This is a genomic window from Catenovulum sediminis (assembly GCF_007289895.1).
Lineage (GTDB): Bacteria > Pseudomonadota > Gammaproteobacteria > Enterobacterales > Alteromonadaceae > Catenovulum > Catenovulum sediminis.
In genome coordinates this window covers 576713-634383 of sequence record NZ_CP041660.1, presented here as the reverse complement: position 1 = coordinate 634383, position 57671 = coordinate 576713, and the positions used below count along the sequence as shown (strand labels likewise).

At 40.6% G+C, this 57671-nt stretch carries 51 protein-coding genes (2 of these 51 running past the window's edge); 35 read left to right on the top strand and 16 right to left on the bottom strand.

What is annotated here, in order from left to right; translation table 11 throughout:
• The 15 genes from FNT16_RS02460 to hepT all read left to right on the top strand — a co-directional run.
• Window positions 1–915, top strand: partial view of a TDP-N-acetylfucosamine:lipid II N-acetylfucosaminyltransferase family protein gene (locus tag FNT16_RS02460; RefSeq protein WP_185976665.1) — the 3' portion only. Its footprint begins 153 nt before the window's first position; the window shows 915 of its 1068 coding nt (coding positions 154–1068); its start codon lies off the left edge, out of view; it ends in the stop codon at window positions 913–915.
• A gap of 23 nt (window positions 916–938) precedes the next feature.
• A complete protein-coding gene (locus tag FNT16_RS02455; protein WP_143870068.1) occupies window positions 939–2324 on the top strand; it encodes a lipopolysaccharide biosynthesis protein in 1386 nt (461 codons plus the stop codon).
• Complete coding sequence (locus FNT16_RS02450; RefSeq protein ID WP_143870067.1) at window positions 2324–3433, top strand: hypothetical protein; 1110 nt, start codon at window positions 2324–2326, stop codon at window positions 3431–3433. Before FNT16_RS02455 ends, FNT16_RS02450 begins: the two co-directional genes overlap by 1 nt.
• A 67-nt stretch (window positions 3434–3500) precedes the next feature.
• Window positions 3501–4649, top strand: coding sequence for a glycosyltransferase (locus FNT16_RS02445; RefSeq protein ID WP_143870066.1), 1149 nt, complete (start codon window positions 3501–3503; stop codon window positions 4647–4649).
• Complete coding sequence (locus FNT16_RS02440) at window positions 4636–5676, top strand: glycosyltransferase family 4 protein (protein ID WP_143870065.1); 1041 nt, start codon at window positions 4636–4638, stop codon at window positions 5674–5676. Before FNT16_RS02445 ends, FNT16_RS02440 begins: the two co-directional genes overlap by 14 nt.
• Window positions 5673–6764, top strand: coding sequence for a glycosyltransferase family 4 protein (locus FNT16_RS02435; protein ID WP_143870064.1), 1092 nt, complete (start codon window positions 5673–5675; stop codon window positions 6762–6764). Before FNT16_RS02440 ends, FNT16_RS02435 begins: the two co-directional genes overlap by 4 nt.
• Before the next feature lie 40 nt (window positions 6765–6804).
• Window positions 6805–7788, top strand: coding sequence for an NAD-dependent epimerase/dehydratase family protein (locus tag FNT16_RS02430; RefSeq protein ID WP_143870063.1), 984 nt, complete (start codon window positions 6805–6807; stop codon window positions 7786–7788).
• Complete coding sequence (gmd, locus tag FNT16_RS02425; RefSeq protein WP_143870062.1) at window positions 7785–8903, top strand: GDP-mannose 4,6-dehydratase; 1119 nt, start codon at window positions 7785–7787, stop codon at window positions 8901–8903. Before FNT16_RS02430 ends, gmd begins: the two co-directional genes overlap by 4 nt.
• Window positions 8904–9024: 121 nt before the next feature.
• Window positions 9025–9777 carry a glycosyltransferase family 2 protein gene (locus FNT16_RS02420; protein ID WP_143870061.1) on the top strand — a complete coding sequence of 251 codons (753 nt, stop codon included), beginning with the start codon at window positions 9025–9027 and terminating at the stop codon, window positions 9775–9777.
• Window positions 9778–9802: 25 nt separating this feature from the next.
• The gene (fcl, locus tag FNT16_RS02415) at window positions 9803–10762 is read left to right on the top strand and encodes a GDP-L-fucose synthase (protein ID WP_143870060.1); all 960 of its coding nucleotides are present in this window, start codon (window positions 9803–9805) and stop codon (window positions 10760–10762) included.
• 2 nt (window positions 10763–10764) lie between these two features.
• Window positions 10765–11214, top strand: a complete 450-nt coding sequence (locus tag FNT16_RS02410) for a GDP-mannose mannosyl hydrolase (protein WP_143870059.1) — start codon at window positions 10765–10767, stop codon at window positions 11212–11214.
• A 184-nt stretch (window positions 11215–11398) separates the two neighbouring features.
• Entirely contained in the window at window positions 11399–12481 is a 1083-nt protein-coding gene (gene wecA, locus FNT16_RS02405) for a UDP-N-acetylglucosamine--undecaprenyl-phosphate N-acetylglucosaminephosphotransferase (protein WP_143870058.1), read from the top strand.
• A 288-nt stretch (window positions 12482–12769) separates the two neighbouring features.
• Window positions 12770–14974, top strand: coding sequence for a YjbH domain-containing protein (locus FNT16_RS02400; protein WP_143870057.1), 2205 nt, complete (start codon window positions 12770–12772; stop codon window positions 14972–14974).
• 253 nt (window positions 14975–15227) lie between these two features.
• On the top strand, window positions 15228–15671 hold the full coding sequence (gene mntA / locus FNT16_RS02395; RefSeq protein ID WP_246072309.1) for a type VII toxin-antitoxin system MntA family adenylyltransferase antitoxin: 444 nt from the start codon (window positions 15228–15230) through the stop codon (window positions 15669–15671).
• Complete coding sequence (gene hepT, locus FNT16_RS02390; protein WP_143870056.1) at window positions 15664–16098, top strand: type VII toxin-antitoxin system HepT family RNase toxin; 435 nt, start codon at window positions 15664–15666, stop codon at window positions 16096–16098. Before mntA ends, hepT begins: the two co-directional genes overlap by 8 nt.
• A gap of 129 nt (window positions 16099–16227) precedes the next feature.
• On the opposite strand, the gene FNT16_RS02385 is transcribed toward hepT, so the two are convergent.
• From FNT16_RS02385 to FNT16_RS02370, 4 genes are all read right to left on the bottom strand, one after another.
• Window positions 16228–17394: a nucleotide sugar dehydrogenase gene (locus tag FNT16_RS02385; protein ID WP_143870055.1), complete on the bottom strand. Its 1167-nt coding sequence runs from the start codon at window positions 17392–17394 to the stop codon at window positions 16228–16230.
• A 61-nt stretch (window positions 17395–17455) separates the two neighbouring features.
• Window positions 17456–17800, bottom strand: coding sequence for a four helix bundle protein (locus FNT16_RS02380; RefSeq protein ID WP_143870054.1), 345 nt, complete (start codon window positions 17798–17800; stop codon window positions 17456–17458).
• A gap of 218 nt (window positions 17801–18018) precedes the next feature.
• On the bottom strand, window positions 18019–19383 hold the full coding sequence (cpsG, locus tag FNT16_RS02375) for a phosphomannomutase CpsG (RefSeq protein ID WP_143870053.1): 1365 nt from the start codon (window positions 19381–19383) through the stop codon (window positions 18019–18021).
• Window positions 19384–19635: 252 nt separating this feature from the next.
• The gene (locus FNT16_RS02370) at window positions 19636–21045 is read right to left on the bottom strand and encodes a mannose-1-phosphate guanylyltransferase/mannose-6-phosphate isomerase (protein WP_143870052.1); all 1410 of its coding nucleotides are present in this window, start codon (window positions 21043–21045) and stop codon (window positions 19636–19638) included.
• A gap of 602 nt (window positions 21046–21647) precedes the next feature.
• Here FNT16_RS02370 and nadC point away from each other — a divergent pair.
• Window positions 21648–22505 carry a carboxylating nicotinate-nucleotide diphosphorylase gene (nadC, locus tag FNT16_RS02365; protein ID WP_143870051.1) on the top strand — a complete coding sequence of 286 codons (858 nt, stop codon included), beginning with the start codon at window positions 21648–21650 and terminating at the stop codon, window positions 22503–22505.
• A gap of 241 nt (window positions 22506–22746) precedes the next feature.
• On the opposite strand, the gene FNT16_RS02360 is transcribed toward nadC, so the two are convergent.
• The 3 genes from FNT16_RS02360 to FNT16_RS02350 all read right to left on the bottom strand — a co-directional run bounded on the left by FNT16_RS02360 (window position 22747) and on the right by FNT16_RS02350 (window position 26083).
• Window positions 22747–24159 (bottom strand): MBL fold metallo-hydrolase RNA specificity domain-containing protein, encoded by a 1413-nt coding sequence (locus tag FNT16_RS02360; RefSeq protein WP_143870050.1) that lies wholly within the window; start codon window positions 24157–24159, stop codon window positions 22747–22749.
• A 6-nt stretch (window positions 24160–24165) separates the two neighbouring features.
• Window positions 24166–25029: a DNA ligase gene (locus FNT16_RS02355; protein ID WP_143870049.1), complete on the bottom strand. Its 864-nt coding sequence runs from the start codon at window positions 25027–25029 to the stop codon at window positions 24166–24168.
• Between the two features lie 538 nt (window positions 25030–25567).
• Window positions 25568–26083 (bottom strand): retropepsin-like aspartic protease family protein, encoded by a 516-nt coding sequence (locus tag FNT16_RS02350; RefSeq protein ID WP_246072307.1) that lies wholly within the window; start codon window positions 26081–26083, stop codon window positions 25568–25570.
• A 1-nt stretch (window position 26084) separates the two neighbouring features.
• On the opposite strand from FNT16_RS02350, the gene ampD reads away from it, so the two are divergent.
• The 3 genes from ampD to argR all read left to right on the top strand — a co-directional run bounded on the left by ampD (window position 26085) and on the right by argR (window position 28399).
• Window positions 26085–26660, top strand: coding sequence for a 1,6-anhydro-N-acetylmuramyl-L-alanine amidase AmpD (ampD, locus tag FNT16_RS02345; protein ID WP_143870048.1), 576 nt, complete (start codon window positions 26085–26087; stop codon window positions 26658–26660).
• A complete protein-coding gene (gene ampE / locus FNT16_RS02340) occupies window positions 26657–27493 on the top strand; it encodes a beta-lactamase regulator AmpE (protein ID WP_143870047.1) in 837 nt (278 codons plus the stop codon). The genes ampD and ampE overlap by 4 nt, the downstream gene beginning before the upstream one ends.
• A gap of 438 nt (window positions 27494–27931) precedes the next feature.
• The gene (argR, locus tag FNT16_RS02335; protein WP_143870046.1) at window positions 27932–28399 is read left to right on the top strand and encodes a transcriptional regulator ArgR; all 468 of its coding nucleotides are present in this window, start codon (window positions 27932–27934) and stop codon (window positions 28397–28399) included.
• Between the two features lie 16 nt (window positions 28400–28415).
• Here argR and FNT16_RS02330 read toward each other — a convergent pair whose 3' ends face one another.
• Window positions 28416–29342: a diguanylate cyclase gene (locus FNT16_RS02330; protein WP_143870045.1), complete on the bottom strand. Its 927-nt coding sequence runs from the start codon at window positions 29340–29342 to the stop codon at window positions 28416–28418.
• Window positions 29343–29355: 13 nt separating this feature from the next.
• Window positions 29356–29676 carry an Hpt domain-containing protein gene (locus FNT16_RS02325; protein ID WP_143870044.1) on the bottom strand — a complete coding sequence of 107 codons (321 nt, stop codon included), beginning with the start codon at window positions 29674–29676 and terminating at the stop codon, window positions 29356–29358.
• 148 nt (window positions 29677–29824) lie between these two features.
• Between FNT16_RS02325 and FNT16_RS02320 the strand changes: the two genes are divergently transcribed.
• Complete coding sequence (locus FNT16_RS02320; protein ID WP_143870043.1) at window positions 29825–30040, top strand: DUF1289 domain-containing protein; 216 nt, start codon at window positions 29825–29827, stop codon at window positions 30038–30040.
• 376 nt (window positions 30041–30416) lie between these two features.
• Here FNT16_RS02320 and FNT16_RS02315 read toward each other — a convergent pair whose 3' ends face one another.
• On the bottom strand, window positions 30417–31805 hold the full coding sequence (locus FNT16_RS02315; protein WP_143870042.1) for a PhoH family protein: 1389 nt from the start codon (window positions 31803–31805) through the stop codon (window positions 30417–30419).
• Between the two features lie 621 nt (window positions 31806–32426).
• Here FNT16_RS02315 and FNT16_RS02310 point away from each other — a divergent pair.
• Complete coding sequence (locus tag FNT16_RS02310; protein WP_185976664.1) at window positions 32427–33626, top strand: IS4 family transposase; 1200 nt, start codon at window positions 32427–32429, stop codon at window positions 33624–33626.
• 471 nt (window positions 33627–34097) lie between these two features.
• Complete coding sequence (gene rapA / locus FNT16_RS02305; protein WP_143870040.1) at window positions 34098–37016, top strand: RNA polymerase-associated protein RapA; 2919 nt, start codon at window positions 34098–34100, stop codon at window positions 37014–37016.
• A gap of 595 nt (window positions 37017–37611) precedes the next feature.
• Here the strand turns inward: rapA and FNT16_RS02300 are convergent.
• Genes FNT16_RS02300 through FNT16_RS02285 form a run of 4 tightly spaced genes read right to left on the bottom strand, consistent with a single transcriptional unit; the run spans window position 37612 to window position 40127 of the window.
• On the bottom strand, window positions 37612–38076 hold the full coding sequence (locus tag FNT16_RS02300; protein ID WP_143870039.1) for a CreA family protein: 465 nt from the start codon (window positions 38074–38076) through the stop codon (window positions 37612–37614).
• Between the two features lie 42 nt (window positions 38077–38118).
• Entirely contained in the window at window positions 38119–39090 is a 972-nt protein-coding gene (locus tag FNT16_RS02295) for an SEL1-like repeat protein (RefSeq protein WP_143870038.1), read from the bottom strand.
• A gap of 12 nt (window positions 39091–39102) precedes the next feature.
• On the bottom strand, window positions 39103–39375 hold the full coding sequence (locus FNT16_RS02290; protein ID WP_143870037.1) for a hypothetical protein: 273 nt from the start codon (window positions 39373–39375) through the stop codon (window positions 39103–39105).
• 47 nt (window positions 39376–39422) lie between these two features.
• Window positions 39423–40127: a DUF445 domain-containing protein gene (locus FNT16_RS02285; protein ID WP_143870036.1), complete on the bottom strand. Its 705-nt coding sequence runs from the start codon at window positions 40125–40127 to the stop codon at window positions 39423–39425.
• Between the two features lie 248 nt (window positions 40128–40375).
• On the opposite strand from FNT16_RS02285, the gene FNT16_RS02280 reads away from it, so the two are divergent.
• Window positions 40376–42364, top strand: coding sequence for a putative bifunctional diguanylate cyclase/phosphodiesterase (locus FNT16_RS02280; RefSeq protein WP_185976663.1), 1989 nt, complete (start codon window positions 40376–40378; stop codon window positions 42362–42364).
• Here FNT16_RS02280 and FNT16_RS02275 read toward each other — a convergent pair.
• On the bottom strand, window positions 42344–43141 hold the full coding sequence (locus tag FNT16_RS02275) for a tRNA-uridine aminocarboxypropyltransferase (protein ID WP_143870034.1): 798 nt from the start codon (window positions 43139–43141) through the stop codon (window positions 42344–42346). The two genes, FNT16_RS02280 and FNT16_RS02275, sit on opposite strands and share 21 nt — an antisense overlap.
• 105 nt (window positions 43142–43246) lie before the next feature.
• Here FNT16_RS02275 and FNT16_RS02270 point away from each other — a divergent pair, with 105 nt between their 5' ends.
• The 9 genes from FNT16_RS02270 (at window position 43247) to FNT16_RS02230 (ending at window position 51512) form a co-directional block, all read left to right on the top strand.
• Window positions 43247–43849 carry a DUF2726 domain-containing protein gene (locus FNT16_RS02270; RefSeq protein ID WP_143870033.1) on the top strand — a complete coding sequence of 201 codons (603 nt, stop codon included), beginning with the start codon at window positions 43247–43249 and terminating at the stop codon, window positions 43847–43849.
• 61 nt (window positions 43850–43910) lie between these two features.
• A complete protein-coding gene (mtnN, locus tag FNT16_RS02265; protein WP_143870032.1) occupies window positions 43911–44603 on the top strand; it encodes a 5'-methylthioadenosine/S-adenosylhomocysteine nucleosidase in 693 nt (230 codons plus the stop codon).
• A 10-nt stretch (window positions 44604–44613) separates the two neighbouring features.
• A complete protein-coding gene (locus FNT16_RS02260) occupies window positions 44614–45573 on the top strand; it encodes a cobalamin biosynthesis protein CobD/CbiB (protein ID WP_143870031.1) in 960 nt (319 codons plus the stop codon).
• 95 nt (window positions 45574–45668) lie between these two features.
• Entirely contained in the window at window positions 45669–46667 is a 999-nt protein-coding gene (locus tag FNT16_RS02255; RefSeq protein WP_143870030.1) for an adenosine kinase, read from the top strand.
• A gap of 18 nt (window positions 46668–46685) precedes the next feature.
• Window positions 46686–48050, top strand: a complete 1365-nt coding sequence (ahcY, locus tag FNT16_RS02250) for an adenosylhomocysteinase (protein WP_143870029.1) — start codon at window positions 46686–46688, stop codon at window positions 48048–48050.
• Between the two features lie 221 nt (window positions 48051–48271).
• A complete protein-coding gene (locus FNT16_RS02245) occupies window positions 48272–49222 on the top strand; it encodes an ABC transporter substrate-binding protein (RefSeq protein WP_143870028.1) in 951 nt (316 codons plus the stop codon).
• 23 nt (window positions 49223–49245) lie between these two features.
• Window positions 49246–49539, top strand: coding sequence for a hypothetical protein (locus tag FNT16_RS02240; RefSeq protein ID WP_143870027.1), 294 nt, complete (start codon window positions 49246–49248; stop codon window positions 49537–49539).
• A 19-nt stretch (window positions 49540–49558) separates the two neighbouring features.
• Complete coding sequence (locus FNT16_RS02235) at window positions 49559–50644, top strand: carbohydrate ABC transporter permease (RefSeq protein ID WP_143870026.1); 1086 nt, start codon at window positions 49559–49561, stop codon at window positions 50642–50644.
• Entirely contained in the window at window positions 50634–51512 is an 879-nt protein-coding gene (locus tag FNT16_RS02230; RefSeq protein WP_143870025.1) for a carbohydrate ABC transporter permease, read from the top strand. The genes FNT16_RS02235 and FNT16_RS02230 overlap by 11 nt, the downstream gene beginning before the upstream one ends.
• Before the next feature lie 96 nt (window positions 51513–51608).
• On the opposite strand, the gene FNT16_RS02225 is transcribed toward FNT16_RS02230, so the two are convergent.
• Window positions 51609–52571, bottom strand: coding sequence for a carbohydrate kinase family protein (locus FNT16_RS02225; RefSeq protein WP_143870024.1), 963 nt, complete (start codon window positions 52569–52571; stop codon window positions 51609–51611).
• A gap of 246 nt (window positions 52572–52817) precedes the next feature.
• Here FNT16_RS02225 and FNT16_RS02220 point away from each other — a divergent pair, with 246 nt between their 5' ends.
• The 3 genes from FNT16_RS02220 to FNT16_RS02210 form a co-directional block, all read left to right on the top strand.
• Window positions 52818–53822, top strand: coding sequence for a LacI family DNA-binding transcriptional regulator (locus FNT16_RS02220; protein ID WP_143870023.1), 1005 nt, complete (start codon window positions 52818–52820; stop codon window positions 53820–53822).
• Between the two features lie 215 nt (window positions 53823–54037).
• Window positions 54038–56128, top strand: coding sequence for a glycoside hydrolase family 32 protein (locus FNT16_RS02215; protein ID WP_143870022.1), 2091 nt, complete (start codon window positions 54038–54040; stop codon window positions 56126–56128).
• A gap of 142 nt (window positions 56129–56270) precedes the next feature.
• Window positions 56271–57671, top strand: partial view of a SusC/RagA family TonB-linked outer membrane protein gene (locus FNT16_RS02210; RefSeq protein WP_143870021.1) — the beginning only. The gene runs 1599 nt beyond the window's last position; the window shows 1401 of its 3000 coding nt (coding positions 1–1401); the start codon lies at window positions 56271–56273; its stop codon lies beyond the right edge, outside the window.

Sequence of the window (57671 nt, the reverse complement as noted above, 5' to 3'; positions counted from 1 at the left end):
TCTTTTAGAGTAATACCTCCAAATTATAAAGAAAAAGCGCATTTTCTTTTAACACTTAGCCGTAAGTTGAAAACAGCAGATAAAGTAATTATACACGGACTATTTGATTTTAAATTGATTTTTTTCTTGTATGTTCATAAAAAATATTTATCTAAAACTTGCTGGGTTATTTGGGGAGGCGACTTATACATACCGCCTGCTAAAAATATAAAGCAAAAAACTTTGGCTCTTTTACGAAAATCAGTTGTAGAGCGCCTGTATGGTGTTGTTACTTATATTAAAGGGGATTATATAAACGCGAAAAAGAACTGGAATCTTAAAGGTAAATATTTTGAGTGTATTATGTACCCAAGCAACATTTTTAAAGACCAAAGTTGTAATGATGTCATTAGAAATGATGGGTTAGTAAATATTTTAGTTGGACATTCAGCTAACCCCGAAAATTTTCACGATGAGGTTTTCGAGAAATTAAAGGATTTACCTAGGAGTAAATATGCAGATATTTACGTCCCTTTGTCATATGGTGATGAAGAAAATAAAAAGAGAGTTTTACAGCTAGGTAAATTTTTGTTTGGTGAAAAGTTTCATCCGTTAACTGATTTTATGAAGTTGAGTGAGTATTTATCATTATTAGCTAGTATTGATATAGCTGTTTTTAACCATAAAAGACAACAAGCTATGGGGAACACCATTAATCTAATAGGCTTGGGGAAAACTGTTTATTTACGATCTGATGTTACACAGTGGCAGTTATTTAATGAATTAGGGGTAACTGTTTTAGATATTGAACGATTTGATGGCCAATTATTAACGCAGGAACAACAACAAAAAAATAAGCAAATAATTAAAAATTACTTTTCAGAAGAAAATTATATATCACAATTAAACAAGCTATATGCTGCTGAACTCAGTTAAATCACTCAAGGTTATAATGCATTGTGAATATTAAAAAAATCTTGAGTTTTTCACTTGGACCAGTGGGTAGTGCGGCTCTTGGCTTTATCACTTTACCACTTACTGCATGGTTTTTTTCGCCCGATGATATTGGTCGTATCGCGATGCTGCAAACCTGTGGCGGTTTATTTGTAATGGTTAGTTGCCTAGGGTTAGATCAAGCTTATGTTCGGGAGTATCACGCAACTGAGCATAAAGAGCGATTATTTAAAACCGTTAGTTTTTTGCCTTTGGTTGTAGCATCAATTTTTCTAATTTTAGGTCTTGTTTTCCCCACTTTTTATAGTGAACTGTTATTTGATACAAACTCCCCTACAGCCGGTTATTTTATAGCGTTATTTTGTTTTTTTATGCTGGTTAATCGGTTTTTATCACTTATTCTTAGGATGCAGGAAAAAGGCATTGCATTTTCTTTTAGTCTTATTTTACCAAAGCTCATTTTTATTTTTGCAATTGGGGCTTATGGACTGCTTCATTTAAACGATGACTATGAATACTTAGTTAAAGCTCACTTTGTTTCGGTGTTTTTAGTTGCTCTCTATTTTTTAATTCAAACTTGGCGTGTTTGGCTTCCAAGCCTTAAATATAAAATCGACAAATTAGAGCATACGAATGTCGTTAAGTTTGGTTTTCCATTATTATTTGGCGGTATCGCATTTTGGGGATTAACAGCCATGGATAAAGTGTTTCTAAGGAGCATGTCAACTTATGAAGAACTTGGTATTTACTCTGTGGCTGTTAGCTTTGCGGGTGCCGCTATGATAGTACAATCTGTGTTTTCTACACTTTGGGCACCAACGGTTTATAAATGGGCTGAAAGTGGTGAAAGTATGGATAAGGTAAAGAAAGTCGCCGATATTATGCTGTTTGTCATCGTTGCTTTGTTTTGCTTCGTTGGAGTTTGTGCACCGTTGGTGGATTATATTCTTCCAGAAGAATATGCAAAGGTGAAATATTTGCTCGTTGTTTGCATGGCGTATCCATTGTTTTATACGTTATCTGAAGTTACCTCGGTTGGCATTGGCATTACTAAAAAAACGCATTTTTCGCTTTTAGCGACATTTATCGCATCTGTTGTTAACCTAGGTGGTAATTTTTTTCTGGTACCAAAGTACGGAGCATCAGGGGCGGCGAGCGCTACTGCGATATCGTTTTTTGTTTTATTGGTATTGAAAACTGAGTTTTCTATTTATCTTTGGAAGCCTTTCGGACGCATAAAGACTTACGGGTTGACACTGATTACGTTATTGTTGCCATTAAGCTTATTGAATAGTGGGAGCTTTCAATGGGGGGGGCTTGCTTGGGGGGGGGTGTTTTTAGTGAGTTGCTTTGCAACTAGAAAATGTTTAGCTGGGTATAGGGTTTGTTAATGACAATAAAGCTTCAAAAAAAAGGAAACGCAGACCTAAAAAATAGTGCACTATTTTGCTATGTACTTTTGCTCTGCTATTTTGTTGTGCCGTATCTGTGTTCCTACATTTTACCTGATGATTTTTATGTGTTTTCAGCCTTCAAAAAGGATGGCGAATATGCTGTTCTTATTAGCTTTATGCTTTGTATTTTGTTTTTTTACTTGATTTTGAGACGGAATAAGTGGGTCAAGCGAGTAGATTATATCCCACAACTTTCAACTAATGCCTTACAATTTATATATTTAATATTTATTGTTCAATTAACTGTACTTGCACTGTCTGGTACATATTATCGTTTGATTTCTGGTATAAATGAAAGAGATATTTTACTGGAAAAACAACATGTTTTTCTTTTTAGCGGTACATCTTATATATTTGTTTGTGGCTTTCTGTATATGGCTGCATTTGTTAACCGTAAAAAGCTATTACTTTTGAGTTTTTTGTTTGTATATATAGATATCTTATTTATGGGAAAAAAGTTTGTATTCTATCTAGTCGGTATTCTCTTATATCGAAGTGACATTAGTCAAAATATTAAGTCTACGAAACCTTTTATTTATGCGTGTATAGGTGGTATGGCTTTTTTAATAGCAATATATGTAGTTAGGGCTTTAACGTTTAACTCAGATGCTAATATTTTACTTGATGTTTATGCTGTTTTTTCTGAATTTATTGGGGTTTATGCTACGGTAGGTTGGGCTGTTGAGTTTAATAAAGTTATATCAAGTTGGTGGTTAGTTGTCCAAGAGTTGAGTTCATATTATCGCTATCAGGTGGGGCATGGTTTAGCGTTACATCCTGTTGCTTACTTTATTGCAGTGTTTGGTGATAGTTGGTTAGTTGGAATGTTTGTGTACTTATTAGTATTTTCGACAATCTATTATTTAACTTCAATGTTGGTTGGTAGCGCCGCGGTTTTAATTTTATTGGTTAATATAATGCATTTTATGCGGCATGGTCCGGAAATTTTCTTACAGCAATTTGTAATGCAGGCAGTGTTTTTATCGATTATTTTATATTTTCCTAAATTATACAGAACTCAGTACTTTAAGAGAAATGGCGTATGATTGTTTATCTTTGCTCTATCGGTTCAATTGTCGATTCTAGGGCATTTTTTATGGTATTTTAAGTTATATGAAAGTTTTTTTTATTGACGAGTCTAAAATATTTGGTGGGCATGAAATCATATTTTTAGGTTATCTTAAGGGTGTTCTATCGACTACTTCGTTTCACGTGAGGATGCTAATTGATAAAGATAACTTAAAGCTAAGAGAAGCGTTAATTCAACTGGAAAAAGATTTTGTAAATTTTAATTTTGTCGAGTTATCATTCTCCAAATTAAAAGTTCGCCCTTTAACCAACTTTTTATGCATCAAAGATTTTTTTAGTATACGGCAAACAATTAAGCATTTTAGCCCGGATATATGTGTAGTAGTTCAGGGAACTATTGAGATCGGTTCACTCTCTTTATTAGTTTCACGATTTTCGGGAATTAAAACGTTGAGTTACTTACCCATTACTAAGAAAAGTAAAGACATAGGTGTTTTCTTGGGCGGGATTCGCGACAGGATTAATAAAGCCATTTATTATAAATTGCCCCATGAGATTATTACTATTTCTAAATTTAACCAGCAAGAATTGTTAAATAATTTTGATGTCCCGTTGTCAAAAAGCGCGATTGTTTATAATTTTACAGATGTGATCCCTTCCTCAGAGTACCCACAAAAAAGAGGAAATGATTTTAACTTCGCAATAATAGGCCGGGTAGATAATTTACAAAAGCGGCAATACGATTTTTTTAAAGAGGTATTGAAACACAAGATAGCATCTAATTTGTTTTTTCATGTGATTGGTGATAATGAATCTGAAGAGTCTAATGAATTGAGACATTTATGCCATGACTCTGAACGAGTTATATTTCATGGCTGGTGTTCGTCTGATGAGGTAGAAACTTTGCTCGATAGGATGGATGGGGTGATCATTCCTTCCAATTTTGAAGGGGTTCCGTTAGTCATGATCGATGCTATTAACAAAAATAAAATTGTTATAGCCTCGGCAATCGATGGGATGCTTGAATGTTTGCCTCGCGAATTTTTATTTGAAAAGGGAGATTATCGCGGGGCACTCGCATTACTTCATGATATTACGGGCAATCCCAATTTATATTTTACGTTAGTCGAACATTGCAAAAAACAGTTTGCAGTGTTTAATAAAGAAAAAAATCTACAAGCTTTTATAAAAAGAATTAATTTTCATTTAGGAATTATGGATGACTACAAATAAAATTGCATTAGATTGTAGGTTAGTGAGCCGCAATGCAACAGGTATCTCCCGTTTTTCACTTAAATATACAGACTTCATAATTGAAAAATTTGGTGAGAAAAATATTGTGTTAATTGTAAATGAACCAATACAAGGTTATGAACACATTGAGCAGTGTTTAACTGATTTTAAACCTTTTAATTTTTATCATTGGTTACGGTTTCATAAACTTGTAGCAAAGTTAAAACCTACTCACTATATTAGTTTTCATTACTCTGGGTTGTCTAAAAAACTTTCAAATATAAAGACGGTTGTAACTGTGCACGATTTGATGTACGAGTTAGTACCTACGTTTTTTGGCAGTAAGTTTATAAGTTTTTTGGGCCGCTTATACTATCGCCCTATTGTGTCGAGGTCATTGAAAAATAGTGATTTAATACTAACTATTTCAGAGACGTCTAAAAAAGATATTAAAAGTATATTTAACTTGGATTCTGTAAATACAAGTGAAGGTGTTTTTTTAAATGCACCAGAAGTTGAATCTTTTTTAGACAGCATAGGTTTAGTTTCAAAGTCTTATTTTTTATATGCAGGGAATGGCAGACCTCATAAAAATATAGAGCAACTAAAAAGAGTCTTTTTGAAGTATCGGCAAAGTAACCAAGAGGCATGCTTGGTCATAGTCGGGCATAAAGGAGATTCACAAGGTGGAATAGTGTACCCTGGTCATGTAAGTGATGGTGAGTTAGTTAACTTGTATACAAATGCAAAGGCTTTTGTATTTCCATCACTATATGAAGGGTTTGGTTTGCCTATTGTAGAGTCACTGAATTATAACACCCCAGTTATCGCCTCAGATATACCTGCTTTTAGAGAATTTCAACATAACAATATATATTATTTTGATTTAAATAATGATGAATCATTATTACGTTTATTGGGTTCTGAATTAAGTTTTGATCATGCAACGAAGCATAATATATTGAAGCAGTATGATTGGGACGTAATTAAACAAAAGCTATATAAAGCGCTTGAGGGTTTGTTTTGAGCAAGGTTATTGTGCTTCATGATTTTGATGGCTCTCTGTATTTTAAAGCGTTGGAAAGCGTAGCTGAGGTTCAATATTTTAATATACAGCCTTTTCGCTTTTTAGTTCGAGATATCGTTAAACACCGAAAAATGCAAAAGAGTACTGTCAATTCTCTGTTATTTATATTAAGTATGTTTTTTAAGAGAAATGCTACAGTTATCATTGGTACGGCACCTTTTAATTTCAGATTTCTGATTTATGCTTTTATTTTATCTGGAAAAAATAAAGTGTATCTTCATACATCGTGGCCATATTGGGTTGAGTCACCACCTGTCCGTTATCCTTCCTTTTTGAATAAGTTAGCCAAAAAATTATGGATAAAAAGTTTGCCGAAATTAAACGGCGTTATTGCTGTTACTAAAGCAACAAAAAATTCTGTAATGAATTTTTTGGAGTCAAACCAATGTAAAGTTCCTTATGCAGTTACTCAAATATACCACGTGGTAGATATATCAAAAATAAGTGATAAATTGTTTTCTGATAAGTGGCAGAAACCTGAAAATGTAACGTTTTTAGGCCGCTTGGAAGCAGAAAAAGGGATTTCAGAATTTCTAGAGTTGTCAAAAAATTTTAGCGAGCGGGAAACACTAAAATTCCAAGTTATTGGAAAAGGAAGTTTAGAAAAGAAAGTTGTCCACTGGGCAGGCAGTAGTGGAAACAATGTTTATCATGGCTTTATATCGAGTCGTGGAAAAATTAAAGAGTTATTAGCAAAGACCAATGTCCTTGTATTACCATCTAAAAGAATTCCGGGATGGGAAGAGCTGTTCGGTTTGGTTATTATTGAAGCCATGAGTCAAGGAGTGATTGTTTTAACGACCGACCATATTGGCCCCAAAGAAATAATCGAAAATGGTTATGATTCGTTTTTCTGTCCAGAAGAGCGATTTATCACATTTGCTTCAACTATTTTAGACCAATTATCGGAACAACCAGTTAAGTATAGTCAGATAGCTCAGAAAGCTATTGTAAAGAGCCAAGCATTTAATATGGCTGCAATTGGCCGTGAATGGAAAGAGTTTTTGAAAGTTAATAAGTTAGATTGAACTCTTTAGTTAATTTAGATATGGAATTAATACATACGTTATGAGTTTTAAAAAAGTTTTAGTTACAGGTGGCTCTGGTTTTATAGGGACTAATGTTGTTCAATATTTAATGAGTAAGAGTGACCACTTTCAAGTTTTAAGTCTAGACATAGAGCCACCTAAAAATATTGCTGCTGTAACTGTCCATAAGCAAGTTGATCTCAGGAATAGGTCAGAAACCTTTTCTGCTATAAACGAATTTAAACCCGACGTTGTCATACATATGGCGGCTAGGACTGATTTGGATGGGGTTAGTCTGGACGATTATGACTCGAACACCCTTGGCGTTAAAACCTTATGCGAGGCCATTATCGAGTGCGGTACAGTTTCGAAGTTCCTTGTTTTTTCGAGTATGCTAGTTTGTGGTATTGGTTACTATCCAAAAGATGACGATGACTACTCGCCAACTACTATTTATGGTCACAGTAAAGTTGAAACTGAGTTAATTACAAAAAGTTTTTTACAAGAACTACCGCAGACTTATATAGTGCGCCCCACCTCTATTTGGGGGCCTTGGTTTGGAGTGCCGTATAGGAATTTTTTTGATGTGGTTTTAGCTGGGAAATACTTCAACCCTGGTATCAAATCAATTAAAAAGACATATGGTTTCATCGATAATGCTTTAACTCAAGTTTTTAATTTAGTTGATAGTGACGGTTATGAAACTGGAAAAATTTTTTATTTAGGTGATAAAAAACCTATCAATATTGTAGAATGGGCGAATATTATCTCTAGGAAAGCTGGGAAAAAAGCGCCTTTCACCATGCCTAAAATATTGTGTCTTGGGCTTGCTAAATTTGGCGACTTTTTGAAAATATTTGGAATGCATTTTCCACTGACTAGCTTTAGATTAAAAAATATGACGACAGAAAACATAATTCCTGCAAATTACTTGGCTCCTATTGATGAGGAAGAAGTAGTGAGTTTAGAAGAGGGAGTTAGTCAGACTCTTAATTGGATTAATAAAGGTAAAGATTTAAAATGAAAAAGGCATTAATTACTGGTGTTACAGGCCAAGATGGTTCTTATTTAGCTGAGTTTTTATTGGAAAAGGGATACGAAGTTCATGGCATTAAACGCCGCGCTTCGTTATTTAATACAGAAAGAGTTGATCATATTTATCAAGATCCGCATGAGTCTAACCCAAAATTCTTTTTGCATTATGGTGATTTAACAGATTCATCTAACCTGACTCGTATCTTAAAAGAGGTTCAGCCAGATGAAGTTTATAACTTGGGTGCGCAGTCTCACGTTGCTGTTTCGTTTGAATGCCCTGAGTATACAGCTGATGTTGATGCAATCGGTACATTACGTTTATTAGAAGCGATTCGCTTTTTAGGTTTAGAAAAGAAGACTAAGTTTTATCAAGCTTCTACTTCTGAGCTTTATGGTGAAGTGCAAGAGATACCACAAAAAGAAACAACGCCATTTCACCCACGTTCACCATATGCCGTAGCAAAAATGTATGCTTACTGGATTGCAGTTAATTATCGTGAATCTTACGGCATGTATGCTTGTAATGGTATTTTGTTTAACCATGAATCCCCACGCCGTGGTGAAACCTTTGTAACCCGTAAAATAACGCGTGGTATTGCGAATATCGCTCAAGGTTTAGAAAAATGTTTATACCTAGGTAATATGGACGCTTTGCGTGACTGGGGTCATGCAAAAGATTATGTACGTATGCAATGGATGATGTTGCAACAGGACAAACCAGAAGATTTTGTAATTGCGACTGGCAAGCAAATTTCAGTTCGTGAATTTGTAAAATTATCTGCGCAAAATGCAGGTATAGAGGTCGAGTTTAGCGGTGAAGGTGTAGATGAAATAGCAACTGTTGCCGCTATTACTGATGCAGAAAAAGCACCTGCATTAAACATAGGTGACGTGATTGTTAAGGTTGATCCTAAATACTTCCGCCCTGCAGAAGTTGAAACTTTATTAGGTGACCCATCTAAAGCCAAAGCTAAATTAGGCTGGGTACCGGAAATTACTGTTGAAGAAATGTGTGCTGAAATGGTTGCACATGATTTAGATAAAGCTAAACAACATGCTTTATTAAAATCGCATGGTCACAGTGTTAGTGTATCGGTAGAATAAGCCGATTCGTATTATTTCTTTTTTGTCGGGCTAATGCCCGGCCTACATGACTCATTTATCATTTTTAAGCATAAAATAGAACGTTATGTAGTCCTGGGGTATAGCTATTTACGGAACACAAATGTCTTTAAAAGTTTCAATAATCACTGCAACTTATAACAGTGCAAATACCGTGGTAGATGCAATTAAATCTGTCAATAATCAAACCTATCAAAATATCGAGCACATTATTATTGATGGTGCATCAAAAGATAATACAGTTGAAGTTGTAAAAGAGGTTGGTGAGCGAGTCGGTATATTAGTTAGCGAACCAGACAAGGGTATTTATGATGCGTTGAATAAAGGCATAAATGTCGCAACCGGTGATGTTATTGGTTTTATGCACTCAGACGATATATTTTCAGATGAGAATGCAGTTCAAAATATTGTTGATGCGTTTGAAAAGAGTCTAGCTGATTCTGTGTATGCTGATTTAGATTATGTGCAAAAAGAAGATACGTCAAAAGTTGTTCGAAAGTGGGTTAGTGGTGATTTTAAATTTGAGAAATTGAAATCAGGTTGGATGCCACCACACCCTACCTTTTACATGAGACGCGAAAAGTACCAAGCTTTAGGCGGCTTTAATTTAGGTTATAAAATTGCTGCTGATTATGATTCTATTTTGCGTTATTTATGGAAAGGCCAAGTAACAACGCATTATATCCCTAAAGTATTGGTTAAAATGCGAGTTGGCGGTGCAAGTAACCGTAGTTTAAAAAATATTATTCGAAAATCAAAAGAAGATAAGCTTGCGTTAAAAACGAATGGTTTACCTTGGTTAAGGGCTTTAACGTTTAAAAACTTGTCTAAAATACCGCAATTTTTGAAGAAGTAATTTAGATTTTGTAAGAGTTAAAATTATGAAAAAAATATTTGTTGCAGGGCACAAGGGCATGGTTGGCTCGGCAATCGTCCGCCAACTTGAAAACCAGCCAGACATAGAAATTATTGTTCGTGATAGATCAGAATTAAATTTATTAGATCAAGCTGCGGTTGCTGAGTTTTTTAAAACTGAAAATATTGATCAAGTGTATCTAGCCGCTGCAAAAGTGGGCGGTATTATTGCAAATAATACTTACCCAGCGGAGTTTATTTACGAAAACTTAATGATGGAATGCAATATTGTACATTCTGCTCATTTAGCTGGCGTAAATGATTTATTGTTTTTAGGTTCTTCTTGTATTTATCCAAAATTGGCTGAACAGCCAATGAAAGAGGAAGCTTTGTTAACTGGTACGTTAGAGCCAACAAATGAGCCTTATGCAATTGCCAAAATTGCCGGTATTAAGTTGTGTGAATCTTATAATCGCCAGTATGGTCGCAATTTTCGCAGTGCTATGCCAACTAATTTATATGGTGAAAACGATAATTTTCACCCTGAAAACTCGCATGTTATTCCTGCGCTTATCCGCCGTTTTCATGAAGCTAAATTAAATAATGCTTCAGAAGTGATTGCTTGGGGCTCTGGCAAACCCATGCGCGAATTTTTACATGTAGATGATATGGCTGCAGCATGTATTCATATTATGAATTTAGATGATGAAACTTATCAGGCCAATACTCAGCCTATGTTAAGCCATATTAATGTGGGTACAGGTGTTGATTGTACAATTCGTGAATTAGTTGAAACGGTTGCGAAAGTGGTTGGCTTTGAAGGTGAAATTAAATTTGATGCTACTAAACCAGATGGAGCTCCCCGTAAATTAATGGACTCGTCACGTTTAGAAGCTTTAGGTTGGAAATATACAATTAGTCTTGAAGATGGTTTAGCGCAAACGTATCAATGGTTTTTAAACAATCAGAACAAGTTTAGAGGTTAAGGTTGTTTTTAGCGAAAGCTACATTTAAAACGCTTGTTGCCAGTGCACCTTTAATTTCAATTGATATTATTGTAGAAAATGATAAGCAAGAAATTTTACTGGGCAAGCGTTTAAATAAACCCGCACAAGGCTATTGGTTTGTGCCAGGCGGGCGGGTTTATAAAAATGAATCACTTGAAAGCGCGTTTCAGCGTATTGCAGAGTCCGAGCTGGGTAGCCCATTAGCAATAGCAAAAGCAGATTTCATGAATGTTTATCAGCATTTTTATAAAGATAGTTTTGTTGATGAGCACGTATCAACTCACTATGTTGTGTTAGCTTATAAAGTTAAAAGTAATTTAGAAAGTTTGGTTTTAAATAGTCAGCACGAGTCTTACAAATGGTTTTCTGTTGAAGAGGCCCTAAATTCAGATTTAGTGCACAACTATACTAAAGACTATTTAAATTTTTAACTTGAAATGACCAATGGTTGTTTTGTTTTTTGATCTTTCGTAAGTGTTTTGTTCTAAACTTGTGCTATTTTAAATGTATATGAGCTTTAGTACGCATTTTATTAATTCTGTCATATTCAAGCTTGATTACTTGTTGTATCATTAGCGCCGAATGAATTAGCGTTTCTCTTAAACGGAGTTTTGTATGGAAATAATAGCCGCGATTGCTATTAGTTTTGCATCAGTTTTTATATTACAACCCTTTGCCGAAAAAATCGGTCTTGTCGATAAACCCAACGCGCGAAAACTGCATAAAGGTTCTATTCCTTTAATCGGTGGTATTGCGTTTTATATTGCAACGTTAACTGCTTGTTTGGTTGCATTTCCGGGTGACAAATTAATTACTTTATTTTTAATATCATCAGCCTTTGTTGTGTTTTTAGGTGTGTTAGATGACTACCACAACCTAAGCGTGCGCTCGCGTATTGTGTCGCAAATATTAATAGCCAGTATTATGGTTTATGGCGCGGGTAAATATATACACAACTTAGGTGATTTAGTTGGTTTAGGTGTTATTGATATTGGTATCGCCGGTACAATATTAACCTTTATTGCCGTTATTGGTGCAATAAATGCGTTTAATATGACAGATGGTATTGATGGTTTAGCGGGGTCGCTTGCCCTAAACACCTTTGCAAGTATTGGCATTTTGTTTTATTTAACCGAGCAGGGTAGCTTATTAGCATTGCCAGTAATTTTGGTTTGTGCCATTATTCCTTATTTAGCATTTAATTTAAGTTTAGTGCCTGGCCCTGTTAAAAAGATATTTATGGGTGATGCGGGATCTATGTTTATTGGCTTAAGTGTTATCTGGTTATTAACCTTGGGTACTCAGTCAGATGCACCTGCATTTAGAACAGTAACAGCACTTTGGATTATTGGTATCCCTTTAATGGATATGGCGGCCATTATTTATCGCCGTGTTCGTAAAGGTCAGTCAGCGTTTTTGCCAGATAGAGACCATTTGCATCACATCTTTTTAAGAGCAGGCTTTAGTTCGCGACAGTCATTAGCCATTATTTTTAGCTTGTCTTTGTTGTATTCTGGTTTTGGTATTGCAGGTGAGATTTATCAGTTACCAGAATGGTTTATGTTTGTTTCCTTCTTAGCTGTGTTTGTATTATATTGTTATGCCTTAATGCATGTTTGGAAGCTGGTTCGTTTTGTTCGCAGGGCGACTGTTAAGCGGTTAAGGAAAAAACAAGCTAGGTTGGCATCAGCCAAATAGTTAATAAAGTCGGCCAAGCGGTCGACTTTTTTGTATTTGTTGCCTTGTAGGTCGTGGCTTTAGCCCGACAAATTTTCGCATTATGCACGTTGTCGCCCTAAAGGGACGACCTACACAGCTCGAAGCTAAAATGTAGGTCGCGGCTTTAGCCCGACAAATTTTCGCAATATGCACATTGTCGCCCTAAAGGACGACCTACATTGATTTTGAATTGTCGCCCTAAAGGGACGACCTACATTGAAATAAAAACGTCGCTTTTATCGGCGGCCCATATTTTTAAAGAATATAATGATGACTGTACGATACCTATCTTTAAATAACCTTTGTAATTTAACATCTGCTACTTCTGTTTTTAAACTGGCGGTTTTGTGTCTGCCTTTTGCTTTTAATAGTTGGGCGGATGAGAGCGCAAGTACTAGTACCAGCAGTAACGCAAGCAGCAGCCCTTACGTAACCCCATCATTACAAGGTTTTGGTGGTTATTTTAATACCCCAAGCGCCTATAGTTTTGGTGGTGGGCAGGGTGTGTTTATGTACTCTAACCAAACAGAGCGTTTAGGCAGTTATCGTACTACCCCTAACTTTCACTTTGCAGCTGGCTTGTGGGATAACTTAGAAGTATCTGGCCGTAATGCAGCATACGAAGACACAACCAGCAAAAGCTCTGATCTTTCTGCTAATATTAAATTTGCGCTGCCGTATATCCCTGAAAACTGGTTTAAATTAGCTGTGGGTATTCAAGATTTAGGCGGCGCTGCCAATCATTTTGATTCTAAGTATGTTGTGCTTTCGCGTTATTTTGCTGATTATAATTTTGATGCATCAGTGGGTGTTGGGCAAAGTGAATCGCGTTTAGGCCGTTTAGATGGCACCTTTGCTGCGGTAAAATGGCAACCTTATGATTGGGGCGCTGTGTTGTTAGAGCATGATGCGATTAGCACCAATTATGGTATTGAACTTTCTACCCCAAAAAATTGGCTGGGTGGGCATACCCGTTTTTTTGCAAAAGCCATGTTGGGCGCAAGTGAAGATGCCTTGTCTGATGAAACCTATTGGGGCATTGGCTTAAATACGAATTTGTATCAAGCGCGTGCGGATATCGAGCCAGCTCGTATTAAATATGTGGCAGAGCCAGATTATGTAAAAAATAATACTGCAAATCAGGATGCGTTTTTATTAATTCGGCAGGCTTTGCGCGCCCGTGGTTTTACCGATTTTAAAATTGGTACGGCTGGCTATCAGGCTGATAGCCAAAAGCAGCATTTAGTGATAGCGGTTGAAAACAATCTGTATAGTGGCAACCATATTGATACTTTTGCAGTTGTGCTGAGCATTGTTAGTAAAATGTCGCCAGAGTCAGTTGAGCATTTTACCGTACAAATTTTACAAAGCGGTATTCAGGTGGATGCCGTGAGCGGTAATTTAAATGACTACCGTGCGTTTTTGCAAGGGGCTGATTTGAAGTTAGCTGAGCAGCCCAATAACGCAGGTGATTCAGTTAACTGGCTAAAAGAAGACAGCAGCTTTTTTATTAAACCTAAACTTACGTTTTATCCGCATTTGGTTACCACTGTGGGCACTGAGTTGGGTATGTTAGATTATTCGCTTGCCTGGGCAACCCATCTTGAATTGCCTATCCCTTTGTGGCCGGGTTTAACGGCAACGGCGTTTCATTTAAAACAATTGCGTGAAACAGAAGATTTTAGAGACGGTAAGTTTTTTGCTGGCTCACGACAACAAACGGGTATACATAATTTAATGTTACACCAAACGTTTGAATTGCCGTTTAATACTAAGTTAATGCTAAATTATGGTGAGTTTTCGCAAGATTACCGTTTGTCAGCGGTTGAAGCCGGTTGGCAAAGTGACAATGGCCAGCATCACTTGTTTTATTATTATGGCCAGTATAATCATACCGGTGAAAAAGAGTTAGGTTACGATCAGGCGTGTGTAAAAGACCCGAGTAAACCTTTGTATGATTGTTATGGGGTGTTACCGCAATATAATGATAAAACCATTTCTGTGGCTAAGTATCGGTATTATTCACCTTGGTTAAATACCAGCTTTTTTACCAAGTATGGTAAGTTTTGGTCGGGTGATGAAGGTTTGCATTTGTTAGTAAGCCGCCATTTTGATGATGTTGAAGTTAACTTGCAGTTTAAGGCCACTAAAAATGCAGATGAAGGTTTAATGCAAGGTTTTGTTTATGAAGATGAGTACCAAAAAACCATTGGTTTAGGTTTTACAGTGGCTTTAGGGCCACGTAAAGATTTTAATTCTCGTTATATTAATATTCGCGGTAGAGCCGATTGGAGTTATATTGTGAATACTTTGGTAGGCGAGGAGCATAATGGTTTAACTTATGGGTTGGCAAGTGAAGCCCGTACCTTCTATCATTTAGATAATCATTTTAATAATTTTGGCCGCAAGGGTTTAAGTTATTTGTATAAGCATCAAGATAGGTTGCGTGCCGCGTATTTTGAATTACGGTAGTGTGGATTTTGCTCGTTGCTCGTTGCTCGAAGCTCGCAGCTCAAATGTAGGTCGTCCCTTTAGGGCGACAATTTTAAATCGACAACGTGCATGTTGCGAGATTTGTCGGGCTAAAGCCACGGCCTACAGGTTGTTTACTCGTTGCTCGAAGCTCGCAGCTTAAATGTAGGTCGTCCTTTAGGGCGACAATGTGCATGTTGCGAGATTTGTCGGGCTAAAGCCACGACCTACAGGGCGACATTGGCGTTTATTTATGGATTGTTGGCCTAAAGGCCAACCTACATGTCGGGCTAAAGCCACGACCCACAGGTTTTTTATGTGTCTATTAGATAAAATAAAGCAGTTAGCAGCGGCGCATCATGATATTGATGTGCTTTGGCTTTATGGTTCTCGGGCGCGTAATTCGGCTGATCAAAACAGTGATTATGATCTGGCTGTATTATTTTCTTCCTTCCACCATGATGTTTTAGAGCGTAGGTTGCGTCCTGAGTTGTTAGCTATGGATTGGCAGCAAGCTTTGGGGTGTTCGCTGTCGGTTATTGATATTACTCAGGTATCTGTTCCTTTGGCTTATACGGTTGTGCAGGATAATTGTGTTTTGCTGAGTAAAGATGATTTTAAGCAACTGGAAACAGAGCGCATTATCATGTCAAAATGGGATATTGATTACCAACATCATTTGAAACATTATGCTTGAAGCTTACGCTCGTTCTATTCAGGAACATATCCGGGAAAATCATCAAGATTTAGTTGAATTAGAGAATGTGCTTAATTCCAGAAGTTGGACGCGTATTGAGCGTAAAGCGGCTGAGCGGGTTTTGCAAATTTTGGTTGAGTCTTGTATTGGTATCAGTAAGCATTGGCTTAAGCTGAATAAAATAAATGTTCCGTCTGATACTTATCAGGTTTTTGTTAAAGTGTGTGAGTTGGGTGCAATCAGCCAAGATGAGTTGGTTGTGTGGCGTAAAATTGTAGGGATGCGTAACGCCATTGTTCATGATTATTTAAATTTAGAGCCTGCGATTTTGGTCGCCATTATTAAGCAACAGCTTTATTTAGATGTTGTTAATTATGGTTTAAAAATGAGTGAAAGGTTATGTGGGTCATGTAGGTCGTCCGATTAGGGCGACAAATTTTAAATCGACAATCGTGCATGTTGCGAGATTTGTCGGGCTAAAGCCGCGACCTACAGGCCAACCTACATGTCGGGCTGAAGCCGCGACCTACATGTCGGGCTAAAGCCGCGACCTACATTAATCGCTGCCGAATAAATCGCGGGTGTATACTTTGTCTGCTACGTCTTGCAGGCTTTCTGACATTCGGTTTGAGACAATTACATCTGACATTTCTTTAAATTCATTTAAGTCTTTGATTACTTTTGAGTTAAAGAAGGTGTCTTCTTCTAGTACCGGTTCGTATATTACTACTTCGATACCTTTTGCTTTGATGCGTTTCATGATGCCTTGTATTGATGATGCGCGGAAGTTATCCGAGCCGGCTTTCATGATTAAGCGGTATACGCCGACTTTTTTCGGGTTTCTTCGTATGATTGAATCCGCGATAAAGTCTTTTCGAGTGGTATTAGCATCGACAATGGCAGCTATTAGATTGTTAGGAACGTCGTGGTAGTTTGCTAATAACTGTTTGGTGTCTTTTGGTAGACAGTAGCCGCCGTAACCAAACGATGGGTTGTTGTAGTGGTTGCCAATTCTTGGGTCTAAGCCAACGCCTTCGATAATTTGACGTGTGTTTAAGCCGTGGCGCTCTGCGTATGTGTCTAGTTCGTTGAAGTAAGCAACACGCATTGCTAAATAGGTATTTGAAAATAATTTTATGGCTTCGGCTTCTGTTACGTCTGTAAATAGTACGTCTACGTTTTCTTTTATTGCACCTTGTACCAGTAGGTCGGCAAATACTTTAGCACGCTCTGATTGTTCACCTAATACAATTCTGGACGGGTATAGGTTGTCGTATAGTGCTTTACCTTCACGTAAAAATTCGGGTGAGAATATGATGTTTTCGCAACCAAGTTGTTGTTTTATATCGGCTGTATAGCCAACAGGTACGGTTGATTTTATAATCATAACCGCATCTGGGTTGATGCTCATTACGTCTTTAATCACGGCTTCTACTGAGCGGGTGTTAAAGTAGTTGGTTTCTGGGTCGTAGTCTGTTGGTGTCGCGATTACAACGTACTGAGCGTCTTTGTAGGCTTCTTCTTTATCTAATGTGGCTCTGAAGTTTAGCGGTTTGTTTGCCAGGTATTCTTGGATGTATTCATCTTCTATTGGCGATTTTTTGTTATTTAGTAAATCTACTTTTTCTTTTACGATATCAAGTGCGACTACTTCGTTGTGTTGTGCAAGTAATACGGCATTTGAGATCCCTACATAGCCTGTTCCGGCTACCGCTATTTTCATATTTGGCTCCTTAGGTTTTTTTAGCTTCGAGCTTCGAGATTCAAGTTACGAGCTTCGAGCTTTAATTAGATTTGAGTGTGTGGATAAAGCTGCCGATCATTTTTGAAATTTGTTCGGCTTCGTTCATCCATACTGTACCTGTTTGCAATGGAATATAACCAATTTCTACGCCTATGTCAGTCTGTGTTTTAAATTCGCCAATAGAGGCTTTCGCAATGACTAGAAAACGCGCCTTGTCGATATCTGAGTATCTTTCCATACCTTCGGCTATATTGCTGGGAACTGACAAGATAGAGCGTGTTATTTGGTCTTTAAATCCGTAGTCTCTTAAATTTGACAGCGTACTATAAACGTCAATTGTTAAAGCTTTACTACGCTGCCATATCGCGAGTTTTTCGTAATACATAAAAAATCCCTTTCTGAAAATCCATGTTATTGATAAATAAAGCTCAAAGCTCGTTGCTAGAAATTGTCGCCCTAAAGGACGACCTACATTGTCGCCCTAAAGGGACGACCTACATTGTCGCCCTAAAGGGACGACCTACATTGTCGCCCTAAAGGGACGACCTACACCGCTCGAAGCTCGCAGCTCAAAGCTCGAAGCTCGAAGCTCGTAGCTCGCATCTACTTTCTAACTAGGCTTAGGACTTCTTCCGTTTTTTGTTCCATTAGGGTGATGTCGGCTCTGGATTCTATATTTAAGCGTAATACCGGTTCGGTGTTTGAGCAGCGGATGTTGAGGCGCCAGTTTTCAAATACCATGGTGAGGCCGTCGGTGTAGTCGATTTCCAGTGCGTCGTTTGAGTATTTGGCTTTTACTCGTTCAATGGCGGCTTTTGGATCGTCCAGTTTACTGTTTATTTCGCCGGAGGATGGGTAGGCTGCGATGCGTTCTTTTACCAGTGAAGATAATGATTGGCCTTTTACGCATAGTAGTTCGGCAACTAATAACCATGGGATCATGCCGCTGTCGCAGTAGGCGAAGTCTTTAAAGTAGTGGTGGGCGCTCATTTCGCCGCCGTAGATGGCGTCTTCTTTGCGCATGCGTTCTTTTATAAATGCATGGCCGGTTTTGCACAGAATCGGTTCACCGCCTGATTTTTTTACGATGTCTACTGTGTTCCACGCCAGTCTTGGGTCGTGAATGATTTTTGCGCCTTGGTGTTTTTGTAAAAACGCTTCGGCGAGTAGCCCTACGATGTAATATCCTTCGATAAATTCGCCGTTTTCGTCAAATAAAAAGCAGCGGTCGAAGTCGCCGTCCCATGCTATGCCCATATCTGCTTTGTGTTCTTTTACTGCGTTTGCGGTGTCTGCGCGGTTTTCGGGCAGCAGTGGGTTAGGGATGCCGTTTGGAAAGCTTGGGTCTGGGTTGTGGTGTACTTTTATAAATTCAATGGGTATTTGTTTGGCGGCAAATTCGGCTTCTATTTTGTCTATTACGTGGCCCGCTGCGCCGTTACCTGAGTTTGCGACTATTTTTAATGGTTTGATGTTATTTAGGTTTATGTAGCCGAGTAGGTGCGCTGTGTAGTCTTCTATTATTGAGACGGTTTTGATGCTGCCTTTTTGCGTGACTGGCGGGAAGTTGTTTTCTTCGGCCATTTTTTGTATGTCGAATAAACCTGTGTCGCCGCTGATGGGTTGTGAGCCTGATTTAACCAGTTTCATGCCGTTGTAGTCGATTGGGTTGTGGCTGGCTGTGACTTCTATTCCGCCATCTAGTTTTAGGTGGAAGGTTGCGAAGTAGATTTCTTCTGTGCCTGACATGCCGATGTCGAGTACTTCGACGCCTGCGTCGGTTAATCCTTCGGCTACCGCCAGTTTTAATGTTTCACTGGTTTCGCGAACATCACCGCCTACGGCGACAGTTTTAGGTTTGAGTATTTCGCCGTATGCCCGGCCAATGCGGTAGGCGATATCTTCGTTTAGTTGTTCACCTAGTTTGCCCCGAATGTCGTAGGCTTTAAAACATGTTAGTTTGTTCATTGTTTGGTTTATCCGTAAATTTTCAATTCAGTGTAGGTCGCCCTTTAGGGCGACAAATTTCAATTTAATGCCGGTCGTGTAGGTCGTCCCTTTAGGGCGACAAATTTCAATTTAATACCGGTCGTGTAGGTCGTCCCTTTAGGGCGACGGTTTTAATTCGATAATTGTGCATATTGCAAGATTTGTCGGCGTAAACACCGACCCACATGTCGGGCTGAAGCCGCGACCTACATGTGGGGCTGAAGCCGCGACCTACACTCGGCCGTATCTGTCTTCAAATCGGACGATATCGTCTTCGCCTAGGTATGAGCCGGATTGAACTTCTATCAATTCTAATGGCACTTTTCCTGGGTTTTCTAATGCATGTATCACGCCGACCGGTATATAGGTTGATTGATTTTCTGTTAATAATAATTCTTTATCGCCGTTGGTTACTTTGGCTGTGCCGGATACCACTATCCAGTGTTCGGCTCTGTGGTGGTGCATTTGTACCGATAATTTTGCACCCGGTTTTACTGTGATGCGTTTTACCTGATATCGCGCGCCGTTGTCGATTGAGTCGTATTTACCCCATGGGCGATAAACTTCGCGGTGGAATTTAGATTCGCTGCGGCCTTCGGCTTTTAGTTTGTTTACGATGGTTTTGACATCTTGCACTTTGTCTTTGTGCGCGACCATGACGGCATCTTTGGTATCGACTATTACCAGGTCTTCAACGCCTACGGTTGCCACTAATCGGCCTTCAACTGAACCATAAACTAAACAATTTTTGCTGTTTTCGCCGATAAAGTCGCCACGAACTGCATTGCCGTTTTCGTCTTTGTCGTTGACTTCCCATAATGCTGACCATGAGCCAACATCGTTCCAACCAGCATCTAATGGTACAACTACGGCTGAATCTGTTTTTTCCATTACAGCGTAGTCTATTGAGTCGTCTGGGCAGGCTTCAAATGCGGCTTTGTCGACGCGCACAAAGTCTAAATCGGCCGATGTATTGCCAATCGCTTTTTTACAGGCCGCGAGTATTTCTGGCTGATATTTTTCGAGTTCACTTAAATAGCGGCTGGCTTTAAACATAAACATGCCGCTGTTCCAGTAGTATTCGCCGCTGTTTAGGTATTCTGTTGCGGTTTCTAAATTTGGTTTTTCGACAAATGCATCTACTTTGTAGGCATCATCTTGGCTTGCGCCACGTTTGATGTATCCGTATCCGGTTTCGGCGTGTGTTGGTACGATTCCAAATGTCACCATTGCATTTTGTTCTGCTAGTTTTTCAGCTTGTGCAATTGCATTGATAAATGCTTGTTGGTTTTTGATGACGTGATCGGCCGCCAATACTAATAATAGTGGATCATCTCCGTCGGCAACTGCTTGTAGTGCAGCTAATGCGATAGCGGGTGCTGTGTTACGTCCGACCGGTTCTAAGATAACCGGGCTTTGTAATGCGTTGATTGCACGTAATTGTTCTGCAACCATAAATCGGCTATCTTCGTTACAGATAACCATAGGTGCTCTGTGTTGAGCGCCTTTTAAGCGTAGCACAGTTTCTTGTAACATAGTGCTGTCGCTGGTTAATGGCAGATATTGTTTAGGGTATGCAGAGCGTGACAATGGCCACAATCGCGAGCCAGAACCGCCCGCCATAATTACTGGTAAAAACATGCGCTTTTATTCCTTGTTTTACTGATTCGTTTTATCCGGCTAATGCTATCATTTATTTATAAATTGCGTAAGCGCGGAATTGTTGCAAAATAGCTACGAGCGTACCAATGTAGGTCGCGGCTTCAGCCCGACAATTTCGCAATATGCACGATGTCGAATTAAACTCGTCGCCCTAAAGGGACGACCTACACGGCTCGTAGCTCGCGGCTTAAAGCTCGAAGCTCAACACTAAAATGTAGGTCGCGGCTTTAGCACGACATGTAGGTCGGTATTTATGCCGACAAAGTGTAGGTTGGTCTTTAGGCCAACAATGAAGGATACACAATTGCGGAATTAAATTTGTCGCCCTAAAGGGCCGACCTACACGGCTTGTAGCTCGCGGCTCGTAGCTCGAAGCTCAAAACTAAAATGTAGGTCGCGGCTTTAGCCCGACAAATTTCGCAATATGCACGATGTCGAATTAAATTTGTCGCCCTAAAGGGCCGACCTACACAGCTCGTAGCTCGCGGCTTAAAGCTCGTAGCTCGAATCTCAAAACTTGCAGCTTATAGCTTGCCCCTTTATAATCCATTCCCCAATTTCTCTACCTTACCGGCGTGTTTATGGATTCTCAGCTTTTACAAAATACTCAAAAAATTGTTGCTCAGGCTTTGTTTGAAGATTTAAACGGAGACGATGCGAACAATGATATTACTGCACAGTTGATTCCTGCCGAGCAGGTGATTTCGGCTAATGTGATTTGCCGCGAGGAAGCTGTGTTTTGTGGTAAAGGCTGGGCTGATGAAACTTTTAAGCAGTTGGGCGCGACAGTTGATATTAATTGGCATTGTCAGGATGGTGACCGATTGTCAGAAAATCAGTTAATTTGTACTTTGCATGGCCCTGCACGTGCGATTTTAACCGGTGAGCGTACTGCACTTAATTTTATTCAAACTTTATCCGCAACTGCGACTGCTACTTCAATTTATGCGGATAAAATTGCGCATACCAATACGCGTTTGTTGGATACCCGTAAAACGATCCCTTGTTTGCGTGTGGCACAAAAGTACGCGGTTGCTTGTGGCGGTGGGGTCAACCACAGAGTGGGTTTGTATGATGCTTTTTTAATTAAAGAAAATCATATTATGGCGGCCGGGTCGATTGCCAACGCTGTGACGCAAGCACATAAGATTGCGCCGGGTAAAAAAGTTGAAGTGGAAGTTGAAAACAATGATGAGCTGAAACAAGCGTTGGACGCGGGTGCCGATATTGTTATGTTAGATAATTATTCGCCTGCTGAGATTCAGTCGGCCGTTGCTGTTAATAAGGCACATGCCAATACCGCGAAAATTGAGGTGTCGGGTGATATTACCATTGATACCATTGTTGATTATGCACAAGATGGTGTCGATTTTATATCAAGCGGCGCATTGACAAAGCATGTGCGTGCCATTGATTTAAGTTTAAGGGTGAGTGGGTAGATTGAAATTTGTCGCCCTGTAGGTCGCGGCTTTAGCCCGACAAATCTTGCATTATGCACAATTGTCGCCCTAAAGGGCAGACCTACACTGCTCGTAGCTTAAATGTAGGTCGCGGCTTTAGCCCGACAAATCTCGCATTATGCGCAATTGTCGCCCTAAAGGGCAGACCTACACTGCTCGTAGCTAAAATGTAGGTCGCGGCTTTAGCCCGACAAACCCCGCATTATGCGCAATTGTCGCCCTAAAGGGACGACCCACTCTCGCTGCTTGCTATTTCTATTTTTGCTTCGGGGAGTATTCTTTCATATTCCTTTTTTAATGCTAATTTTGCGTCATCGTCGCCGTGTACTATTTTGATATGTTTAGGTTTTATACGCATGCGTTTAACAAAATTGAGCAGATCTTTTTGATCTGCATGTGCGCTGTAACCGCTTAGAGTGTGTACGCCGGCTTTGATGTCAATTTTTTCTCCATCTATCACAACATATCCGCCTTTAGGGCCGTATTTTTGTATGTCGCGTCCGGGTGTGCCTTTTGCTTGATATCCAACAAATAATACGTCGGTTCTTTTATCGGGTAGCAGGGCTTTTAGGTAGTTGCATATGCGCCCGCCGCTGCACATGCCGCTGGCTGCGATGATAATGCATGGTGTTGCTGTTTTTTGTATGTAATTTATCGCGTTTAGATGTTCTTCGTGTGAGTCTATGGTGTACAAATCATCAAAGTCTAGTGGGTGGCGATGGCGGACTATTTTTTGCTGGGCTTCTGCATCCCATAATTTTGATAATGACTTGTAGTGTTCGGTAAATTTTGCCGCAAGTGGTGAGTCGAGTATCACTTGCATTGAATGCCAGATGTTTCGGTTGGTTAGGCCGTTGTTTTTGCTGCGTGAAATAATGTCTTCTATTTCGTATAACAATTCTTGTGTCCGGCCAATACTAAAGGCGGGGATTAAAACTGCGCCGCGATCTTGCAGGCATTTTTCAATTACCTGCTGCAGTTGTTTGCGTCTTTGTCTTCGCCCTGTGTGTTTTTTGTCGCCGTAGGTGCTTTCTATGACTAAGGTGTCTGCTCGGTAAGGCGAGCGTGGTGCGGGTAGCAGGGGTGTGTGCGGCGCGCCTAAGTCGCCGGAAAATACGTATTTGTGCGCAGTTGGCTGGTGTTCAATTTCTACATAGGCCGATCCTAATATGTGTCCGGCAGGTTGAAATTTTATTTTTACGTTTTGTACACCACTGGCATTAAACCAGCGTTTATAGGGTTTAGCGTTGATTTGTGACTTGATGCGTTTTAGCAGTGCTTCGATAAAGGGTTTTTTCTTGGTGATGCCAATTTTTATCGCATCTTCTAATACGAGTGGCAGTAGTTGTGCTGTCGCGGGTGTGCAGTAGATGGGGCCGGTGAAACCTGCGGCTATCAGCCAGGGGATTCTGCCCACGTGATCTATGTGGCAGTGGGTGACGATGAGGCCTTTAATGTGTTCTGTTGGAAAATCGATTTCAGGTATTAACTGGTTGGCTTTGCCGGATGTTTCTGCGCCTTGAAACAGTCCACAATCGATGAGTATATGTTGTTGTTCGCTGACGCATAATCTGTGGCATGAGCCGGTTACACCATCGACCGCGCCGTGGTGTTGTATGTTTGGATATTCCATTATTTGTTAATCTTCCTCTTTAACTTTTAAAAATACCGCAAAGCGCGGTAGTCCGTTTTTGGTGAAGCCTAGGTATTTGTAGCTGATTAAACTGCCGATTGGCGGTGGGTTTGCTCTTTCTTGGTTGGTAAAACCTGTGCCGATTTTAAAGGTTTGACCTTTTGGGGTTTTAACTATTAATGCGCCCATTTGTCCTTTAAATTTGCCTTTTCCGGCTTGATAGGCGATGACGGTGGCGTCGGCATCTAGGTATTTTTTTACTTTTAATAAATCACTGCTGCGTTTGCCTTGGTAGTAAGAATTTTGGTGATGCAGCATCAGTCCTTCTGCGCCTTGTGCTATGTATTCTTCGAGTGTTTTTTTAAGCTCTGCATGTGAGGGTACTTTAAATTGTTTTACCCATTTGAGTTGTGGGGCGTTTGTTTGTTGTTCTAGTGTTCGCATTTTGATTAGGCGTTGGTTAAATGTGCCTTGTTCTGAGGGGAGATCAAATACTTGGTAGCTTATTTTTGCCCAGTTTTGCTCTGTACCGGTTTTTATTATGGATAGTGTTTGGGCAAATGCATTACGTTTTAACCAAAGTTCGCCGTCTAGTGGTATGTTTGGGAATCCTTGTGTGAAGCTTTTGGGTGCGTTTATGGAATTGCCATTTCGGGTCCATAGTTTTTCGCCATCCCAGTAGGCGCGTATACCGTCAAATTTTTCACTGACGTAATAGTCTGTGATGTCTATTTCCGGTGAATAGACCTCGGCCAGCAGTAGTGAACGGGGGTCAGCATGGGCTTTTGGGTTGAGGATGAATAGGGTAAAAAAGATACTGAACGTGATGATTGTTAAGGCGAATTTGATGCCTATTCTTGGCTTTCGCATAGTATTTCCTTATTTTAGTTGTCAGCTTCGAGTCGTGTAGGTCGTCCCTTTAGGGCGACATTTAGCGTAAATATCAAAATTGTCGGCGTAAACACCGACCTACACGTCGGGCTAAAGCCGCGACCTACATTTTAGTTTTAAGCTTCGAGTCGCGAGCTTCGAGCTGTGTAGGTCGTTCCTTTAGGGCGACATTTAGCGTAAATATCAAAATTGTCGGCGTAAACACCGACCTACACGTCGGGCTAAAGCCGCGACCTACATTTTAGTTTTAAGCTTTGAGTCGCGAGCTTCGAGCCGTGTAGGTCGTCCCTTTAGGGCGACATCGTGCATATTGCGAAATTTGTCGGGCTGAAGCCGCGACCTACATTTTAGCTTTAAGCTTCGAGTCGTGTAGGTCGTCCCTTTAGGGCGACATCGTGCATATTGCGAAATTTGTCGGGCTAAAGCCGCGACCTACAATAATTTGTTGCTTGAAACTTGAAACTCAAAGCTCGCAGCTCAAAGCTCAAAGCTCGCAGCTCCCAGTATAACGCAATTTTTAATATTGTTTTAGCGTTAGGGTGCTGCCGCGTTGTGTAAATTCTATTCTTTTTAATACGCTCATGCCTAGTAATATTTGTTCACCTTGCATGTACGGGTTGATGTTGGCGGCTACGTTTCTTAATTTTATGTCACCGATTTCTAATACGTCGATTCGGGTTTGGTATACATTTATGCTGCCATTAGCTGTTCCCACTCTTTGTGATGGGCCGTACGGCAGGTTAAGTCTTTTCGCTATGTTTTCCGGTACCGATACATTGGTTGCCCCTGTGTCTAATAAAAAGGTGACGATTTGTTGATTAATTTTGCCATTGGTAACATAGTGACCGTGTTGATTTCTTTCTAGTTTAACTTCGATTGCCCCTTGGTTTGTATAGTAGCTTTCGGGGTTTTGATTTGGGTTTTCTTTTTTGTTTAAATATCCTTCAAAAAAGTAGGTAAGTAGAAAAAATGCAATTATCCATGCTGCATAACTCATTATTTTACCTGTTTTTTGACTATAATCTGGGTCCACTATGAAAACTCCGGCGTATTCTAAAATTAATAATCATCATATTTTACCTGATGCTGTTTTTAAAGCTTCTCCGCATTTTAATGATCGACCAAATGTTAACAATATCAATTTGTTGGTTATTCATTGCATTTCACTGCCCGCAGAGCAGTTTGGCTTAAAATATATTGACGATCTGTTTTTAGGCTGTTTAGATTGTGATGCAGATGCCTCGTTTAATGCGTTGTCTGGCCTTAGGGTCTCGGCGCATGTTTTAATACGTAGAACAGGTGAGGTGGTTCAGTTTGTTCCTTTTGATAAAAGAGCATGGCACGCGGGTGTCTCTTGTTTTAAGGGATTGGATAATTGTAATGATTTTTCTATTGGCATCGAGCTGGAAGGTGCGGATAATATTGAGTATGAAGCTATCCAGTATCAGCAGTTGGCAAAAGTGGTGAGGCAGATCCAATGCCAGTATCCGCTGATTTTAAATGATAATATTGTGGGACATTGTGATATTGCGCCGGGTAGAAAAACCGATCCTGGACCGGCTTTTAACTGGGATTACTTTTTTAATTTATTGGATAAGGAAAAACAATGACATTGCTTAGCTTAATCGTTGTGGTGCTTCTGGAGCGTTTAGTTCAGGTGACTGAAACGTTTCACTATCGTCATTATTTCAATTGGTATCAGGATAAAGTGCAGTCGGTTTTGAAGAAATCTGAATCTGTCAGCGCTGAAGTTTTTCTGCTTATTTGGCTGGCTATCCCAGCGGTGTCTGTTGCTGTTGTGCAGTTACTTTTAGGCACGGGGGTGCTGGGGTTGCTGTTTTCTATTTTTATTTTGTTTTTATGTTATGGCTGTCCGCAGCATCGCGTTTGTTATAAACAGTATTTAGAAGCGGCTTGTCGGGGCGATCAGGAAGCTTGCTATTTATATGGTGAAAAACTTGGCCAGAAGTTTAATAAGGGTTCAAAGGAAACCTTGGGGCAAACTTTAGTTTGGATTAATTTTAGGCATTATTTTGCGGTTATTTTTTGGTTTGTTGTGTTAGGTGCGGCGGGCGCTGTGTTTTACGTTTTTAGCCGAAATTTGGCGAAACAGAGTTTACAGAAAGATAATTTACGTTGGTTGGCTCGGCCCAGTAATAGGCTATTGGCAATTTTAGTGTGGCTGCCGGCGCGGATTACCGGTTTTGCGTTTTTGTTTGTTGGTCATTTTTCAAGGGCGTTACCCACTTGGTTAAATGGTTTAACGCGCTGCGATTTAGACGCCCGTACTTATATTACGGATATTGCAGATAAAGCTGAAGATGTGAGTTGCCCAGAACATGATTATTTAACAGAGCCGTGTGTGTTGTTAAAATTGGCGAAACGTGCATTTTTGTTTTTATTAAGCATTATCGCAATTTTTACCATAACGGGCATTTTGTAAACTGTAGGTCGTGGCTTCAGCCCGACAATGTAGGTCGCGGCTTTAGCCCGACAATGTAGGTCGTGGCTTTAGCCCGACAATGTAGGTCGGTGTTTACGCCGACAAAGCATATCGCACAATTATTGAATTGAGATTGTCGCCCTAAAGGGACGACCTACACAGCTCGAAGCTCGAAGCTCGCAGCTTGAAACTCGCAACTCGAAGCTAAAATGTAGGTCGTGGCTTCAGCCCGACAATGTAGGTCGGTGTTTACGCCGACAAAGGCATATTGCACAATTATTGAATTGAGATTGTCGCCCTAAAGGGACGACCTACACAGCTCGTAGCTTAAAGCTCGAAGCTCGCAGCTTGAAATTCGTCGCCCTAAAGGGACGACCTACACAGCTCGTAGCTTAAAGCTCGAAGCTCGCGGCTTAAAACTAAAACATAGGTATTTTTTTGAACAATAATGATAAACAAGACAAGTTATTAAAGGTTTTTAAAACGCTGTTAAACGAGCAGACGTTTTCATCTCAGGCTGATATTGTCGAGGCGTTGAAAGATGAGGGATTTGATAGCATCAGCCAATCTAAGGTCTCGCGCTTATTAAGTCGTTTTGGCGCTGTAAGGACGCGCAACGCAAAGCAGGAGATGGTTTATTGTTTGCCGCCTGAGTTAGGGCTGCCGACAGCTGAAAGTCCTTTAAAACAGTTGGTTTTAGATGTAAGTCATAATCAGGCAATGATTATAGTCAGAACCACACCTGGCGCAGCGCAGTTAATTGCGCGTATGTTAGATTCATTAAATAAATCGCATGGTGTTTTAGGCACGATTGCTGGTGATGACACTATTTTTATTGCACCGGTGGATACATCTGAAATTGACAAAACATGTGAGCATATCGAAATATTTTTCGATACGGTTTAAGTCAGTTCAGATAAATTTATACTTGCAGGAGTTCGCCTTGCACTTGGTTTCGTCCTGCATTTTTGGCTTTGTAAAGCTGTAGATCAGTAAATTCTTGTAATGTCTTGGCGGACATGGTTGCAACGGGGACGATTGAAGATACCCCTAGACTGACCGTGATGTGTTTTTCTACCGGGCTATACTCGTGCGGTATGTCTAATGCTTCGATTGCTTCACGCATCATTTCTGCCACTCGGATTGATGATTCAAAACTGGTTTCGGGTAGTAAAATTACAAATTCTTCGCCGCCATAGCGAAAAGCTTCGTCTCCACTTCTTCTTATTTTTTTACTGAGTGTTGAGGCAACTTGTTTTAGAATTTCGTCACCCGCACTGTGTCCATAATTGTCATTAAACGGTTTAAAGGCGTCTATATCCAGCATTATCATTGACAGTGGGCTAGAAGAGCGTGCGCAACGCCGCCATTCTAAATCTAATTTTTCATCATAACGTCTGCGGTTCGGAACTTCTGTTAAACCGTCAATGTTGGCGAGCTTTTCAAGTAAATCTGATTTCTTTTTTAACGAAAGTTGGTTTCTAACTCTTGCTTTGACAACCGTTATGTTGAATGGCTTGGTGATATAATCCATTGCCCCGAACTCCAGTCCTTTGGCTTCGTCTTCTGCTGCATCTTTAGCAGAGATGAATATCACTGGAATATTTTTTGTTGCGTCATTTTGTCTGATGTCTAGTAGTACCTGATATCCATCTAGATCGGGCATTTGAATATCTAGCAAGACTAGGTCGATAGACGTTTGAGAATGTAAAATATTTAAAGCGGCTTGCCCACCATTTGCAGTATAGACTGTGTAAAGGGGGGATAGTGCATTTTCTAATACCAATGTGTTAATATTTTGGTCATCAACAATGAGTACACTTTGCTGATTATCAATTGCATTCGTCATTAAGTTGTTTTATTTACCAAGATTTTGATTCGTGAATAACATCGTTTAAAGCGGTAGAAAACTTTGCAAAGGATTCTGCTTTATATTCGCCATTTCTGAGCTCTGCTTCTAGAACTTTTGCTTCTTCGTAAAGATTGTTCATACTCAAATTTCCGGCCGCACCTTTAATTGAATGCGCCATTACTGCCGCATCTTTAAGATTGTTTTCTTTGAGCAATGTTTCAAGTTCACTGGCTGCGTTTTCATATTGGTTTGCAAATTTTTTAACCAACATCACAAAAAGTTGTTCATTTCCTGCTAAACGTTCTAGCGCTTCTGGTTTGTTGATGACCATATTATTTAATCCTAATTTCTATTTAAAGCTCAGTCAGTTTCACTGGAACCTGCATTTAATTTGCTGACTTGATTAGTATAATCTGGAAATGTCTTTATAGTGTAGTGTATTGTCTTACATTTTTCTAAATTGATTCGCGGAGTTTTTTGTGACAGATAAAGATTTGTGGGGTCAGCATGTGGCAAATCCTTGTATTGGTTACTGTGTGTTGAATGATCAAAATGTTTGTGAAGGATGCGGACGGACACGAGACGAAAGAACAGATTGGATTTTTATGTCGGATGATGACAAACGTAAAGTACTTGTTTCAGCAGAAAAGCGAATGGAAGAAATAAAAAAGAAAAATTCGCAATTGCCGAATTAATAATCGTCGCCCTAAAGGGACGACCTACACAGCTCGAAGCTCGTGACTCGTAGCTTAAAACTAAAATGTAGGTTGCGGCTTTAGCCCGACAATGTAGGTCGGTGTTTACGCCGACAAAGTGTAGGTTGGTCTTTAGGCCAACAATGAAGGATACACTACTGCGGAATTAAACTCGTCGCCCTTAAAGGGACGACCTACACAGCTCGCAACTCGTAGCTCGTGACTCGCAGCTTAAAACTAAAATGTAGGTCGCGGCTTTAGCCCGACAATGTAGGTCGGTGTTTACGCCGACAAAGCATAATTCGCAACTGCCGAATTAATAATCGTCGCCCTAAAGGGACGACCTACACAGCTCGTGACTCGCAGCTTAATAAAACTACAAATTTTTCTCTGCAAATGACGCTAATCTTGACCGCATCACACCTGCAATATGGACCGTGGCGCTCCCCTCAAAATCTTTAAAACATTCGACAATATAGGTTAAACCTGAAGTTAATGGTGATAAATAATTGCTGTCGATTTGCGCCAGGTTGCCGCAGCAAATAAGTTTAGTACCTTCACCAGCCCGAGTTATTATGGTTTTGAGTTGCGAAGAGGTCATATTCTGGCATTCATCCAAAATCACAATGGACTTTTGAATACTACGCCCGCGCATAAAGTTGACTGATTTAAACTGTATGTTGGCTTTTTCCATAATATAACGCATGCTACTTTCGCGGCATTCATCATGGCGATGTAAAAAATCCAGCGAGTCATTAATCGCACCCAACCAAGGGGCCATCTTTTCTTCTTCTGTACCGGGTAAAAAGCCAATAGATTCGGCAATTTCTGGTGTGTTTCGGGTGACTATAATTTTTTCGTAAATGCCTTGCTCAACGACCATTTCAAGCGCAGCGGCTAGAGCCAGTAAGGTTTTACCGCTTCCAGCTGGGCCGGTTAGTAACACTAAATCAATATGGGTGTCGAGCAGTGCATCCATGGCCATCGCTTGATGAAAGTTTTTGGGGGAAATGCCCCAAGCATGGCGGCCCATCATGCGGTCGAAGCCGAGATCTTTAAGTTTTACCGTTTCGTCATTGTGCTCTATAACTTTACCGGCAAATGAATGTGCTTCGTCAAATATATATTGGTTGATGAATACGGTTTTGGGTAGCACTGATCGTTCAACGGTGTGAATGGCATCTCTACCTTCTGTTTCACTTTCGCAGTTGGTGATTTGTGACCAGAAATCACCTTTTATTTCGGCATAGCCTGTGCTTAAGTATTTTATGTCGGAAATTAATTGGTCGGTGCGATAGTCTTCAACGCGTTCCATACCAGCGCCTTTTGCTTTGAGGCGCATATTGATGTCTTTGGTAACCAGTATGACGGTTCTGGGTGCTTTGTCTTGTTGCAGGTGCAATGCTGCATTAATAATTCGGTTGTCATTTTCAGGGCCAGGTAAAGTGACTCTGTCTTGGGTGAGCAGGTGATCAGGGTAAATGGCTAGTTTTCCGGTTGAGCCATGTTCAGTTGAATATCTCTTCATGCTGACACCGTCGGCAATCTCCTCTGGTGTGGCATCTTTTAATGAATCTTCTAGTGCCCGAATCGCAATTCGTGCATCTCGACTGACGTCTTTTTTACGGTCTTTGATGGCATCGAGTTCTTCTAATACCGTCATTGGGATGAATACGTCGTGTTCTTGAAAGTTCAAAAAAGCGAATGGTTCGTGTAGCAGGATGTTGGTGTCGAGTATATAAATCTTAGTCATTTTCTCGGTCATCTGGCCCCCTGAATAGTTAGATTATCGCGTTTATCCTATACGCTTATTTTTACTATCGGGTGAAAACGCAAAATGAGCAAGTTTTTTATTTAAGTTTTGTGTTTTGAGATGCGAGCTACGAGCTACGAGCTACGAGTTGCAAGATAAAAGTTGCAAGTTGCAAGTTGCAAGAAGTGTAGGTCGCGGCTTCAGCCCGACAATGTAGGTCGGACTTTAGTCCGTCAAAGCAGAACGCACAAATGTCGAGCTAAACAATGTCGCGGCTTCAGCCCGACAAATCTCGCATTGTGCACAATGTCGAATTAATAATTGTCGCCCTAAAGGGCCGACCTACACAGCTCGAAGCTCGCGGCTCGAAACTTGAAACTTGAAACTTGAAACTTGAAACTTGCAGCTAAAATGTAGGTCGCGGCTTCAGCCCGACAAATCTCACATTGTGCACAATGTCGAATTAATAATTGTCGCCCTAAAGGAACGACCTACACAGCTCGAAGCTTGAAACTCGAAGCTTAAATGTAGGTCGCGGCTTCAGCCTTAAGGCTCCCCACAAATTTTGAAAAGATGCCCACTTATTGGTTAAACTAATTTCGCCAAAAACAAGTTACAACAAGGGGCATCAAATTGTTATTATCAAACTTGCTTTCAGAAAATTCAATAGCACTGGATAAACGAATTAAAAAGGCACTCTCCGATACCGTTTCTTGTGTTCAACATGGTGCGAAGTTAAGCCTAACCGCGATTGGCAGAACACTTGGTGAGCAAAGCCCTTCCACTACAGAAAAACATTGCATCAAACGTGTTGATAGATTACTTAAAAATGAGAAATTACAACAAAACCGCACGCAATTTTATAAGACTCTGACCGCTTATTTAACGGGTGGAATTGAGGATGCTTTGCCCATTATTGTTGACTGGTCAAGTGTTTACGACCAAAGCTTTGTACTACTTCGAGCTTCGGTCGCATTTGATGGTCGAGCTTTTACCATCTATGAAGAGGTACACGCTGAAGGCGCTATGAATAACCATAAAATTCATGTCAAGTTTCTTCAGAATTTAAAGCAGATTCTGCCCGATGAGTGTTGTCCTGTGATTGTTACAGACGCTGGATTTAAAGTGCCATGGTTCAAAGCAATTGATAAATTAAATTGGTATTGGCTTGCACGTACTCGTGGCACTGTAAAATGTAAAACAGACGATAACTCAGAATGGACATTGGTGGATGCCTATCACTCACAGGCCAAAACAAAACCCACGGCCTTAAAAGGTTTAGTCTTATCAAAACAACACAAGTGGTCTTGCAGAGGCGTCTTGTATAAAACATCACCCCCACCAAAGAAACACAAAAAACCCACGAAACGACCTAACTGCAACAGCTATAAAAAATATTCAAAAGGTAACAGTGAGCCCTGGTTTCTGGTCAGTAATCTACCTGAAGATGAGTTTTCTGCTCTTGCTCTGGTTAATATTTACAAGCGTAGAATGACAATAGAAGAAGCTTTTAGAGACACTAAAAACGAATATTATGGGCTGGGCTTAAGGCGCTCTAGAAGCCAATCTATCGAGCGTTTACAGGCATTGCTACTCATCGCTTTGCTGGCTCAGTGGCAACTATACGTCATTGGAAAAGCTGCAGAATTGCAAGGTTATCACCGACACTTTCAGGCCAATACCGAAAAGCGAAGGCGTGTCTTATCATATTGCTATCTGGCCAAAAGAATATTGCTGAATTCAAGTTTTGCTATAACAAATTCGATGCTCCAAGAAGCTTTTGAGTTACTCATTATGGAAACGAGATGTCACCTTAATTGTGGGGATCCCTAAGGCTTCAGCCCGACAAATCTTGCATTATGCACGATGTCGAATTAATAATTGTCGCCCTAAAGGGCCGACCTACAAATTGTCGCCCTAAAGGAACGACCTACACAGCTCGAAGCTCGAAGCTCGAAGCTTAAATGTAGGTCGCGGCTTCAGCCCGACAAATCTCGCATTATGCACGATGTCGAATTAATAATTGTCGTCCTAAAGGAACGACCTACACAGCTCGAAGCTCGAAGCTCGCGGCTCGTAGCTAAAATGTAGGTCGCGGCTTCAGCCCGACAAATCTTGCATTATGCACAATGTCGAATTAATAATTGTCGCCCTAAAGGGCCGACCTACACAACTCGCAGCTCGAAACTTACAGCTAGAAGCTTGTAACTTCACCATTTATCTTCAATACTTTGAAATTATCCGTGAAAGCAACCAGCGCTTTGGGTAATATACGCCGCCTTCAAAGAGGAGTAATGAACAACCATGAGTGATTTTGCACTTGGACAACGCTGGATTAGTGATTCAGAGTCTGATTTAGGTTTAGGTACTATTGTTGCCATCAACGGCCGTCGAATTTCAATGTTATTTCCTGCCACAGGCGACCAACGAGAATACGTAGCAGGCAGCGCACCTTTAACGCGAGTCAGTTTTAACCCCGGAGATTCAGTGGAAAGTGCTGAAGGGTGGACGCTAAATGTCCATCAGGTTATGGCCGAAGATGGTTTAAATATTTACATAGGCGAGCGCTCGGATAATGGTGAAAAAGCGCAGTTATTAGAAACCCGAATTAATCATCATATCAAATTTAATAAACCACAAGACAGATTATTCACCGCGCAAATTGATAGAAATGACTGGTATACATTACGCTACGACGCTAGATGCATGCAGCATAAATATCAAACCCATCCGCTCGTTGGTTTAGCCGGTGCGCGTACAGCGTTAATTCCGCACCAATTACACATTGCCAAAGAGGCGGGTAGCCGGGTGGCCCCCCGTATTTTGCTATCTGACGAAGTGGGTTTAGGTAAAACCATTGAAGCTGGCATGATTATTCATCAGCAGTTATTAACTGGGCGTGCATCTCGGGTGCTGATTTTATTACCTGAGTCTTTGCAGTATCAGTGGCTTGTTGAAATGCTGCGCCGTTTTAATCTTAAGTTCGCGATTTTTGATGAAGAAAGATGTGGCGAATATGATGAGTCAGAAGAAAATCCTTTTGAAACAGAACAGCTTATCATTGCGCCATTAACCATTTTATCTGAATCGGATAAACGTTTAGAGCAAGCTTGTCAGGCCAGTTGGGATCTGGTGGTTGTTGACGAAGCGCACCACTTAGACTGGAGCGAAGAGGCCGTTAGTCCACAATATAGCGCGGTGGAAAAGCTTGCTAAAATTTGTGCAGGTTTGTTGTTGTTAACAGCAACGCCGGATCAGTTGGGGCATCAAAGCCATTTTGCGCGCTTACGTTTGTTAGATCCTGAGCGTTTTTATGATTATGCGACTTTTGTTAAAGAAGAGGCGGGTTATAAAGCAGTTGCTGATTTAGCTAAATTATTAAACAGTGATGAAAAAATTGACGCCGACGGTTTAGAAAAACTCAAGTCTTTAGGCGAGCAAGAGCAGGGTGAAGGTTTTGAAGCCTCTGTGTTGTCAATCAATGATGCAGATAAAACGGTTGCGCAGCAGGCTAGGCATAAAATTATCCGCAGTTTAATCGACAGACATGGCACAGGCCGTGTGTTGTTCAGAAATACGCGAGCTTCCGTCAAAGGCTTTCCGAAACGTTGTGTATTGCCTACTGAATTAGAACTACCTTCTGAATATCGGGCTGCAGCAGATTGGTGGTTAAAACGCCACCCGGAAGATTATTCAGCAAAAGCGGTTGCGCCATTATTAACGCCTGAGTTTTTGTATCAAAATGCAATTAGCGGCGATATTGAATGGTGGCGAATTGATCCGCGTATCGATTGGTTAGCTGAGTTAATTAAAGAAAACAAACAAGACAAGTTTTTAATTATTTGTGCGCGGGCCTCTACTGCGTTGACGCTTGAGCAAGCGGTGCGTGTTAAATTTGGTTTAAATGCTGCAGTTTTTCACGAAGGTATGACGATAGTTGAACGTGACCGAGCGGCCGCTTGGTTTGCTGATCAGGATGAAGGATGTCAGTTGTTGATCTGTTCTGAAATTGGTTCGGAAGGTCGTAACTTTCAGTTTGCCCGTCAACTTGTTTTATTCGATATCCCACTTAACCCAGATTTGTTAGAACAGCGAATTGGTCGTTTAGACCGTATTGGTCAGCGTAATGATATTCAAATTAACATTCCGTATTTTGCCGACTCGGCCGCTGAAACTTTGTTTAACTGGCAGCACAAAGGGATTAATGCCTATGCAGAAACCTGTCCGGCTGGGGTTAAAGTATTCGAGCAACAAAACGATGCTTTATTAACGGCTTTGGCCAGTAACCAATTTGATGAAACCCAGATCAAGCCTTTAATTGAACGCGCAAAAGCTGAAATTGAACAAATCAATCTTCAGTTAGAAGAAGGGCGTGATATCTTACTTGAGTTAAATTCAAAAGGTTTTGATGGCGAGCGCATCGCTGAAGATATTGAAGCGATGGATGATGATACTCAGTTGGTTGCTTTTATGCTTCAAACTTTTGATGTGTATGGGGTTTCGCAAGATGATAAGGGTGAGCAGTGTATTGCGATAAACCCAACCGAACATATGCTTGAACCGCATTTCCCTGAATTAGGGGATGAGGGCATGACCATTAGTTTTGACCGCGAAACAGCGTTATCCCGTGAAGATGTGCGTTTTATCAGTTGGGATCACCCTATGGTGCAAGGCTGTTTTGAGATGATCAACGCCGGCGAAATGGGCAATAACGCGGTTAGCATTTTAAACAACAAAGCTTTGCCAGAAGGCACCTATTTGGTTGAGTTAATTTTTGTGGTTGAAACCAGTGCGCCAAAACAATTGCAGCCCGGTCGCTTTTTACCGCCGACACCGGTGCGTATTTTATTAGATAAAGCGGGGAATGATTTAGCGGCAAAAGTAACGTTTGATGGTTTAAACAAACAGCTTAAACCGGTTAATAAGCAAGTTGCTTCTCAGTTAGCGACTGCGTTACAACCGCAGATTCACGAACTGATAGGGCAGGCTGAAACTAAAGCTAATGTTGAGCGGGATAATTTAATCGCTCAGTCAATTGCTAAAGTAGACGAAGAATTAGGCGATGAAATTGAGCGATTAACCGCACTTAAAGCTGTTAACCCAAGTATTCGACCGATAGAGCTGGAATCTTTGATTCAGCAAAAAACAGCATTGCATGAGCATTTAAAACAAGCCCGTGTAAAATTAGATGCCGTTAGGTTGATTGTCGTCAGCCATAATTGATCGACTTTCAGTTACAAGCTTCGAGTTGCAAGAAATGTAGGTCGCGGCTTTAGCCCGACAATGTAGGAATGTAGGTCGTGGCTTCAGCCCGGCAATGTAGGAATGTAGGTCGCGGCTTTAGCCCGACAATGTAGGTCGGACTTTAGTCCGACAGATCTCGCATCATGCACGATGTCTAATTAATAATTGTCGCCCTAAAGGGTCGACCTACACGGTTCGAAGCTCGCGGCTCGAATCTCAAAACTTGTCGCCCTAAAGGGCCGACCTACACGGCTTGTAGCTCGCGGCTTTCAACTTGAAACTTGTAGCTTAAATGTAGGTCGGACTTTAGTCCGACAAATCTCGCATCATGCACGATGTCTAATTAATAATTGTCGCCCTAAAGGGTCGACCTACACGGTTCGAAGCTCGCGGCTCGAATCTCAAAACTTGTCGCCCTAAAGGGCCGACCTACACGGCTTGTAGCTCGCGGCTTTCAACTTGAAACTTGTAGCTTAAATGTAGGTCGGACTTTAGTCCGACAAATCTCGCATCATGCACGATGTCGAATTAAACATCGTCGCCCTAAAGGGCCGACCTACACGGCTCATCACTATCACTTCTGAATCGTTTCATATGCTGCTGTCCCCCACAAGGGGACTGTCGACATGCTATGTTTGTAACTTCCTTGCGTCTCTTTGGTGCTGTATGAAACATATAACAGCGTTTGGTTTTCAGCATCAAAAATCCTTCTGATTTTCAGATTCTTAAAAAAGATGCTTTTTGATTTTTTAAACACAATATCGCCGCTTTTTGATTTATCAATTGCGGCAATCATAGCGGGGGTGATTTGACCTGTTTGTCGGCAACTGATGCTGGAGTCAGACGGGTCTGCAAAATCCAGATCCGCTTCTATACTGGAGATATGACAAGTCACTCCGGTTACGATTGGATCATTTAAACTGTCGATTTTGATATCTTTTGTGGTAAACCAGCCTAGGCTCACATCGCCCACTTCGTTATCGCTGCAACTTATCAAGCAGGCTAATAAAAATGGAAAAATCAGATATTGCTTTTGCATACTTACTCCTAAATCCTATGTTGTAAGGCTAAAAATGCTCGCTTACCAGTTGTACAGTTCGGGTAGCTGCTGCATTTCTTCAATTATTAAGCGGGTGGTTTTATCCACTTCTGCTTTTTGCCATGTTTTCATATTTTCCGTTAATACGGTTACAGTCTCTGTATACTCGTATTCAGGCATAAAGTGTTGCAACGCGCTATAGTAGCTTGCCGCAGCCACAGCATCAGGACTGACACCATGGTGGTAACGCACGGCTAAATTAAATAGTGCATTTAAACTACCTTGTTGTCTGGCTTGCTCAAGCCACATCACTTGTTTGTGATAAAAGTTTTTACGCGTTTCTTTATCAATATTTTTACGTAGCGCTAAATTTAACGAAGGCATATGTGAAAGCAACATCATTGCTTGTATATTGCCATGGTTGGCAACATACGTGACCTCGTCATATAAGCGATTCAGGTATTCTCCCTTCACGTTTTTACATAAATTGATTTTATCCAACATATGTTGAGTGACATGTTTAGGGAAACCATTGTTGGCATGTTGCTCTACCGTGGTATTAATCTGTTGCTCAGTAAATTCAATTTTGCCGGCATTATTGATATAACGATGAAAGGGCAAACATTTTTCCAGCGCTAATAAATAGGCCAAATAAGCTTCTGTTGTTGCATTTTTTTTGTACTGGTCTAAATCGATATGCGCAATATTTTGTTGCAGGGCTTCTATTTGCTGAAGCTCTGTTATTTTAGGTTTGCTGGGGTGAGGCTTGTTTTTCTCACTGTTGTCAGTAGGTGTATCAGAATCATCTAAAGATTCGATTTTAGGTTGCTCATTGATATTCAGTTTTTCAATATTTATTTGAGTGCTTAATGGCGGCTCTGCTGCCGCATATCTATCTGCTGGTGTCTGCGCCGGGCTGGGCTGCTGCGCTTTGTTTGGCCATAACAATACTAAAACCACAATAACTAAAGAAAGCAGTATTAGTAAAACAAAAAACAGCAGAAATTTTTTCACCTCAAGTCCTTTTTATTTATTTCCCCAGATTTTTGCGACCGCCCGATCCGCACCCAACAATCCAATTATTAAACACAAACAGCCGCCAGCGCCAAAAACAGTGAAAGGGATTAAAAAACCATACCCCGGCGGGCTTAAAAAATAGACAGTAGTCGCCAACACTAAAAACAAAAAACCAACAACTAGCAAAATCGTTCTGTTTAATGGTTTGTAGTGGTATGGTTCTGCTCCAGCTTCAAACGGGCGCAAAACGGGGGCAAAAATCTTTCGGGCTAATTCTTTCACTTAATTTCCTTGCAGGTTGGCAACGGGTTATTAGGTTCTTATGTAGTTTATCCCAATAAACCGGCGAGTAAACCAAAAAAGCCACCAAATATTCCACCCCAAACAACTAACCAACCTAAATGTTCACGGATCATTTTCTGGACTATTTCTTTAACCGTTTTAGGTGTCAATTCTTCTAATCTGGTGCTGACAATGTTGGAAACTTTATCTTTTAATTCTTCGATCACATCCGGTTTTTCCAATGAATCGCGCACTAATTCATTAAATTCTTCAGTTTGGCTGATTTCAATGATTTTACCTTTCAATTTGGTTATAAAAGGCTCTTTAAGCGGTTCAATCGCTGATGAACCACCAAACATGGCCAGCATGCTGCCAAATTTAGATTCATTGATTGTTGCGACCAACGAATCATAAGCGGGTTCAAAATCTACCTGTTCTATCACCGGGGCAAAATTGAAGTGGCTGGCATGTCCTTGTTGATCGGTCAAAAATTTATCAATATTCTCATGATTAAAAAATTCTGTCATGATCAGGTTATTGATTGCCGTGCGAAAGTTGTCGAATTTAGCTTCAATAACACCCGAACCATATAAACCCGGTACTTTTTCAAATAACATATGTACCGCCAGCCAGTTTGTAAAAGCGCCAGACAGTGCGAATAACCCTACTGAAAACACGATATCCTGTTGTGTAAAATAGCCTATTAAAGTAACTGAAGCTGCGAGTAAATTGGTAATCAGGCTCATATTCATAATTTAAAATCCGTCGTCTTAAAACCATTTATCTTTTGAATTGCTTTGATAGCGCTAAAGTGGGGTTCTATCGTAAAAAATCAATCCTTGTACTTGATTCTTTGCTAATATAAATAAATAGGCGATAGATTTTTGCTTACAGATTGTCTACCATGCATTTACATCTTGTTTGATTTTTTATACAAATTAATAATTCTGGAACCCACTATATGTACGCAGCCTGTTATCGGCTACTAAAGCAGTTTTCTTTGCATTCGTTAAAAGCCAGAGTTGTATTGGCTCTAGTGGTTTCAAGCTTGTTTGCCACACTACTTGCCGTAACTGGTTTTTCAGTTGTTCAGTACTACAAAGTACATGATCAAATTCAAAAAGATGTTGAAAAAAACATCGAGTTGGTCAGCGCTTCGTTATCAGAAGCCTTGTGGAGCTTTAAAGAAGAAACTGTGCAATACATGGCGTCGGGGTTAAGCCAGTCACAATATATTGCCGCGACCGAAGTGATAAGTGAAACCGGCGAGCGCTATTTATACGGTGTGAAATCGGGTCCGCCATCGTTAACACAAGATTTAACCCACCAACAAGAATTAGTTGGTAATGTTGATATTTGGCTAGATCGCAAGGCCATTAATCGTTACGTCATCGATTCTGTTTTGTTTGTTGTCAGCGTTTATGTTGTTTCAGCTGTGCTGGTATCTTTTATTGCCATTCGTGTGATTGGCTACATGTTATCGCGTCATCTATCCAATATAGTGTCGCATATGCAATCATTTAAACTGGATGATTCACTAAGGCGTGAAATTGTTTTAAATCGTGCGCCCTACATTGAAGATGAGTTGAGTGAAATTGTAAACAGTTATAATAGGTTAGGGCGTGAAACTCAGGATTACTTTAAAGCCAAACGTCAGTATGAAAAGCACTTAACCTATCAGGCCAACCATGATGATCTGACCGGTATTGCCAATCGCAGATATGGTTTGCATTTATTAGAAGAAAAAATTCGTTCAACTAGTATCGACGGTAAGTTTGCCTTATTGTTTATTGATTTAGACGGCTTTAAAGATATCAATGATACGCACCACCATTTAGTTGGGGATGAAATCTTAAGAATCGTTTCAGCCCGTTTGCTAGATATAGGTAACGTGTACGGCGGATTTGTTGCCCGTATAGGGGGCGACGAATTTATGTTGGCTGTCGAGCTGGATGGTATTCAATTGGACGCGTTAGCTAAAAATTTATTACAACGCATTAAAGAACCTTACGGGATCGCCAATGATATATTAAATTTAAGCTGCAGCATTGGTATTGCGATGTACCCTGAAGATGCGGATACCGCGACTAATTTAATCGCAAATGCGGATACCGCGATGTTTCAGGCCAAATCGTCTGGCAAAAGCCAATATAAAACATTTTCAGCTGAAATGTTTGAAGATTTGGTGGTTAAATCCCGCTTAAAAGCCGCGCTGAAAGATGCATTAAAAAATGAGCAGATTAGTGTGTATTTTCAGCCCATATTTGCAATTGATGATGCAAGTATTGTCGGGTTTGAAGCTTTATGCCGCTGGAATCACCCAGAGTATGGATCTATTCGACCCGATATATTTATCGCGTTAGCTGAAGAAACCGGCGATGTAGTTGAAATTGATAGGTTTGTGCTAGAAAAGGTTGTCAAGAAATTGCACAAGCTGGAACAGACAGGTGCAAGATTATTCGGGACAGTCAATTTCTGTCCGCTTGATTTTGAACAAACTGATTTAATTGACCATATGGCAGGCCTTTTAGAGCGTTATCCACTGACTTTGAATCGACTTGAAGTAGAAGTCACAGAGCGCTCGATGATCAATGAATCGGGCAACGCTAATATACCGCTTATTTTGCAAAATATGGAAAAACTGGGGGTGAAAATTGCGATTGACGATTTTGGTACTGGCTACTCAGCGCTCAGCTATGTTAAACACTATCGCAGCTTTATTTCCAAGATAAAAGTTGACCGCGTTTTCGTGCGAGATATCCAACACGATACTGCGGATGTTGCGCTGGTTAATTCTATTCTCAGTATGGCCAAGGGGTTGGGTATGACAGTGGTTGCCGAAGGTATTGAGACTGAAAAACAACGTGACGTATTGTCTTCACTGGGTTGTCAATTTGGACAAGGCTATTTAATTAGTAAACCGTTACCCATAGATGAGTTTTGTGATTTATTAAATGTACAAGTCGATTTAGCGCGCCAAACCCACTAGCAGCCGGTGGTTGTCAGTGAGAGTCGGCTGACGATTCATTTTACTTTCTGCATAATGCCAAATAAAAACTGAATAAAATGCCTGTAGTACTTGAGCTGCAGGTATTTCACCGAGTTGGGCGAGGGCAAATGCAGCGGCCTGTGCAGTAGAAAACTGCTCATGACTGAAAGCTTTTCTTAACCCGTAATCTTCTACCTTTGCGATGTTTAACTGCAGACAAGGAAAAGGTTTCAACCAGCTACTTTGGTTGAACATTCTTTTAGCCTGTCGCCATGTTCCGTCTAATATAATTAAGGTAGGCGTTTTACTCTCTTGGTTATCAGGCTTTTCAGAATAAACCTGGCGGTTGGACGCTTCGGTTGGAAAGACAATAAAACATTGACGACTTGGTTCGTTAAGCATTTTAACGAGTTCTGCGGGTGGCTCTGTCCTAGACCATTCAAAAACATGACACTTATCTGCCAATACATCACTAATCAATCGCCCTGTATTTGTTGGTTTTAATATTTCAGCGCTGTGCATTAACAGAATGACTTCGGTATTACAGGGCGCCGTGCGTTTCCAACTGCAAATACATGCATATTGCGCCACCAAACAGTGTGGGCAACGTTTAACGGCTATCCCTCTGGCATTAAATTGACGAGTGGCTCTTGCTAACCTTTGTTGGCGCACTGATTGATAATTTTGTGTTGGCAAATTGATGCTCATAACTGTGAAGTGACATTTTATTTTATCCTGCGCTCGGTTAATCGACAAATGATAATCATCTATTGGCATAAGCTTTGCAAACCTTACAAGAATCGTATTGAACGCCAATAAAATGCTGTAAGCGTCAATATTTTGAACTTTCTCTAATTTTGATTTGAGTTTTAGGAGTAACGTATGGATTTAGTTGTCATAATTATGATGATGGTATTGGTGATTGTAGCCGCGATTGCTATACGAATGACTCAAACAGGATCACCATTTCCCTACCAAAAGAAAAATGTATTGTTTTCAGAGCCTGAACGCGCATTTTTAATCAAGCTGGAACAAGCCGTCGGGGATAAGTTCAGAGTGGTAAACCGGGTAAAATTAGTCGACTTGGTGCAAGTAGAAAACACAGTAACTAAACGGGCTGCTCAACTGGCTAAAACCAAAGCCAGTGCAAAAACATTAGATTTTGTCTTGTTAGACAGAAAAACCCTTGAGCCGGTTGCCGCCATTGATTTGGTTAACACTGAATCAAAGCAAGGATACAAAGCGCGTCCAGATTGGTTTGTACGAGGTGCTTTGGAAACAGTCGGTATTCCGCACGTTCGAATTAAAATTCGCTCTGGTTATAAATCGGCCGAGATTCGCGAGTGTTTATCTGCCAAACTGGGTCGCGGCAAGCTCGCTCCATTGAATGTGAAGCCGGTTACGCCTAAAGGACCCACCCGACCGGTTAAACCGCTCACCGCAAGACTGGCTGATAATGTTCAACAGTCGCAAGCTGTTGCTTGATTCTTATGCTAAGCTATTGCGAATTTACGTTTTTACTTTTGTCATCGGGTAATTATTTGCAATGAAAATCGGAATTATTGGTGCGATGCAGCAGGAAGTTGAAATTTTGCTGCAGAAAATTGAAAACTGCCGGGCCGAACAACATGGCCCTTGTACAATTTATTGTGGTCAGTTAAACGGACGCGATGTCGTACTGGTACAAAGTGGTGTCGGCAAAACAGCCGCTGCTATGTCTACCACTATGTTATTAGACAATCACAAACCCTATATTGTATTAAATACAGGCTCTGCCGGTGGTTTTGCCAGTGAGCTAAATGTTGGGGATTTGGTGATTTCATCTGAAGTACGTCACCATGATGTCGATTTAACCGCTTTTGGCTTTGAAATGGGGCAGGGATATGGTTTTCCAGCGGCATTTGAATCAGACGAAACCCTTATTCGCCGCGCAGAACAGGCAGCCGCCAAGCAGCATGATTTGCAAACTAAAGTCGGCTTAATTTGTTCGGGTGACAGTTTTATGGCGTGTCCTGAGCGTGTTGCCAAAGCGCGTAGCGATTTCCCGCAAATGATTGCTGTTGAAATGGAAGCTGCCGCCATTGCGCAGGTTTGTGCTCAATTTAATACTCCATTTGTTGTTGTTCGTGCGCTGTCTGATATTGCCGGAAAAGAATCGCATGGTAGTTTCGAGACATTTTTAGAACAAGCCGCCAGACATTCATCACAACTGGTGATGGACTTTATTCAGTTAAGCTAGCTTAAGCAATATGAACTGGCCAGAAATTCCTTTCTTTGTTCAGCAAGTCGCAGTGCTCGCCGCCGCTAGCATTGCTGCGCTTTTTTGGCCAGTCGATAATAAATATCATCCTGTTTATATTTACACCGTCATTGCGCAGCGCTTAGGGGCGAAAGTCAATCCAGATCCTGCCCGGCCCGCCACTCAACTGATTATATCTGGCACACTCGCTTTATCGGCTTCAGTAATACCGCCCATTTTAATGGTATGGCTGTTCTATCCGTTTGTTGAGTTTCCACTATTTCTAGACTGGTTAATTTTATGGTTATGCATTAATTATCAACCTTGTAAAATTGCTCAGCAGAAAGTTGCCGCGGCGCTCATTAAAGAGCAAAAAAACTTAGCCAGAGATAGGTTAAGTGATTGGGTACTGCGTAAAACCGATACCCTGTCAGCTATCGGAATTTGTAAAGCCAGTATCGAGAGTTTAAGTTTGCATGCTTTATATGGCTACTTTGCAGTTTTTTTCTGGTATTTAGTTGGCGGACCACTGGCTGTGATCCTGCTGCGGTTATTATTTGCGCTGCAGCAAAGTTGGAATCCAAAAAAATCTGATTTTGTTGTTTTTGCAAAACCGGTGAGTCAGTTGTTAAAGGTTTTAATTTGGTTTCCTGCGAAACTCTTGATGTTTTCCTTACTCGCGCCGCGCTCATTTAAAAGCATGTATAAAGCTATTTTTAACACGCCTCGTGCATGTATTGCTCTCAATCTCATTTCTGCAATGGCTGATGCATTAAAAGTGCAGCTGGCGGGCCCTGTTATCTATCAAAAAGACAAAGTTAGGCGTGAGCGAGTCGGCCTGTCTACAAGCCCGCAATGCAAAGATATTTTAAATTGCAGCCGATTAATTAAAGAATCCATGCTGATTTGGTGGATAGTGATTGTAATTATTGTCAGTGTCATTATGATCCTGCCCTATTACTTTTCGTAACTATTTTTTGTAACTATTTTTTGTAACTATTTTTCGTAACTCTTTTAGGTCGCTGGTTGTTTGCTGGCACAGATCTAACAACACAGGCATGCAGCATGTATAAATATCAGGTTTATGGATTAGGCAACGCGTTGGTCGATAAAGAATTTGAAGTGACTGACGATTTTTTGCAACAAAACAACATCGAAAAAGGTTTAATGACCTTAATTGAAGAAGATCTTCATGTAACACTGTTGGATAAATTGACCACAGAGTTTGGCTTAAAAAAGCGTGTAGGTGGTGGCTCAGCAGCGAATAGTTTGGTTGCTTTAGCACAATTTGGTGGCCGCGCATTTTTAGCCTGTAAAGTGGGCGATGATGAAACTGGCCAGTTTTACGTAGATAATTTAAAACAAGCGGGTGTAGACACACGCATTGCTGAGTTAGATGTTTCAGGCCAAACGGGTAAGTGTATGGTTATGGTAACTTCAGATGCCGAGCGCACCATGAATACCTATTTGGGGATTACGGCAGATTTTAGCGAGCAAGAGCTATTTTTAGAAGAGTTACCGCAAGCTGAATATTTGTATATTGAAGGTTATTTAGTGACTTCTGATAAAGCCAGAGCGGCCATTATTAAAGCCCGCCAAGCAGCAGATGCAGCCGGCATTAAAGTCGCGATGACATTTTCAGATCCCGCCATGGTGAAGTATTTTAAAGAGGGTGTTGAAGAAGTTTTAGGTGACAAACCTGTTGATATATTGTTTTGTAACGCCGAAGAAGCAACGACTTTTGCCGGTGAAGCAGATTTAGATAAAGCAGCCACCAAACTATTACAGCGTGCTAAACAAGTGGCTATCACATGTGGTGCAGATGGCGCTTGTGTCTACACAGGTGCAGAAAAAGTACAGGTTGCAGCGCCCACTATCACACCTGTTGATTCTAACGGGGCAGGTGATATGTTTGCTGGCGCTTATTTATATGCGATCACGCAGAATTGGAATATTGAAAAAGCAGCTCTCTTTGCCTGTGCTTCGGCCGCTGAAGTGGTTAAACACTTTGGTCCTCGAATTAGCAAAGAAAGCCAGCAAGAATTATTGGCTAAATTTAATTAATTAAGAGCGGAGAACGCTATGACTGACTATAAAGTCGCAGATATAAACCTCGCAGATTGGGGTCGTAAAGAGTTAAAAATTGCAGAAAGTGAAATGCCTGCGTTAATGGCAATTCGCGAAAAATACAAAGCAGAGCAGCCGTTAAAAGGTGCAAAAATTTTAGGTTGCATCCATATGACGATTCAAACTGGGGTGTTAATTGAAACCTTGTTAGAATTAGGCGCAGAAGTGCGTTGGTCATCCTGTAATATTTTCTCAACTCAAGATCACGCCGCAGCGGCAATTGCAGCAGCGGGCATTCCTGTGTTTGCTTGGAAAGGTGAAACAGAAGAAGAGTATGAGTGGTGTATTGAACAAACCATTAATAAAGACGGTCAGCCGTGGGATGCCAATATGGTATTGGACGACGGCGGTGATTTAACTGAAATTTTGCACCAGCGTTATCCTCAGTTATTAGAGCGTATTCACGGTATTACTGAAGAAACCACTACCGGTGTTCACCGTTTACAGGAAATGATGGCAAAGGGCGAACTTAAAGTACCAGCTATCAATGTAAATGATTCTGTCACTAAATCTAAAAATGACAATAAATATGGTTGTCGTCATAGTTTAAATGATGCGATTAAACGTGCAACTGACCACTTGTTATCTGGTAAAAAAGCATTGGTCATTGGTTATGGTGATGTGGGTAAAGGCTCTGCACAAAGTTTGCGTCAGGAAGGTATGATTGTAAACGTAACAGAAGCTGATCCTATCTGTGCGATGCAAGCTTGTATGGATGGTTTTGAAGTTGTATCTACATACAAAAATGGCGTTAATACAGGCAAAATTGAAGATATTAATGCAGAGTTATTAGCCAAAACAGACCTGATTGTCACCACTACCGGTAACTACAATGTATGTGATGCTAACGTATTACAGTCACTTAAATCGGGCGCTGTGGTTTGTAACATTGGTCACTTTGACAATGAAATTGATACCGCATTCATGCGTAAAAACTGGCGCTGGGCAGAGGTTAAACCACAAGTTCACCAAGTATACCGCAGCGACAATGAAGCTGATTTCTTATTATTGTTATCAGAAGGTCGATTGGTTAACTTAGGTAATGCAACAGGTCACCCTTCACGTATTATGGATGGCTCTTTTGCTAATCAGGTATTGGCGCAAATTCATTTGTTTAAAGAAAAATTTGCTGATTTACCGGCCGCAGAAAAGGCCGACAAGATAACGGTAGAAGTATTGCCAAAACAGTTAGATGAAGAAGTGGCTGCTTATATGGTTAAAGGCTTTGGTGGTGTGATCACGCAATTAACCGAACAACAGGCTGAATATATTGGCGTTTCGGTTGACGGCCCGTTTAAACCAGAAACATACCGCTACTAAAAATCGATTTAATTTTGTCTTTAACTTTGTCTTTAATTTTGTCTTAGTGGACAAAGTTTGTTTAAAAACCCCATTTGCTGCTATCTAACGCGCAATGGGGTTTTTTATTGCCTGTAGATTCTTGAAATTATTTTAACAACGATGTTTAAATTTCCGTTTTTTACAATTTATCACATGACATAAGGCTCGCTGCATGCGATTATTAACTAAATGTATTTATAATGTATGAAGTTATGTTGCAAAAAATAGGGCTGCTGATTATTGGTTTATTAGCGGCTCAGGTGAGCGCTGTTGAAATTAACCTGTGGCGAACCTTAACAGCCGAAGATGAAATGGCAACTTTTAACCAACAGGTTGCACGATTTAATCAACAACACCCTGAGTCGAATATTGTGGTAGAAGCTATCCCGCATGGCGCTTATAGCGAAGCTGTCATTGGTGGGGCATTGGCGCAGCGTTTACCTTGCATTATCGCCGTTGATCAACCCAATATTGCGAACTACGCTTGGTCTGGATTAATTCGTCCGTTATTTATTGCAGATGGTCACGAAAAAAACTTACTCAAGTACTCAGCGTTAAGCCACGTCAATACAAATGGCCTGAGTATTTATAATGATAAAATTTACGCTGCGGGATCATTTGATATTTCTCTTGCGTTGTTTTCTAGGCGTTCGCTACTTAAACGATTAAATATTAGAGTTCCAACGATAGATTCACCCTGGAGCGTTGAAGAGTTTAACCAAATTTTATTCGCCATTAAAAAAGACCAAAGCTATAAATATATCTTTGATTTGAATTTATCCGGTGTGGGTGAGTGGCACGCGTATGCTTTTTTGCCTATGATTTATAGTGCAGGTGGCGATTTTATTGAGCGTCAGGACTATCAAAGTGCTGAAGGCTATATGAATCATCCGGGCGTTGTGCGCTGGGCAAAATGGCTGCAGTGGTTGCTAGAGCAAGAACTCACTCAGCTCAAAAATTTAGAACATGGCCAGTTTGAAAAAAATTCATTAGCGATACAGTATACCGGCAGCTGGATGATAGAGCGTTATCGCAAAGCAGTAGGCGATGATTTACTTATTTTACCGCCTATTGATTTTGGTGAAGGCGTGTTTATTGGTGGGGGAGTTGGCATTATGCTGTCAGTCGAAGTTGTGCAAACCCCAAGCTAGCAGCACAGTTTATCCGTTTTATTATGCAGGTTGATGAAATCGCTTTTTTTAACCGAACGACCGGCTTTATCCCTACGTCGCAACAAGCGGCAAACAAATTACCGGAATACCAGCCGGATGGGTCATTAAGAAAACTATATATGCTTTCGCAAAATAATGTTGTGATGCGGCCGGCCACACCTGCCTACCCGGTGATATCTTCAATATTTTCTCAGGCAGTTAGACGAATTGCACAAGGCTCTGATGTGAACGCAACTTTGGATAGAGCGGTCGATGAAATAGAGCTCAATATACTCGACAACCGTGGCTATCAATAAGGTATATGTAATATAAACTATGTCAGTAAAACTATCGGCAGATCAACAGTATCAACTCAGTTATACGGGGATAGGAAATGACAAGCGTCAAGCTAGGGTTATGTTGCTGCCCGCTATTTTTTTATTGGCTATCTTCGTGTTGCTTCCGCTGCTGGTTTCAGTGGGCGTTTCTTTTACCGATGAACGTTTATTGTCACCCAACACTGCAAATTTTGTTGGTTTAGAAAACTACAAGCGTTTGTTGTCGCTTAAACATATTAGTGTTGAAGCGCGAAGAGATAAATCGCTTATTTTTAATGGACAGCGGTATGCCAAGGTGCGTGATATTTTACGCAACAATTCTCAGCTGTATGGTTACTCGGTGTTGGCTGAATTTGAATTTAATAAAAAGCAACAATTTTTACTGGCAAGAGACCCTTTATTTATTCGCTCAGTGTTAAATACCTTTCAATTTGTCGTGATGGTCGTCCCTATTCAGGTTGGTCTTGCCCTGCTATTAGCATTGGCTTTGCGGCGAAATTTTCGCGGTGCATTAGTGTTAAAGTTAATGTTTTTCGCGCCAGTTGTGATGTCTATGGTTGTTGTCTGTGTGATCTGGACATTAATGCTTCATCAGCAGGAAGGGCTGATTAATCAGGCTATCTTATCAATCTGGCCAGACTATCAGGAGATTGACTGGTTAAACGACTCAAATTGGGCACTTTTTGCAATTGCTTGTCTGTCGGCGTGGCAGGGCGTTGGTGTGCAAATGTTGATCATTATCGCGGGATTACAAGGCATACCTAAAATGCTTTACGAAGCCGCCAGTATCGACGGCGCATCAAAATGGGCGCAATTTAGATTTATTACCTTACCTGGCTTAAAACAAACACTGGTGTTTGTTGTGCTTTCAACCACTATTTTCGCATTTTCGTTATTTGTCCAGGTTGATGTGATGACGCAAGGGGGCCCACAGGACGCCACTTCAACCGTGTTATATTTTGCGATTGAAAAGGGCTTTCGTCAGCAACAAATAGCTTACGGTGCGACTGTGTGTATTTTATATTTTATGATGATTTTAATGATTTCAATGTTGCAAAGAAAGTTGCTTAACTATGCAAAATAACTTAGATAAAACAGTTAAACTTATCAAAACAGCAAGTTTATTCGCACTCGGCGTTATTTTTGTATTGCCGATACTTTTTGTTTTTTTTGCCTCTTTTAAAAATGAAAGCCAGATATTTTCTGATGCCGGTTTTTTCAATATGTTTAACCTGTTTGAAGGCGTCGGATTAAAAAATTATCAAACTGTGCTGCAAACCACACCATTTACAACTTACTTATTAAATTCTCTAATCATTACCTCGATATCGGTTGTATTAACAACCTTGATTAATAGCATGGCGGCTTATGCACTGCTTAGATTCCCTTGGGCAAGTAAACAGTTACTTATCTTAGGCCTCTTGGCGTTACTGATTGTGCCTTTTGAAGCGATCGTGCTGCCTTTGGTTTTTATAGTTACGCAATTACCTTGGATTGAGTATCAGAATGAAAGTTGGCAAGTGGTTTATTCTTGGTTTAATAGTTTGCATGTGCAAATTATTCCAGAGCTGGCCAATCCGTTTTTTATATTTTTGTTCTATCAATTTTTTAAAAGTTTACCGAAAGATTATGAAGAAGCGGCGCTTTTAGATGGCGCGAGCATCTGGCAAATATTTTTCAAAATTGTGCTGCCTATGTCTAAACCTGTGCTGGCAGCTGTATTAATTCTGACCTTTTTACGCAGTTGGAATGCGTATTTATTACCCGTTTTGGTTGCCAATGCCGAAAGTGTAAGACCGTTAATGCCGGGGATGCAGCAGTTTTTTCACCATAGTGTGGATTGGGGGGCGGTTATGGCATACGCAAGCATGATTACATTGCCGGTTTTTGTGGTGTTTATCGCCTTGCACAAATATCTTATTTCCAGTATTCAGGCGGGTATGAAGCAATAAATTATCCATAAAAAAAGCCGCTGGGAATAAACAGCGGCAAAACGTCACACATGATAAAGATTGTACATCGGGCTTATAACATGCTGGAGATAGAGGTTAATTTGTTTTCAATTGTTTATCTAAACTTTGTATGGTCGAAAAATCGGTTAAGCCTGTCATCGGCCCTAAGTGCTCACATACAATCCCACTGACCTTATTACCCAACTGAACATAACCTGCTAATTCTGAGAAAGATAATTCGTTTACATTGGCATACGCGAGCTGAAATAAAACAGCACCAATAAAAGAATCGCCAGCGCCAGTTGTATCAATTGGCTTAATTTCATATGCAGGAATAATACCCTGCTCACGTTTTGTTGATAAAAAGCAACCTCGGCTGCCGATTGTAACCGTAATATAGTCAACCCCATACTCGTGCAGCATATTACAACCTTTGGCTAAATCAGATTCGCCGGTCAACAATTCCAGTTCTTCTTCGCTGACTTTTACAAGGTGGGCGCATTTGATAAATTCTAATGAACGTTTAACAAATAATTCTGTTTTACCAGGCCACAAGTCTTCGCGGTAATTCGGGTCAAAGCATATAAACAAACCACTTTTATGGGCGTAGGTGATGGCATTAATATAAGTTTCGTACAACTTGTCACCTAATAGCGCAGTGGCAGAGCCAAGATGCAATATACTATTGTCGAGTAGCGATGTGATTTCTTCCGAGGATAACTCAAACAGAGCATCGGCACCTCGATTAAAAACAAAATCACGTTCACCATCTGCAGCCAAAGAAATAAAAGCCAAAGTGGTTGGCGTGGCAACCCGATGTAAATAATCTATGTTGATACCAAAAGCCTGTAATTCGTTGGCTAAACTTTGCCCAAATGGATCGTTGCCAACCGCCCCGGCAAAAGCAGACGAGCCGCCGAGTTTAGATACGCAAGCAGCAACATTTGCAGGTGCGCCACCTGATTTTTTCAGAAAGTGTTCAGCTTCTAACATGCTTTTTCCGCTATCCGAGCACACAAAGTCTATTAGCAACTCACCGATACAAACAACATTTTTCATTGAACTATTCGCTTATTCTCAAATCATTGCTAAAGTATAAATGTTGAAACAACGTTGTCAAATTGTTTCGGTACAAATTTAGAGCGACTTTTTACAGATACCTTCACAATATAGGTGAAATAGGTGAAATAGGTGAAATAGGTGAAACTTGTTTCTTAAATCGTATTTATAGATAATCGCATGCTAAGATAAGTTAAAACATCGTTGTATTTATTGTCGTAATTGATTGTTGAGTGAAACGTATACATGGTAACTATAAAACAAGTCGCAAAAAGAGCGGGTGTATCCTTTAAAACGGTATCTCGGGTTGTCAATAATGATCCAACCGTGAAAGCGGAAAACCGTGAGAAAATACTGGCTGCAATTGAAGAGCTCGGCTACCAGCCCAATTTAGCGGCACGCATGGTACGTAAAAAAAACTCAGATGTGATTGGATTTATTTCAGACGAGATATCAACAACCCCATCATCTGTTGATATTTTACGCGGTGCGCAGGACAGGGCATGGGAACTGGGCAAAACCCTAATGGTTTTTAACCTAGATCATAAAAAACCGACACCGATAAAATTATTAGAAGAGTGCCGCCAGCACAGAGCGGAAGGCGTTATATATGGCGCAATGTACCATCAGCCTGTAGAATTACCCGAAACGTTTGATAAACAACCCACGGTTATGGTTAATTGTTTTGATCCAAATGTAGAACGCGCCAGCATTGTACCGGACGATCAACAGGCCGCATATGATGTCACCATGCAATTGCTGAACAAAGGATATAAGAGAATTGCTTTTTTAAACTTAAATCCAGAAATTGTTGCAGCAAAACTGCGTCTTGCTGGTTTTGAGCAAGCATTGCAGGAGTTCAACATAGAGCAATCTAATTATTTGGTTGAAACGGTTGAGCGAGTGATAGACGGACACACGAGTGACGTAACACGTGAAGTGGCTGAGCGGGTAATCGAAGAGTTCAAACCAGATGCGATTTTATGCGGTAAAGATCTTGTTGCCTTGCGTTTATACTTTGTTTTAGAACACAAAGGCTTGCGGGTTGGGCAAGATATCGGGGTCGCAAGTTTTGATGATTGGGACTGTATACCGCAATTGTTGGTTCCGGCATTATCATCTGTCGCATTGCCTTATTATCAAATGGGGCGCGCAGCCGTTTCCAGAATTGTTGAGATGGTTGGCGATAAGCAGGTCTCTACACATATTGATCGTGTAAAATGTCAAATCTCGTCGCGTGAGTCATTTTAAGTACGCTGTACCGCTTTTAATATGTGGTATTTTTGATAATTTTTTATCTTAAACGATAAAGTTTAAAAACTTAATAAATTTAAATAGTTACCGCCAGTATTCATCTACTATCCTTACTTTATATGTTTTATTTTTGTAAAAACATTTGCAAACAACGTTGTTTTTGATTTATAGTTCAGACAACGTTGTTAATTTGTTAGAACTGGTATATAAATATGAAAAAAGTTTATCCATTGATTGCTGCTGGCTTGTTGACGGCATGTAGTCAAAGCAATATAGACTCTTTGTCTCAAGCACAAGTAGTCTCAGGAGAAGAGAAAGTGAATGCGGCTAACTCATTTCATTATCAAGATCACCATAGACCGCAGTTTCACTTTACCCCACAAGCCAATTGGATGAATGATCCCAACGGAATGGTATATCACAATGGTGAATATCATTTATTTTTTCAGTACTATCCTGACGATACGGTTTGGGGTCCTATGCATTGGGGGCACGCTGTCTCTAAAGATTTAGTGCATTGGGAAGAATTACCAATTGCGTTATATCCAGATGAGCATGGTTGGATTTTTTCAGGCAGTGCCGTTGCTGATGTAAACAACACTTCAGGTTTAGGGACTAAAGAAAATCCGCCGCTTATTGCAATCTATACTTATCACAATGAACCCGAGCGCTTAGCGGGTAGCAAAAACTATCAAACTCAGGGCATTGCTTATAGTTTAGATAATGGCCGCAGCTGGACTCCATATAAAGGTAACCCTGTATTAATCGGTCCAAATATTCCAGATTTTCGGGACCCGAAAGTTGCTTGGTATGAACCGGATCAAAAATGGATCATGACTTTAGCAGTGGACGATCATGTTAGCTTTTATTCTTCACCTAATTTAATTGACTGGAAATTTGAAAGTGACTTTGGCATTGATGCCGGTACGCATGGCGGCGTTTGGGAGTGTCCTGACTTAATCAAAATGCCGGTTGAAGGAAGTGACGAAGAAAAATACGTTTTATTAGTCAGTATTAATCCGGGTGGTCCAAATGGAGGCTCCGCAACTCAATATTTTGTCGGTGACTTTGACGGTCATAAATTCACATTAGATCCGAAAATGAAACAAGAAGTCAGCAAGATCCCAGCGCATTTCCCGGAAGGTCAGGTGTTTGCTGATTTTGAGAACGATTTTTCCGAGTGGACATTAACCGGAACCGCGTTTTCAGCTGGTCCAGTCGCCGGTAATTACCCGAATCAAGGCAGCGTAAGTAACTACATTGGTAAAAGATTAGTGAACTCTTTTTATAAAGGAGATGCAGCAACCGGCGCGATGACGTCTAAAACATTTACAATTGAACAACCATATATCAATTTGTATGTCGGTGGTGGTATGCACCCGGGCAAAACAGCCGTTAATCTTTTGGTGGATGGTGAAGTTGTCAAAACCGCGACCGGCCCTAACAATGAACGTTTAGAGATCACCAGTTGGGATGTATCAGATTTGACTGGTAAAGATGCGCAAATCGAAATTATTGACCGCGTTGCTGGTGGTTGGGGGCATATTAATGTCGACCATATTGTTTTTTCGAACAAAGCAGCACATACAGATATAGAGCCGGCTGTCTGGTTAGATTACGGGACCGACAATTATGCGGGCGTGACTTGGTCTAATGTACCGCAAGAAGATGGACGTTTCTTATTTATCGGCTGGATGAGCAACTGGTTATACGCTAATAACACGCCAACGGATAGATGGCGCAGCGCGATGACCATACCGCGTGAATTGCAACTGTATAAATCTCAAGCGGGTTACCGTGTGCGTTCTGTACCTGTGGATGAGTTAGATAAACTCAGATCTACCACGCATATCGATTCAAATACCCTAGTATATGGTCGTACTGATTTAACCAGATTGGCCGGATTTAACAGTGCCCAATTTGAGTTTAATGCAACGGTAGATGCCCAAACCGCTGAACAATTTAGCATTGATATTGCCAATGCGGTGGGTGAGAAAGTCTCAATAGTATTTGATCGTGAAAATAATCAACTTGTATTAGACAGAAGAAATTCAGGTAAATCACGTTTTCATGGTTCGTTTGCAATCGAGCAATTTGCCCCACTGGACGGCGAGCAAAGTGAATATCAAATCACCGTTTATCAAGATGCTTCTTCAACAGAACTGTTTGTAAATAATGGCGAAATTGTGATGACTGCACTAGTCTTTCCTAATCAAGACTACAGCAAGGTTATCATTAATTCTGATGAAGAAATTAAATTGAAAAGTTGGTCATTGCACGAACTGACATCGATTTGGAAGTAAACAAATAAGGCAAGCAAGGACGCTGGCTCGAAAATCTCTGACCTTGCAGGAAAATATCAGTTGTCAGATAAATTAACAAATAAATTAAACAACGTTGTAATTGTTGTTGATTGATAACCTAGAAACATGGGGACACACAAGCATGAAAATGTTCAAGTTAAATCCGTTTAGTAGCAAAAATGCGCTCCCACAATTATGTGGTTCGCTATTGTTAATGTTACCAGCTGCAGGCTATGCAGCTGAAGCAAATGAGCAAGAAGAATGTACACCAGAGCAAATTGAACTCGGTGCAGAAGGTTGTGATATTGCAATCGAAGAAACCATCATAGTGACAGGTTATAGTACCCAGCGTAAAGAAGACTTAACAGGTGCAATATCTGTTGTTGAGTTAGGGGATATTGAAGACTTGCCTGCGGGCAATATCATGAAAAACCTGCAAGGTAAAATTCCAGGTTTATCCATTAGAACGGATGGTAACCCAGGTTCTACTGCCTCTATTCGTATTCGTGGGCAGGGGATTGGTCGCTTAGGTAACAACGATCCACTTTATATTATTGATGGCATCCCAACAAAATTAGGCATGCACGAATTAAACTCACGTGATTTTGCATCTATTCAAGTTTTAAAGGATGCATCAGCTGCCAGTATTTATGGTGCGCGTTCAGGTAATGGTGTTATTGTCATTACAACGAAAAATGGCGCGTCACAAGACATTAAATTTGATGTTGCATATAGCCAGTCTACCCAAGATTTTAGTTACGATTTAAATCCTCTCAATACAGAGCAGCGTGCACAGGTGATCTGGCAAGCCGCGGTTAATGACGGCAGCGATCCAAATGCAGCCAGTCCACTATATCAGTATGACTGGAACGGTGATTATGCAAGCCCACAGCTTAATAAAATCATACTGCCTAATTCGTTAGATCAAGAAGGCAATACAACACCCGCTGTGCCGGGGACTGACTGGTTTGGGGAAGTGATCCAAACTTCGAAAATCCGTGATTTTCATGTTTCAGCATCAGGCGGTTCAGATCGCGGGCATGGTTATATTTCACTGGGCTACTTTGACGCAGAAGGTGTTGTAAAGGGCTCTAAGTTTGAGCGTATCTCGTTTAGAGCAAACTCTCGTTATGAAATCATCGATGATGTTTTCGCGGTAGGCGAAAACTTAACCGTGACGCATCAAGTAGAAAATCAGAACAACCGAGATGCAGGTAATATCGTTAGTTTGGCGATAGAGCAACAGTCGATAGTGCCGGTTTATAACGATGATGGTAGTGATTTTGGTGGTCCACGCTCAGGTATTAATGACCGTCGTAACCCAGTTTCACTAATTGAAGGCAATAAAGGTAATGACAGTCGTTATAACCGTTTAATGGGTAATGTATTTGCCGAATTAAAACCAATAGATGGTTTAACGCTACGTTCAAACTTTGGTTTGGATTATGGCCAATTTTATTATCGTCGATTATTCCCAACGGTATCAGAAGGGAACTTATATAACGAAGAGCGGATCACGACACAAGATAACTGGGAACAAACA

Excerpts from the sequence above, each read along its gene's own strand:
- FNT16_RS02450 (WP_143870067.1), top strand. The coding sequence starts at position 2,324 with ATGACAATAAAGCTTCAAAAAAAAGGAAACGCAGACCTAAAAAATAGT.
- FNT16_RS02445 (WP_143870066.1), top strand. The coding sequence starts at position 3,501 with ATGAAAGTTTTTTTTATTGACGAGTCTAAAATATTTGGTGGGCATGAA.
- FNT16_RS02440 (WP_143870065.1), top strand. The coding sequence starts at position 4,636 with ATGACTACAAATAAAATTGCATTAGATTGTAGGTTAGTGAGCCGCAAT.
- FNT16_RS02430 (WP_143870063.1), top strand. The coding sequence starts at position 6,805 with ATGAGTTTTAAAAAAGTTTTAGTTACAGGTGGCTCTGGTTTTATAGGG.
- gmd (WP_143870062.1), top strand. The coding sequence starts at position 7,785 with ATGAAAAAGGCATTAATTACTGGTGTTACAGGCCAAGATGGTTCTTAT.
- FNT16_RS02420 (WP_143870061.1), top strand. The coding sequence starts at position 9,025 with ATGTCTTTAAAAGTTTCAATAATCACTGCAACTTATAACAGTGCAAAT.
- fcl (WP_143870060.1), top strand. The coding sequence starts at position 9,803 with ATGAAAAAAATATTTGTTGCAGGGCACAAGGGCATGGTTGGCTCGGCA.
- wecA (WP_143870058.1), top strand. The coding sequence starts at position 11,399 with ATGGAAATAATAGCCGCGATTGCTATTAGTTTTGCATCAGTTTTTATA.
- FNT16_RS02400 (WP_143870057.1), top strand. The coding sequence starts at position 12,770 with ATGATGACTGTACGATACCTATCTTTAAATAACCTTTGTAATTTAACA.
- mntA (WP_246072309.1), top strand. The coding sequence starts at position 15,228 with ATGGATTGTTGGCCTAAAGGCCAACCTACATGTCGGGCTAAAGCCACG.
- hepT (WP_143870056.1), top strand. The coding sequence starts at position 15,664 with ATGCTTGAAGCTTACGCTCGTTCTATTCAGGAACATATCCGGGAAAAT.
- FNT16_RS02385 (WP_143870055.1), bottom strand. The coding sequence starts at position 17,394 with ATGAAAATAGCGGTAGCCGGAACAGGCTATGTAGGGATCTCAAATGCC.
- FNT16_RS02380 (WP_143870054.1), bottom strand. The coding sequence starts at position 17,800 with ATGTATTACGAAAAACTCGCGATATGGCAGCGTAGTAAAGCTTTAACA.
- cpsG (WP_143870053.1), bottom strand. The coding sequence starts at position 19,383 with ATGAACAAACTAACATGTTTTAAAGCCTACGACATTCGGGGCAAACTA.
- FNT16_RS02370 (WP_143870052.1), bottom strand. The coding sequence starts at position 21,045 with ATGTTTTTACCAGTAATTATGGCGGGCGGTTCTGGCTCGCGATTGTGG.
- nadC (WP_143870051.1), top strand. The coding sequence starts at position 21,648 with ATGGATTCTCAGCTTTTACAAAATACTCAAAAAATTGTTGCTCAGGCT.
- FNT16_RS02360 (WP_143870050.1), bottom strand. The coding sequence starts at position 24,159 with ATGGAATATCCAAACATACAACACCACGGCGCGGTCGATGGTGTAACC.
- FNT16_RS02355 (WP_143870049.1), bottom strand. The coding sequence starts at position 25,029 with ATGCGAAAGCCAAGAATAGGCATCAAATTCGCCTTAACAATCATCACG.
- ampD (WP_143870048.1), top strand. The coding sequence starts at position 26,085 with ATGAAAACTCCGGCGTATTCTAAAATTAATAATCATCATATTTTACCT.
- ampE (WP_143870047.1), top strand. The coding sequence starts at position 26,657 with ATGACATTGCTTAGCTTAATCGTTGTGGTGCTTCTGGAGCGTTTAGTT.
- FNT16_RS02330 (WP_143870045.1), bottom strand. The coding sequence starts at position 29,342 with ATGACGAATGCAATTGATAATCAGCAAAGTGTACTCATTGTTGATGAC.
- FNT16_RS02325 (WP_143870044.1), bottom strand. The coding sequence starts at position 29,676 with ATGGTCATCAACAAACCAGAAGCGCTAGAACGTTTAGCAGGAAATGAA.
- FNT16_RS02315 (WP_143870042.1), bottom strand. The coding sequence starts at position 31,805 with ATGACCGAGAAAATGACTAAGATTTATATACTCGACACCAACATCCTG.
- rapA (WP_143870040.1), top strand. The coding sequence starts at position 34,098 with ATGAGTGATTTTGCACTTGGACAACGCTGGATTAGTGATTCAGAGTCT.
- FNT16_RS02300 (WP_143870039.1), bottom strand. The coding sequence starts at position 38,076 with ATGCAAAAGCAATATCTGATTTTTCCATTTTTATTAGCCTGCTTGATA.
- FNT16_RS02285 (WP_143870036.1), bottom strand. The coding sequence starts at position 40,127 with ATGAATATGAGCCTGATTACCAATTTACTCGCAGCTTCAGTTACTTTA.
- FNT16_RS02275 (WP_143870034.1), bottom strand. The coding sequence starts at position 43,141 with ATGCCAATAGATGATTATCATTTGTCGATTAACCGAGCGCAGGATAAA.
- FNT16_RS02270 (WP_143870033.1), top strand. The coding sequence starts at position 43,247 with ATGGATTTAGTTGTCATAATTATGATGATGGTATTGGTGATTGTAGCC.
- mtnN (WP_143870032.1), top strand. The coding sequence starts at position 43,911 with ATGAAAATCGGAATTATTGGTGCGATGCAGCAGGAAGTTGAAATTTTG.
- FNT16_RS02260 (WP_143870031.1), top strand. The coding sequence starts at position 44,614 with ATGAACTGGCCAGAAATTCCTTTCTTTGTTCAGCAAGTCGCAGTGCTC.
- FNT16_RS02255 (WP_143870030.1), top strand. The coding sequence starts at position 45,669 with ATGTATAAATATCAGGTTTATGGATTAGGCAACGCGTTGGTCGATAAA.
- ahcY (WP_143870029.1), top strand. The coding sequence starts at position 46,686 with ATGACTGACTATAAAGTCGCAGATATAAACCTCGCAGATTGGGGTCGT.
- FNT16_RS02245 (WP_143870028.1), top strand. The coding sequence starts at position 48,272 with ATGTATGAAGTTATGTTGCAAAAAATAGGGCTGCTGATTATTGGTTTA.
- FNT16_RS02240 (WP_143870027.1), top strand. The coding sequence starts at position 49,246 with ATGCAGGTTGATGAAATCGCTTTTTTTAACCGAACGACCGGCTTTATC.
- FNT16_RS02235 (WP_143870026.1), top strand. The coding sequence starts at position 49,559 with ATGTCAGTAAAACTATCGGCAGATCAACAGTATCAACTCAGTTATACG.
- FNT16_RS02230 (WP_143870025.1), top strand. The coding sequence starts at position 50,634 with ATGCAAAATAACTTAGATAAAACAGTTAAACTTATCAAAACAGCAAGT.
- FNT16_RS02225 (WP_143870024.1), bottom strand. The coding sequence starts at position 52,571 with ATGAAAAATGTTGTTTGTATCGGTGAGTTGCTAATAGACTTTGTGTGC.
- FNT16_RS02220 (WP_143870023.1), top strand. The coding sequence starts at position 52,818 with ATGGTAACTATAAAACAAGTCGCAAAAAGAGCGGGTGTATCCTTTAAA.
- FNT16_RS02215 (WP_143870022.1), top strand. The coding sequence starts at position 54,038 with ATGAAAAAAGTTTATCCATTGATTGCTGCTGGCTTGTTGACGGCATGT.